At 48.8% G+C, this 57671-nt stretch carries 49 protein-coding genes (2 of these 49 cut by a window edge); 19 read left to right on the plus strand and 30 right to left on the minus strand.

Going from position 1 to position 57671, the window contains the following annotated elements; translation table 11 throughout:
• The 4 genes from ACAW75_RS23555 to ACAW75_RS23570 form a co-directional block, all read right to left on the minus strand.
• Positions 1 to 4095: the 5' portion of a helicase-like domain-containing protein gene (locus ACAW75_RS23555; protein WP_370731227.1), read on the minus strand. The gene continues 696 nt to the left of window position 1, outside the view; only the first 4095 of its 4791 coding nucleotides appear in the window; its start codon is at positions 4093 to 4095; its stop codon lies beyond the left edge, outside the window.
• Positions 4096 to 4482: 387 nt separating this feature from the next.
• Entirely contained in the window at positions 4483 to 4929 is a 447-nt protein-coding gene (locus tag ACAW75_RS23560; RefSeq protein ID WP_370731228.1) for a type II CBASS E2 protein, read from the minus strand.
• Positions 4910 to 6115 carry an SMODS domain-containing nucleotidyltransferase gene (locus ACAW75_RS23565; protein WP_370731229.1) on the minus strand — a complete coding sequence of 402 codons (1206 nt, stop codon included), beginning with the start codon at positions 6113 to 6115 and terminating at the stop codon, positions 4910 to 4912. The genes ACAW75_RS23560 and ACAW75_RS23565 overlap by 20 nt, the downstream gene beginning before the upstream one ends.
• Positions 6116 to 6127: 12 nt before the next feature.
• A complete protein-coding gene (locus ACAW75_RS23570) occupies positions 6128 to 7006 on the minus strand; it encodes a hypothetical protein (RefSeq protein WP_370731230.1) in 879 nt (292 codons plus the stop codon).
• A gap of 86 nt (positions 7007 to 7092) precedes the next feature.
• On the opposite strand from ACAW75_RS23570, the gene ACAW75_RS23575 reads away from it, so the two are divergent.
• From ACAW75_RS23575 to ACAW75_RS23585, 3 genes are read left to right on the plus strand one after another with little or no spacing between them, the layout of a single operon-like run.
• A complete protein-coding gene (locus ACAW75_RS23575) occupies positions 7093 to 7788 on the plus strand; it encodes an RNA polymerase sigma factor (protein ID WP_370731231.1) in 696 nt (231 codons plus the stop codon).
• Positions 7772 to 8128 carry a hypothetical protein gene (locus ACAW75_RS23580; RefSeq protein ID WP_370731232.1) on the plus strand — a complete coding sequence of 119 codons (357 nt, stop codon included), beginning with the start codon at positions 7772 to 7774 and terminating at the stop codon, positions 8126 to 8128. Before ACAW75_RS23575 ends, ACAW75_RS23580 begins: the two co-directional genes overlap by 17 nt.
• Entirely contained in the window at positions 8125 to 8934 is an 810-nt protein-coding gene (locus tag ACAW75_RS23585) for an ImmA/IrrE family metallo-endopeptidase (protein ID WP_370731233.1), read from the plus strand. The genes ACAW75_RS23580 and ACAW75_RS23585 overlap by 4 nt, the downstream gene beginning before the upstream one ends.
• A gap of 1032 nt (positions 8935 to 9966) precedes the next feature.
• Here ACAW75_RS23585 and ACAW75_RS23590 read toward each other — a convergent pair.
• Both ACAW75_RS23590 and ACAW75_RS23595 read right to left on the minus strand, forming a co-directional pair.
• Positions 9967 to 12669, minus strand: a complete 2703-nt coding sequence (locus ACAW75_RS23590) for a DEAD/DEAH box helicase (RefSeq protein ID WP_370731234.1) — start codon at positions 12667 to 12669, stop codon at positions 9967 to 9969.
• Between the two features lie 21 nt (positions 12670 to 12690).
• Complete coding sequence (locus ACAW75_RS23595) at positions 12691 to 14316, minus strand: site-specific DNA-methyltransferase (protein ID WP_370731235.1); 1626 nt, start codon at positions 14314 to 14316, stop codon at positions 12691 to 12693.
• Positions 14317 to 14446: 130 nt separating this feature from the next.
• Here ACAW75_RS23595 and ACAW75_RS23600 point away from each other — a divergent pair, with 130 nt between their 5' ends.
• Entirely contained in the window at positions 14447 to 15541 is a 1095-nt protein-coding gene (locus tag ACAW75_RS23600) for a PDDEXK nuclease domain-containing protein (RefSeq protein WP_370731236.1), read from the plus strand.
• Between the two features lie 184 nt (positions 15542 to 15725).
• Here the strand turns inward: ACAW75_RS23600 and ACAW75_RS23605 are convergent, their stop codons facing one another.
• From ACAW75_RS23605 to ACAW75_RS23620, 4 genes are all read right to left on the minus strand, one after another.
• On the minus strand, positions 15726 to 17537 hold the full coding sequence (locus ACAW75_RS23605) for a hypothetical protein (protein ID WP_370731237.1): 1812 nt from the start codon (positions 17535 to 17537) through the stop codon (positions 15726 to 15728).
• Complete coding sequence (locus ACAW75_RS23610) at positions 17537 to 19678, minus strand: hypothetical protein (protein ID WP_370731238.1); 2142 nt, start codon at positions 19676 to 19678, stop codon at positions 17537 to 17539. Before ACAW75_RS23610 ends, ACAW75_RS23605 begins: the two co-directional genes overlap by 1 nt.
• Positions 19675 to 20316: a hypothetical protein gene (locus tag ACAW75_RS23615; protein ID WP_370731239.1), complete on the minus strand. Its 642-nt coding sequence runs from the start codon at positions 20314 to 20316 to the stop codon at positions 19675 to 19677. The genes ACAW75_RS23610 and ACAW75_RS23615 overlap by 4 nt, the downstream gene beginning before the upstream one ends.
• 159 nt (positions 20317 to 20475) lie before the next feature.
• Positions 20476 to 21321: a hypothetical protein gene (locus ACAW75_RS23620; RefSeq protein WP_370731240.1), complete on the minus strand. Its 846-nt coding sequence runs from the start codon at positions 21319 to 21321 to the stop codon at positions 20476 to 20478.
• 729 nt (positions 21322 to 22050) lie between these two features.
• Between ACAW75_RS23620 and ACAW75_RS23625 the strand changes: the two genes are divergently transcribed.
• The gene (locus ACAW75_RS23625; protein WP_370726205.1) at positions 22051 to 23022 is read left to right on the plus strand and encodes a replication initiation protein; all 972 of its coding nucleotides are present in this window, start codon (positions 22051 to 22053) and stop codon (positions 23020 to 23022) included.
• Positions 23023 to 23049: 27 nt separating this feature from the next.
• Positions 23050 to 23541, plus strand: coding sequence for a lipocalin-like domain-containing protein (locus tag ACAW75_RS23630; RefSeq protein WP_370731241.1), 492 nt, complete (start codon positions 23050 to 23052; stop codon positions 23539 to 23541).
• Between the two features lie 210 nt (positions 23542 to 23751).
• Here ACAW75_RS23630 and ACAW75_RS23635 read toward each other — a convergent pair whose 3' ends face one another.
• On the minus strand, positions 23752 to 27492 hold the full coding sequence (locus ACAW75_RS23635) for an anti-phage protein Upx-like protein (RefSeq protein ID WP_370731242.1): 3741 nt from the start codon (positions 27490 to 27492) through the stop codon (positions 23752 to 23754).
• A gap of 312 nt (positions 27493 to 27804) precedes the next feature.
• Here ACAW75_RS23635 and ACAW75_RS23640 point away from each other — a divergent pair, with 312 nt between their 5' ends.
• A complete protein-coding gene (locus ACAW75_RS23640) occupies positions 27805 to 29043 on the plus strand; it encodes a tyrosine-type recombinase/integrase (protein ID WP_370731243.1) in 1239 nt (412 codons plus the stop codon).
• A gap of 229 nt (positions 29044 to 29272) precedes the next feature.
• On the opposite strand, the gene ACAW75_RS23645 is transcribed toward ACAW75_RS23640, so the two are convergent.
• Positions 29273 to 29491, minus strand: coding sequence for a hypothetical protein (locus ACAW75_RS23645; RefSeq protein ID WP_370731244.1), 219 nt, complete (start codon positions 29489 to 29491; stop codon positions 29273 to 29275).
• Positions 29492 to 29744: 253 nt separating this feature from the next.
• On the opposite strand from ACAW75_RS23645, the gene ACAW75_RS23650 reads away from it, so the two are divergent.
• From ACAW75_RS23650 to ACAW75_RS23665, 4 genes are all read left to right on the plus strand, one after another.
• Positions 29745 to 30815 carry a GNAT family N-acetyltransferase gene (locus tag ACAW75_RS23650; RefSeq protein ID WP_370731245.1) on the plus strand — a complete coding sequence of 357 codons (1071 nt, stop codon included), beginning with the start codon at positions 29745 to 29747 and terminating at the stop codon, positions 30813 to 30815.
• A gap of 69 nt (positions 30816 to 30884) precedes the next feature.
• A complete protein-coding gene (locus tag ACAW75_RS23655; protein WP_370731246.1) occupies positions 30885 to 32294 on the plus strand; it encodes a sensor histidine kinase in 1410 nt (469 codons plus the stop codon).
• A complete protein-coding gene (locus ACAW75_RS23660; RefSeq protein ID WP_370731247.1) occupies positions 32294 to 33022 on the plus strand; it encodes a LytR/AlgR family response regulator transcription factor in 729 nt (242 codons plus the stop codon). The genes ACAW75_RS23655 and ACAW75_RS23660 overlap by 1 nt, the downstream gene beginning before the upstream one ends.
• Positions 33023 to 33293: 271 nt before the next feature.
• On the plus strand, positions 33294 to 34361 hold the full coding sequence (locus tag ACAW75_RS23665) for a sialidase family protein (RefSeq protein WP_370731248.1): 1068 nt from the start codon (positions 33294 to 33296) through the stop codon (positions 34359 to 34361).
• A gap of 179 nt (positions 34362 to 34540) precedes the next feature.
• Here the strand turns inward: ACAW75_RS23665 and ACAW75_RS23670 are convergent, their stop codons facing one another.
• A complete protein-coding gene (locus ACAW75_RS23670; protein WP_370731249.1) occupies positions 34541 to 35146 on the minus strand; it encodes a YceI family protein in 606 nt (201 codons plus the stop codon).
• 115 nt (positions 35147 to 35261) lie between these two features.
• Between ACAW75_RS23670 and ACAW75_RS23675 the strand changes: the two genes are divergently transcribed.
• The 5 genes from ACAW75_RS23675 to ACAW75_RS23695 all read left to right on the plus strand — a co-directional run bounded on the left by ACAW75_RS23675 (position 35262) and on the right by ACAW75_RS23695 (position 39270).
• The gene (locus tag ACAW75_RS23675) at positions 35262 to 35648 is read left to right on the plus strand and encodes a DUF8478 family putative metalloprotein (protein ID WP_502918602.1); all 387 of its coding nucleotides are present in this window, start codon (positions 35262 to 35264) and stop codon (positions 35646 to 35648) included.
• 99 nt (positions 35649 to 35747) lie between these two features.
• Positions 35748 to 36971 carry a di-heme oxidoredictase family protein gene (locus tag ACAW75_RS23680; protein WP_370731251.1) on the plus strand — a complete coding sequence of 408 codons (1224 nt, stop codon included), beginning with the start codon at positions 35748 to 35750 and terminating at the stop codon, positions 36969 to 36971.
• A gap of 17 nt (positions 36972 to 36988) precedes the next feature.
• Positions 36989 to 37447 (plus strand): QcrA and Rieske domain-containing protein, encoded by a 459-nt coding sequence (locus ACAW75_RS23685; RefSeq protein WP_370731252.1) that lies wholly within the window; start codon positions 36989 to 36991, stop codon positions 37445 to 37447.
• Positions 37448 to 37449: 2 nt separating this feature from the next.
• The gene (locus ACAW75_RS23690; protein WP_370731253.1) at positions 37450 to 38787 is read left to right on the plus strand and encodes a hypothetical protein; all 1338 of its coding nucleotides are present in this window, start codon (positions 37450 to 37452) and stop codon (positions 38785 to 38787) included.
• A 96-nt stretch (positions 38788 to 38883) separates the two neighbouring features.
• The gene (locus ACAW75_RS23695; RefSeq protein WP_370731254.1) at positions 38884 to 39270 is read left to right on the plus strand and encodes a hypothetical protein; all 387 of its coding nucleotides are present in this window, start codon (positions 38884 to 38886) and stop codon (positions 39268 to 39270) included.
• Positions 39271 to 39493: 223 nt separating this feature from the next.
• Here ACAW75_RS23695 and ACAW75_RS23700 read toward each other — a convergent pair whose 3' ends face one another.
• From ACAW75_RS23700 to ACAW75_RS23710, 3 genes are all read right to left on the minus strand, one after another.
• Positions 39494 to 39631 (minus strand): hypothetical protein, encoded by a 138-nt coding sequence (locus tag ACAW75_RS23700; RefSeq protein ID WP_370731255.1) that lies wholly within the window; start codon positions 39629 to 39631, stop codon positions 39494 to 39496.
• A 183-nt stretch (positions 39632 to 39814) separates the two neighbouring features.
• Positions 39815 to 40399 (minus strand): Dps family protein, encoded by a 585-nt coding sequence (locus ACAW75_RS23705; RefSeq protein WP_370731256.1) that lies wholly within the window; start codon positions 40397 to 40399, stop codon positions 39815 to 39817.
• An 11-nt stretch (positions 40400 to 40410) separates the two neighbouring features.
• On the minus strand, positions 40411 to 40764 hold the full coding sequence (locus ACAW75_RS23710) for a four-helix bundle copper-binding protein (protein WP_370731257.1): 354 nt from the start codon (positions 40762 to 40764) through the stop codon (positions 40411 to 40413).
• A 325-nt stretch (positions 40765 to 41089) separates the two neighbouring features.
• On the opposite strand from ACAW75_RS23710, the gene ACAW75_RS23715 reads away from it, so the two are divergent.
• Both ACAW75_RS23715 and ACAW75_RS23720 read left to right on the plus strand, forming a co-directional pair.
• Positions 41090 to 43465: a TonB-dependent receptor gene (locus ACAW75_RS23715; protein ID WP_370731258.1), complete on the plus strand. Its 2376-nt coding sequence runs from the start codon at positions 41090 to 41092 to the stop codon at positions 43463 to 43465.
• A 16-nt stretch (positions 43466 to 43481) separates the two neighbouring features.
• Entirely contained in the window at positions 43482 to 44561 is a 1080-nt protein-coding gene (locus ACAW75_RS23720; RefSeq protein ID WP_370731259.1) for a PepSY-associated TM helix domain-containing protein, read from the plus strand.
• A gap of 23 nt (positions 44562 to 44584) precedes the next feature.
• Here the strand turns inward: ACAW75_RS23720 and ACAW75_RS23725 are convergent, their stop codons facing one another.
• Entirely contained in the window at positions 44585 to 45301 is a 717-nt protein-coding gene (locus ACAW75_RS23725) for a DUF4198 domain-containing protein (RefSeq protein ID WP_370731260.1), read from the minus strand.
• A 77-nt stretch (positions 45302 to 45378) separates the two neighbouring features.
• Here ACAW75_RS23725 and ACAW75_RS23730 point away from each other — a divergent pair, with 77 nt between their 5' ends.
• On the plus strand, positions 45379 to 45600 hold the full coding sequence (locus ACAW75_RS23730; RefSeq protein ID WP_370731261.1) for a hypothetical protein: 222 nt from the start codon (positions 45379 to 45381) through the stop codon (positions 45598 to 45600).
• Positions 45601 to 45668: 68 nt separating this feature from the next.
• Here ACAW75_RS23730 and ACAW75_RS23735 read toward each other — a convergent pair whose 3' ends face one another.
• From ACAW75_RS23735 to ACAW75_RS23795, 13 genes are all read right to left on the minus strand, one after another.
• Positions 45669 to 47660 carry a heavy metal translocating P-type ATPase gene (locus ACAW75_RS23735; RefSeq protein WP_370731262.1) on the minus strand — a complete coding sequence of 664 codons (1992 nt, stop codon included), beginning with the start codon at positions 47658 to 47660 and terminating at the stop codon, positions 45669 to 45671.
• A 6-nt stretch (positions 47661 to 47666) separates the two neighbouring features.
• Positions 47667 to 48293, minus strand: a complete 627-nt coding sequence (locus tag ACAW75_RS23740; protein ID WP_370731263.1) for a hypothetical protein — start codon at positions 48291 to 48293, stop codon at positions 47667 to 47669.
• A 294-nt stretch (positions 48294 to 48587) separates the two neighbouring features.
• On the minus strand, positions 48588 to 49487 hold the full coding sequence (locus ACAW75_RS23745) for a bestrophin family protein (RefSeq protein WP_370731264.1): 900 nt from the start codon (positions 49485 to 49487) through the stop codon (positions 48588 to 48590).
• A gap of 12 nt (positions 49488 to 49499) precedes the next feature.
• On the minus strand, positions 49500 to 50381 hold the full coding sequence (locus tag ACAW75_RS23750; protein WP_370731265.1) for a PE-PGRS family protein: 882 nt from the start codon (positions 50379 to 50381) through the stop codon (positions 49500 to 49502).
• 12 nt (positions 50382 to 50393) lie between these two features.
• A complete protein-coding gene (locus ACAW75_RS23755; RefSeq protein ID WP_370731266.1) occupies positions 50394 to 51302 on the minus strand; it encodes a cation diffusion facilitator family transporter in 909 nt (302 codons plus the stop codon).
• Positions 51303 to 51328: 26 nt separating this feature from the next.
• Positions 51329 to 51937 (minus strand): D-sedoheptulose 7-phosphate isomerase, encoded by a 609-nt coding sequence (gene lpcA / locus ACAW75_RS23760; RefSeq protein ID WP_370731267.1) that lies wholly within the window; start codon positions 51935 to 51937, stop codon positions 51329 to 51331.
• Positions 51938 to 51971: 34 nt separating this feature from the next.
• On the minus strand, positions 51972 to 52625 hold the full coding sequence (locus ACAW75_RS23765; RefSeq protein WP_370731268.1) for a DUF1345 domain-containing protein: 654 nt from the start codon (positions 52623 to 52625) through the stop codon (positions 51972 to 51974).
• 8 nt (positions 52626 to 52633) lie between these two features.
• On the minus strand, positions 52634 to 53014 hold the full coding sequence (locus ACAW75_RS23770; RefSeq protein ID WP_370731269.1) for a SpoIIAA family protein: 381 nt from the start codon (positions 53012 to 53014) through the stop codon (positions 52634 to 52636).
• Positions 53015 to 53044: 30 nt separating this feature from the next.
• On the minus strand, positions 53045 to 53812 hold the full coding sequence (locus ACAW75_RS23775) for a ZIP family metal transporter (protein ID WP_370731270.1): 768 nt from the start codon (positions 53810 to 53812) through the stop codon (positions 53045 to 53047).
• 9 nt (positions 53813 to 53821) lie between these two features.
• Complete coding sequence (locus ACAW75_RS23780) at positions 53822 to 54181, minus strand: hypothetical protein (protein WP_370731271.1); 360 nt, start codon at positions 54179 to 54181, stop codon at positions 53822 to 53824.
• A gap of 2 nt (positions 54182 to 54183) precedes the next feature.
• Positions 54184 to 54552: a hypothetical protein gene (locus ACAW75_RS23785; protein ID WP_370731272.1), complete on the minus strand. Its 369-nt coding sequence runs from the start codon at positions 54550 to 54552 to the stop codon at positions 54184 to 54186.
• Positions 54542 to 55795 (minus strand): efflux RND transporter periplasmic adaptor subunit, encoded by a 1254-nt coding sequence (locus ACAW75_RS23790; RefSeq protein ID WP_370731273.1) that lies wholly within the window; start codon positions 55793 to 55795, stop codon positions 54542 to 54544. Before ACAW75_RS23790 ends, ACAW75_RS23785 begins: the two co-directional genes overlap by 11 nt.
• Positions 55795 to 57671, minus strand: partial view of a CusA/CzcA family heavy metal efflux RND transporter gene (locus ACAW75_RS23795; protein WP_370731274.1) — the 3' portion only. Its footprint extends 2563 nt past the window's final position; only the last 1877 of its 4440 coding nucleotides appear in the window; its start codon lies beyond the right edge, outside the window — the gene reads right to left on this strand; its stop codon occupies positions 55795 to 55797. The genes ACAW75_RS23790 and ACAW75_RS23795 overlap by 1 nt, the downstream gene beginning before the upstream one ends.

The raw sequence follows: 57671 nt of genomic DNA on the forward strand, positions 1-57671 counted from the left end.
AAGAGTAGCCATCATCTGGTCGAACGACATAGCGGCAAAATCATCATCAGCCGAAATGTCACTCATACCCTCGTCTGTAAGGTGCCCTTTAAGCACCTGATTGATGAACTTTTGTTTGATTGCCAATCGTCCGTAGGCAGTCGCATCGAGTGTTTTATCAACGCCGTAGGTAAGAATTTCAATTGGCATATTCCAGGCGGCATGTGCGTTACCCTGACGGATGATGCGCCCATTGCGTTGCTCAAAATCGGTCGGGCGGTTGGGCGCGTCAAGGTGATGCAAGCCAACTAACCGTTCCTGCACGTTAACCCCAACGCCCATTCGCTCGGACGTACCCAGCATTACCCGAACTTCACCCGTTCGGACTTTGGCAAAAACCCCTTCTCGTTTATCTGCTTCGGCGGGGCAAACGGCCACCTCGCAGGCCGGAATACCTTCGGAAACCAGTTTCATTTTTAGGTCGTCAAAGAGATTAAAACGAGCCCCAACATATAGTCGCTCATCTTCATCAGTAAATAAGTTTGCCGGTGACTGGTATACGTCGGCAAAAACCAACTGAGTACCCTTATATGAATCTGAGAGCCGATACAGCCGTAGAATCTCCGATGCGGCTCTGTTTAGCTTTGAGCCTGGCTCGTCTTCGTTTCTGGCGTTCAACAAGCGAATGTCTAACGTAGCTTTTCTGGCCTGTCCAAATAGTACCAACGGCAAATGGCTGTTCTCCCGCTTCTCACAGCCTGTTAATCCCTCAAACCACCGTAGCCGTTCACGAATCGCGTCTAACTCAGCCTGTACGCCTTCGGTCTGCTGTAGTACGATTTTCGTAAATCCACCGTCTTTCAGCGTCGGCAATGTTTGGTCCCTCTGAAACTCGACTACATCATCATTTAGCACCACGTCAACATGAGCGCGGTATAATTCTGACAACTGACGGACATTGACAAACCGGGCAAACCTTGAAACAGCTTTAAACTGGCCGGTAGTCGTTAACTCGAATGAGGCAATTAGCTGTCCGAAGGCTCCGGCGAATTGGTCAAATGTGGCAATCCGTGCTTCATCCAGGCGGTCAGGGGCGATGAACCGGAGCATCGTCCATGCCTCGGCCATTGTGTTGCTAATGGGCGTTCCCGTAGCCAGGACAACCCGCCCTTGCCTGGCCTGTACTGAGCGGCATTTAAACATCGCGCTCAATGCATCCTCCGAACCTGCCGGGTCAATGCCTTTGATGCCGCGCCGGGACGTAAAAAAGCCTAATCGCTTGTACTTGTGGCATTCATCCAGAAACAGCGCGTCGATACCCAATTCATCAAAAGACAGGATATTATCTTTTTTTCGGTCGGCTTGCCGGAGTCTCCGGGCTTCTAACCGAAGCCGTAATTCATTGAGCCGCTTTACCAATGATTTCTTGCTCTTTTCTTGGCGGGACGCTGCGGCAACGGCAGCTTCTACCCGGTCTATTTCCTCCTGTAAAAAAGCCTGTTCGCTGGCCGGATCGTCGGGAATCAGTTTGAGAAAACTTTGTGGAATAATAATCCCGTCGAAGTGGTTGGTCGCAATTCGTTGCAGGAACCGTTTGCGTCCCGATGCCTCCAAATCGCTCCGTTGTGGCACATACACAACTGCCGACGGGTATAACAGCCGCCAACTGCGGGCCACATCGTCAATCGTTGAGTTTTGTACGACTAACATAGGTTTGCGAGCAATACCTAGCCGTTTCAACTCCATTGCGCCGGTAATCATCGTGTAGGTTTTTCCGCTACCTACGGCATGGGCCAACATCGTATCCTGAATCTTGATGCGCTCAACTGCCCGAAACTGGTGGTCACGTAATGAAATGGCGGGGTTAGCATTTGGGTACTGGCCGAACGATGGCCGAGCAAAACGCCGGGGAACATGCGTATTATACAGGCGGTTAAACGTCTCTTCAATGACAGGTTCGTAATGCTGTCGGGCAAAATCAACGAACAGTTCATTCAAACGTTCCTGCGCGGCAATCGCTTGGCTCGTTGCTTCTACGTCGCGAACGGAACGTTCTTTACCATCTTGGGTAATGGTTTTGGTAATTACTACACTCCGGCTATTTAAGGCAGACTCAATCAATTGCAGAGCGGTTCGGTTTGACGTACCCAACGACTGGTTCAACGACGAATAGAAATAGATTGGCGCTTCAATCTCGTACTGTCGGCTCCGATTATTGTAGCTAGCCGTTACTTCGGGCAGTTGTAAGGTCTCCTGAATAAATCGGGTTACTAATTCATCCGGCAACCACACCGACCCTAAACCAAAGGATATTAACGCGGCCGGAATCGTCGGAGGAACGATCTGTTCCAAAGCGTACACATTGGCCTGATAAATCGGCTTGTGACGGGCTTTCTCTTCGGCTATGGCTAATTTCTGCCGAATGTTACCGGATAAGTACGCATCCCGGTCAATCAGACTGCCCGTTACAGGGTCAATGAATCCCAAACCGGCGGCTAATAACTGTTCAGTTACCTCAGCAACCGACAATCTAAGCCAACCTGTAATAGCCGGTAATGTCAAGCTCCCATGAAACCACATTGACAGATTCACCGCATCGGTTATGGACGCTGCCGAATTAGGATAGGAGAGGGCTACGTTTACCCGCTCCCGGAAAATGGTCGCTTTTTGTAGAACCTGTTTCCCGTTAACTTTTTCAGGAACTTCTAACGCCTGAACACGGCTGAATTGACCATCAAACGTTTCCAAGAATGACAGATAACGATTACCAGTCAACGGACCAAAGAAGGCAATAAACTCGTCGTATAGTGTGTTGAGGTGGGTACGCAACACGGCAACCTCCCAATCGTCTTTTCCTTCCCGTTCGGCCTCTAACAAGCCCGTCAACGTATCGCGGAGCCGAATGTATTGCCGGATAATAGTTGCCTGACTGTACGACCGGCCTTTTATACGTACAACGCCTGGATATAAATCAGCAAGTTGATTTCCGGCTGGCTGCTTCCTCGGTTGTCCGTCATGACTCGCTGATAAAAAGCCCCTCGGTAGTTGGTTGATGGCATTGCCTAACCGATCTGTCAACTCGGACGGGTCTTCTAAGTAAAGGGTTGGCCGGTCCGCTCGGTACAACCCGCCCTTACCTACTTCATCGGCCCAAACCATTTCACCAAGCATCAAATCTGGCCGCCCAGCAAAGTATTCGTTTACGTACAGGTTGTTGGTCACTTCCTCGCCTTCTTCCTGCACGGTTCGGCTCCGGACGCTGACGGTTCGCTCAAACGAATGGCCGGCAAACTGACGGTTCACTCCTTCGCGCCGTTGTAAAAACAGCACATCGGTCGTTACGCTCGTACCGCTGTGACTCTCGAACGCGCACGATGGTAAACGGATGGCCCCAACCAATTCCGTTTCAGCCTGACGGGTCAACCATTGCCGAAACTCCGCTCCGCCCTGATCGAGTGTACCCGACGAGGTAATTAGTGCCAACAAACCACCCGGCTTTACCAACCGCGCCGATTTGCCAATGAAATAGTTATGAATCGGATAGGCCGATATATCTGAGTTCTGCCGGTCATAGACACTGTAGGCCCCAAAAGGTACATTACCAATAACCAGGTCAAACGAGCCGTTAGTTAGATCAGCTTGCTCAAACCCGCCTATCTCGACGGTAGCATCCGGGTACAGTGATTGCAAAATAAGCCCGGCAATAGGGTCTTTTTCAACGGCTACCCATTCAGCGCGGTCATTTACCGAAGGGGGCGCAAAGCCCACAAAATGCCCGATGCCTGCGCCTGGCTCCAAAATGCGACCACCTGAAAAGCCGAATTGGTCAACGGCTTGCCAAACAGCGGTAATGAGGGTAGGGGGTGTATAAAAAGCCGTTAAGCATGAAGCGGCTGCGGCTTGCCGTTCCTCCATCGTCAGCACTTCGTCAATAACCGACGAGTAGCGGCTACTTTCCTCAAACGCAGATGCCAAACCACCCCAGCCCGAAAACTGCACCAATATACCTTTCTCGTCGGTAGTAGCTTCCAGGCTCTCTTTGGCAAGGTGCCTGGCTAACTGGATGGCTTTAACGTTAGCCTTTATACGTTCGCTCACCGTCCGGGTATGGAACATATCAGCGGACAGTCGGCAATTCCGCCTGTTTAACCCCGACTCTAAACCAGAATACGGTAAAATGACATTGGGTTTGTCGCTCAGCGTGTCACTTAGCAAAAGACACCCTTGGCTGTCTCTGGATTGCGATAAAGTCAGCGAATTGGCAGACGAGACAAGCCCGAACAGACTAAGCTGGATACAGTTGGGCGGGCTGACCTGCATACGGTCAGCGGGGATATGTCGGCGTTGACGCATCCTGTTTTGCCCGAAGTAACACGTCGGAGCCGCGCAGAAGTAACACTATAAAAATACCGCTTATTAGGCGGTATGGCAAGGTTTCAGGAAGATACAGTCGGAGCCTTCGCCCCCTTTCGTTTTATTCATTTTTGACTTTCTACTAAACACTTAACGCTGGTCATTCAGTTGTTGAAGAAGTTCCGTATGTCCAGGTGCTTCCCGGCCCTTCCAAATATTCCCGTTAATCAGCCATTGTTCATAATGACATACCCACAGTGCGGCCATAGGTATCAAATCTTTTCCTACCCACAAACGTCTGAATGGTGATATGTCTGGAGGATAGTACAAACAAAGACTCGCATCAGGATACATATGGATAGCCACTGAGGGAATTATTTTCGGTGAACGAATAAACACTTTGTGGTAACGCTGCGAATTATACTGTACCGTTAACTGATAGTCACTGCTGTAATCTGGATCTTGAATGAGGCAGTCTACAAATAAGACATGCTCCTGAATACGAGTTTTACAGAAAGGAAACAGGCTATTTACAACTTCCTGTTGCACTAACTGATCTATCATCGAGTAACCCTCATTATATGTGGCGCGAATCATCGTAGTGGTTTCGTTCCCGAGGTACGCTAACCCCAGTTGTGCCCGTGATAATATTAACCCGATTACCCAAAGAAGCTCCTCCTGTCTCCAACTGTTGGGCCTTCTTAGCCAAACGTTCATTACGGGCTTCCTCTTCAGACATGATCGGAAAATCTGAACCAAATAAATACCGCCAGTACTGCGCTGATTCACTAACTAATTCGGCATCATAAGCCTTTCGGGCGGTTGCAGCTGCGGTCTTCACATGATCGTAAAACGCTACGAAATCTTCACTTGACACACGCTTCCAAACGTTATGAGTTGAAACACCGCGATCAGGTAAAGATGGCGTAATTTCAATACTGCGATTCCAAGCATATTTATTGACAATCGCTTCGAAAGTCTTTACTACGCCTTCCGCTACCGAACTTATACCATCTGGGCAACAATCGCCGATCATATGTTCTATAGGATACCCTTTCGGATGTTTTAAATCAGTGAGCTTACAAATCCGCCACCACTTCAGGGCCTTTACGACATTAATATAATGGCTATTCGTAGCCTTGTTTTTGTCACGAGTCCATCGAATCTGTTCAAGTGGGTTAGTCTCGACCCAGCAGTTAGCATCTTGATCAGGAATATATAGTGATGCCGTTTTCCATTCTGCAGCGGACCGAACGGATTCGGCCATCTGAGTCGTCCAATACTGCCGATGATCAGGTTCAGCCCAGCCTTTTACAAGCCTCCAATCACCCCCAAGATCTTCCAAGGCTAATGATGTCGTTACACTTTCTGATTTGAACAGTGCCTGATCGACTTCAGAAGGCGCTGATGTTACGACAATATCTAAATCGACGTATGATAGCTCGATACCGATTGATCGGCCCTGAATACTATATTTCCCTTTGTAATATTTCTCTACGAAAGGGATAAACTTTTCAATAGCTTCCTTAGGGCGTACAGAGTAGCGATCCAACTTAGTAACGACAATAATATCGACATCCGCTCGCTTACCGTTTTTGGGCTTTATGGCCGTTGCACGTCGGTAGCTGCCTTGCAAGAAGGTACTTACAATAATTTTCGATAAGTCCGGATCAGCATTTAGCCGATCACGTAATGTTGTGTGACCAGTTATCAAATCCTCACGCTGATGCTTAGTAAGGCGAATAGCTGATAAAAACTCGTTAAAATATGTATTTACTGACATTGTTGTGGTGGGTTAGTTTTGATGATGAGAGTATTTCAGGACGTTCATAAGATTGCCAATGAACTGCGTTCTAAAATTTGCCGCCGTGAATCGATTCAGCCGTTCGCCCTCAACCGAGATTCTACCATTACCGAAGTAAAAACAATAGTTAGGATGAGCATTGATGAATACCTGTACTTGATCAGGAGCCCAATGATCTCCATCGTTGTTGATAATAATGATATCATCGGCAGTAAACTCTATGCCTTGAAGTTGATCTAAGTTGGTGTATGCTTCGACCTGAAAGCCGTTCTTAGTCAACATTCTGTGGTGATAATCATCATTACCTTTTCTGTGAGATAGCAGGACAATCCTATGACGCTGTTTAACCGTCTTTTCAAAATCGTACTCTTTCAGTAAGCCTAAAAAATCCTCACGCCGGTCAGTAAGAAGCTTTGCGATGATGACATCAACTTGGCTATTCACCTTATTAGGAATAACCTTAAAGTAAAGTAAGGCTAAACCGCCGACGCTACTAATACCAAGTATTGCCAGAATCCAAGCCCAGAATTTGAACGGCTCATACTCCTTTAGACTGTCCGTCAATTCTTTGTTTGCATCCTCCAGTCTGGTAATGTCTTCTCTAAGTTGCTGATTCTCACGCTCAATTGAGTTCAGTCGCTCAGCTACTACATTTATAGAAGGTTGCGGCTGCTGAGAAAAGACTGTGTCTGAAATCAGCATTGCTCCTATACATAGTGCATATTGGAGGTACCTGAGTAGATTAATGTTGAACATAAAGAACCTATTGGGAAGTAGTTTCAGCCCTTTTGGTTGGAGGGCAGTTGCGTCGACTGCATACCTTTCGTGTTGCAAACCGAAATGATAAGTGAACAAGTTGGTTGGGGTCATTTCCTTCTTTTTATTACAGAAGTGCGAACCGTGACAAAGTGGCTTGTCACGGTTCTTTCTTTTATATTTGGAGAAATGTATCCACAATGCAATCAGCCAGAAACGCACTGATTAATGAAACGGATGACTCTGACGAGGACTTGTTGGTCATCATCTCCATGAAGGAGGAAGTAGAGGCCCGGCAACAATCATTTGATGAATTCTACCGGCGTTATTCTCCTTTTCTGTGGGATTTCGTCTGTAGAATCGGCCAGACCAAACTTGATGAAGCCGAGCTAAAAGACATTTTTAACCGCACGTTTATCAATGTCTATGAGTACAGCGGTTCGTTTGATGCCCAGGGCGAAAAAGAGCCGGAGCTTATTCAGAAGAAGATACGGGGGTGGTTGGCTCGGATTGTTAAAAGAGAAGTTCAAAATGTTTTCACCAATGGTCGGTTCATATCTAGCTTTGAAATCGAGCTTTACCAAAAAATGGTTGAAAGTTCAAAAGACAGAAGGCCTACGACTACATTTCAGAAAGAAATCCTTAGTGAAGCCCTTGCACAACTATCGGATCGAGAACAGCATATTTTACTTACCTATTGGGAATACCACGAGCTTGGACAGGGCAATCAAAGTAAAAATATGCCTATCAATGTATTAGAAGGGTTATGCCAACGATATGACACCTCTAAAGCTAACATTAGGCAAATTATCCATCGTAGTTACGAAAAAGTGGAACAATATATCAAGAGCCATTTAGAATCAAGTTTAGCCCAAAGCCATGCAAAACGGAAATAAAATAAACCGAGACAATGCTGGCAATGACCGCTTTGAAGAAAATCTGGATTGGTCACTAAAAGTGCATGGATTCGTCTTTCCAGAATCAGATGATGAAGTTGAGGCCTTTTGTCAAAAAAACATGGGAGTAATAAATCCATTACCGGAAGAATTACGAGACCCAAGGGCCGTTTTTATAAGTAACTCAACGCCTGTCATTCGTAGCTTCGAAGTAAAGCGAAATAATGATTTTTCCGAAAATTTAGCGATGGCGGCTCGCGAAGGAAAAACTATACCGGCGGATCTTCTACAGCGGATGGAAGAAGACCGCCAGCGTTCCAAGAAATCTGGTCAGCCATGAGTTATGCTTTCTGGAACGCTCGTAAACGAAAAGTTGGGCAACTAGCAGAAGACATATCAGGGTTTTATTTTAAAACGTTTCCGATTGATCCAGCTGTAATTGCTAATGATGAGGGTATCACATATTCATACGGAAACTACCTTGACTACTTCGACGGTTTGCTTCAGCATCAGTGGGGAGAATTTCATATTTTCTTGAACTTGGATCGAATCAGCAGTCCTGACCATCCTCGGGCGCGTTTTACCTTCGGGCATGAATTAGGACATTATTTTATTGATGAGCACCGCATTGCTTTAAAAAGCGGAGAAACTCCCTGCCATCCATCGTTTGCAAAATTGATGTCAAAAAACCCGGTTGAGCGTGAGGCCGATTATTTCTCTTCATGTCTCTTGATGCCAGCTGGTTTATTTCGAACACAGTGTAATCGACGAGCACTTTCTGCGCAGCTATTTGACCATCTGGCTGACTGCTTTCAGACGAGCCTTTCATCCGTGATTTTTCGGTATATGGATCTGAACCTGTTTCCAATGATCATTATATTTTCGAGGGATGGCTTTGTTGAATGGGCAATGCCCACTTCCGATTTTCGCTATAAATCCCTACCGCCAAAAAAAAGCGCGGTTCCAACTACTAGCGTGGCTGGAGAGTTTTTCTATGAGGGCACCGAGTATCAAACCGCTGAAATTGTTTATGCAGGAGACTGGTTTCACGACAGATATATGGATATCAACCAACAACTGTACGAGAAATGTTACTATTTACCTAACAGTAGCATTCTAAGCGTTCTGTGGCTCAGAGAGAAGTAACTTTGATACATGTTCGTTTGGTTTGCAACTATATCTACATAACCATCTCGGGTGATCAAATGCAGTTGCCAGATCACAATCTCACTCTAATAGTATTGCTACAGACGGCTTATGACCACATCTAGTTGGGTCATTATTACGTCGCCCTCATAGCGAAAAGAATACCTGATACATCTCTGCTACCTCATGGCATACTAGTAACACTGTATATCCCCGTATTGTGGCCTAAAGCAATACGAACGTCGTTTTTTCAGGAAATATGGCAGGTGGACTGTTAATCCAGTACCCTTATTCCTCAATCTAACATTTCTTTCTTGTACTGCTGACTAGCCACAGATAATAATCAAGTCGACACGTTTTCTATCGCACAGCTTTGAATTCAGTATGTTTTTAGCTGAAAATAGTGCGCCACGGATAAAGTGAGCCTATTTGTCTTCCACTTTAATCCGTATCTTATTATTTAGAAGCGTAGCCGAAGCACCTACCTTGAAACATCAAATCAGACGAAAACCTACTTCTATCTTGCTTTTAGATTTGGATAAAGCATCACCAATAACTGATGGTTATTGGCCTCCGTTGTTTTGCCTGTCTGTTTGATAGCCAATATTTCCTCCCATCTACAATCATCATTTGGGCATGCTCTTGTAACTGTTGATTTACAGGACGTTGTATTTAAAGTCGATATCGAAAACAGCGCCTTCGTTAAAGCAAGATAGAAGTAGGTTTTCGTTGTTGGAGACTGCCAGGGAGCTTCCTGAATTTTGATTTTCAGCCTATTGCCCGCTGATTTTGTGCTTAACTAGCGTGGCTGGTTTGCAACGAGCTTATACAAACTGCCTCATAAATCGCTGAATTGTATGTTCCGTATGGCTGGTAGCCCATGATTTTGACCATATCATTACCCGTAGTGAATTGGGCAGTTGATAACTGCCCAATTCACTAAAACCCAATTTTAGCCTGTAAATGTGTATAAACCGACTTTCAACTTGCTTTATGTATCAGGCTATTTTGATCATAAGCGTGCAGTAGGCCCTACAACTCCCGAATTGTATTTGCCACATCGGCCAGGGTATTGGCACCTGCAACCTCCTTCGTTTCGAAGACCATAAAGTACCGGTAGTCATTGCCTGCTTTGCTTCGCCATAGGTTACCCAGGCGGATCTTCTCGGCTGTGTCCGTATTATCTAAGTGATCGCCTTTGGTTTCGACCACGATGATCTTACCTCGCTTGGTTACGATAATAAAATCAGGATAATGGTTGATGAAGCCGTTGATCGAGAAGCCTCGACCACGTTCCAGATTTCGGGTCCAGAAGGCGACGCTCTCCAGGTTGGCGATGGCATCGATCACTTTCTCCTCGAACGAATTGATCTTGGCTTCCCGAACGTAGAGTGACTTAATGAGGTCCTTACCCGTCTCAGTTGGTGAAATAGTAGAAGGGAATGGAAAAGAAAGCCGTAGAAACAACTTATCGCGGTCCAGCCATAGTCCGAATGTCTTTTCGGCGTGGGTCGTCGTTAAGGCATCAATCTTGGCTTTGATACGCTGAGTGTAGCTGTATTCCTGAGCGATCAAATCCTGAAATTGCTCTTCCGTTAAGTCCTCAAGTACTTGACGCACGTACCATTCCACGTCTTTATCAGAAATGGGCTTGAAATTGCCCAGCCGACGCATCATCTGACTCGTCATCGACTTGATTTGGCCGTCGCGGGTTTGATTCGGCAGAATGTTGGCCAGCAGCGCATCCTTGATCGATCCATCGATGTGACTGAAGCGGGGTGTATACTCGTTCTTGTTCCCTTCTTCCAGATCAACTTTATACAGCTCCGAATCGACGCTTCCGAAGTCGATGTTGCGGTCTGCTTTTCTCAGGTTGAAATCGGCTAGCAACGCTTCTTTCTTTAGCAATACTTCCTCATCACCAAACAAACCAGTGGCCACCCGCTGATAAAACTGCGGCAGCTTTATGGTGGCAGCCAGAGCCTGAAACTGATCTTTGATTTTGTACTTGTCGACCAGATCAGCCAGGGCAACCGGTAGGGGAGAGGTGTCGCCTTCCATTTGTTTCACTCGTTTTTCAAATTCGTCGGCTTCATCCTGTGCCTTTTTGACAATGTCATCAATGATCACATCGGCAGTTGTGGGCGTATCGCCATCTGAACCCTGTACGTACTGAATGTTGGCCGGGTCAAGATCATCGGCAGTTGGGGTAGGGGATTCTGTCTGTCCATTCGTACCCGTTGCTGCTGGTGTAGTTCCCGGAAAAGTCAGCAGCAGTTCGAGTGGATCGCCGGTTGGCTTTGCTTTCTCCGGTTCGGTATTCTCGTCGATAACCCGGTAATCGCGGGCGCTAAAACCGGCCTTGTTCAGGCCATTGACAATGTGTTGCAGGGTTTCCCGAAACTTAGACGAAGCCGTGAGTACGAAGCTTAGATTCAGCAACGGTGATTTATGCTTCATGACATGGGGTTGCCGCAGCACCCGCCCCAGAATCTGTTCCACGTCGACCGCCGAGGAGCGGTCGGCCAGCGAAGCCAGGATGTAGGCAAATGGACAGTCCCAGCCCTCTTTCAGGGCATTCACCGTGATGATATACCGTATGGGGCAGTCCGATGACATCAGATTGATGCCCTTCAGTTCGTCGGTGCTGGCCGTTTTGATTTTGATCTGTTCACTGGGTATACCCGCCTTGATCAGCGTTTCCTTGATCTTCTCAAAGGTATGGTTATCCTCCGCTGTCTTTGGCTGGGCCTGAAACAGTACAATAGGCCGGATGTATCGACCGCCCTGTTTGCGCTCCTCCGTAGCCAACAGTTCAAGCCGGCGTTGCAGACTGAGCGCCGAGTTGATCACCTCGGTGCGCTCGCGTTTCTGGTTGTACACAATCACCGGCAGCTTCACCATGTTTTCCTTCTTCAGCTCCAGAGCGTCGACAAAGCTGATGATGTTGCTATTCTTACGCGGGGTGGCCGTCAGGTCAAGAATGAAGGCTGGGTTCAGGTTCCGCAGCATCTCTACGCTTAGGTCACTTTCGGCATTATGGCTCTCATCAACCACGACCACGGGTTGCAACGACCGTATGACGTTAATGACCGCCGTTTCGTCGATACCTTCCAGCAAGTGGCCGTTGGTGGTCTCAGAGGGGGCAAAACTCAGGTTACCGCCGTTTTCCTGAAAGAGCTTACGGTCTTCTTTATTCCTGGCCCGTAACGAGTCGAAACTCATGACGATGATGCTCAACTGCCCCTGCACGGCCGTGGCATTAAACCCGGCACCGCTCAACAGGGCTTGCTTGTCGAACACCTCGACCCGGTGTTGAAAATGCGAGTTGATCTTCTGCCGATAGGGGTGATCCGGATTACGCAGGTTTTGAATAGTCTGCTGTAGAATGGCATTGGATGGCACCAGCCACACCACCACGTTGGCTAGTTGCGCTACTTCGCCCTTACGCCCTGGCTCGATCTTATCGAAAATAGGGCGCAGCGCATTGCAGGCAATAAAGGTTTTGCCCCCCGCTGTAGGCACCTTGATACAGACGTGCGGTACGGGATAGCCGCCCGGCGACTGCACGTTGTTTTTGTAGGGTTCGACTATGGTGCCGGGAAATGGCTTATAGCCTTTATCAAGCCAGAAATCATAGAATGAGTCACGTACCCGACCATTGGTGCGTTGTAGTTGTTCCAGAAATAAATTCAGGTCGTTAATGACGCCCTGTTGATACGATTTAAGCTCCATAGCACTTGTTGAGCGGGGCAGTTACAGCCGGGTAATATCGCGTGGAATTTTCTTAAAAATAATCTGCTTCTGCTGCAGGTAGTCATCGGGCAACAGACACGAATCGGCGTAGACAATGTATTGCTCTGCCCGCGTCAGGAACGTACCCAGCAGGTCGTAATCGAGGGTTGTGGTGGCCTCGGCATTATAGCAGAAGTAATAGGCGGTGCCTTCATGCACTCCCATCCGATATGGCTCTGGCTGATGCTCGTCGGGTAGGGGCAGAGAGGTTCCTTTCGTTTCTGTAAACCAGATATATTGCCGGATCTTATTTGTGGGCACCGCTGGATTCAGATTGCCACTATCATCGAAAAGGCGTTCGCCTAGTGTATAATAATCGAAACTGCCTCCAGTACCTTCCTTATCGGCATACCCGTTCATCACTCGACGTACTCGCTCTGCGGTGATCGTTTCGGCATAGTCTTCCATTTCCACCAAGATGAATTTCCGGCTACCACCATCTAGTTTGTTTAGGTTTAAAACGGCATGAGCAGTCGTACCGGAGCCAGCGAAGGAGTCAAGAACAATATCATTTTCACCTGCTGCTAATTGCAGAATACGTTCAATCAATTTAGAAGGCTTAGGAGTTGCAAACGTCTCTACATCATGCAATACCTTATTCACTTCTTTCTTAGCATCCTGCGTATGTCCAACATCGTTGTAAAACCAGAGTGTTTGTGGCACTATTCCACCCTGAACTTCTGATAAAAAGCGCTTGATTGCTGGAACTCCGTTTCCATTTTTTCCCCACCAGATACGATTATCATTGTGTAAGTCCCATAGTTTTTCCTCCGAGTATCGCCAGTAGTTACCTTTTGGTGGCCCTTCAATTATTCGTCCACTTGGTGTTTTGATAGGATACGTACCTAAACTGTAAAAATTACGAGCTGACAGATCTCCAGGCTTCCAAGGTCCTCGATTATCATTATCAGGGTTTTTGTAACGACTGATTTGTTCTGCATTTCGCGACATCAAATTCGGTCGCCACAACTCACCATTTTTACCATATACCAGAATGGAGTCATGATCTACCGAGAAATGCTTTGCGGAATTTTTAGGGCTATAGTTTTTCTGCCAAATTATATTCGAAATAAAGTTGTTGCCACCGAATATCTCATCACAGATAAGCTTAAGGTTTGAGTACTCATTATCGTCGATTGATATCCAGACGCTACCATCATTAGCTAATAATCTATACAGCAAGACAAGCCGAGGGTACATCATACACAGCCACTTATCATGTCGACTGAGGTCTTCGCTTTCCTTTCCCACTACTTGGCCAAGCCACTTTTTTAACTTCGGGTCATTGACATTGTCGTTATAAACCCAGCTTTCGTTTCCTGTATTGTATGGCGGGTCAATGTAGATACACTTTACCTTTCCTTCATACTGTGGCAGTAAAGCTTTCAGGGCTTCTAGATTGTCGCCGTGAATAATTAAATTACTTGGGTTTTTCGGTTGCGTTTTATTCGCCTTCCCAAAAATTTCCGGTTCGTTGACCGGTTTTTCCTCAGCCGAAAAGGTGTATTGTTTGTCAAGTACGCGGTAGGGTACGTCGTGATGGTGATTGATAACTTTTTCTTTACCAATCCAATGTAAACTCGGCATAAAAAGGGCTACGACCAGCTATTTATAAGATCATCAAAAATAGCCTATTTTGCGCTATTTCTTCGGTTATCTTGTCGGTAGGCCGGTTGTTTGGCTGTATATTGATGATCGTTACCTACCTTTCCTACCTATGCAATTTTCGGAGTTGATTACCACGCTGGCCAATGTGCATCAGCGACTTAGTCAGCAAGCCATTCGTCAGGCCGACCAGTTAATGACCCTCCGTAACTGGCTCATTGGTTTCCACATTGTAGAATATGAACAGCATGGTGATGACCGGGCCACCTACGGCCAAAACCCAATTCCGAAGATCGCCCAGGCTATGAAGCAACAGCAGGTACGCGGCTTCTCCGACCGCAATCTGTACCTGTTCAAAAACTTCTATCTGGCCTACCCAAACATTTTGCAGTTTCTAACTGCAAAATTCCAATTACCTGATTTTGAACAAATTGAGCAAAAAGCACTAAGCCGATACATACCACCAGCCAACGTACCTGACATCAACTACGCACTCCTGTTCGAGCGGCTTACGTTCACCCACTTTGTCGAGCTGCTCAAGGTCGATGATCCGCTCCGCCGACGGTTCTATGAAGTAGAAGCGCTTAAAAATGCCTGGAAAGTACACGAGTTGAACCGAGCCGTTACCACCATGCTGGCGGAGCGGACGGGTCTGTCCACCGACAAATCGGCGGTTATTTCCCGCGTCAAAGACGATCAGCCAACCGGACTATCCGATTACATCCGAAATCCTTACTTGCTGGAGTTTCTCCAGATCGAGGATAAAGCAGAGTACTCTGAAAATGACCTGGAAGGAGCCATCATCGACCATTTACAAGACTTTCTGTTGGAGCTTGGGCGCGGGTTCTGCTTTGAAGCCCGGCAGAAACGAATCAGTTTCGACAACCGGCACTATCGGATCGACTTGGTTTTTTATCATCGAATCCTGCGTTGCCACGTGCTTATTGATCTCAAGATTGGTGAGTTCGATCATGCCGATGCCGGCCAGATGAATATGTACCTAAACTACTATGCCGACAATGAATCAACCCCTCACGACAACCCGCCGGTGGGACTGATTCTCTGCGCCAGCAAGAACAACGCCTTAGTCAAGTATACCACCAGCGGTTTGGCCCACGACATCTTCGTATCGCAATATTTGACTAACCTGCCTGACAAAGAGCAGCTCCAGGCATTCATCGAGCGTGAAAGTCAGGGATTGTTATGACCTTCTAATGCCTGTACCATTTCGCCCCCTCATTCATAAGTTTTTATTGCTTTCCAAGGCCTAACAACCGGTATACAAATAGATTATTGAGGGTAACCGACATTAGTACGAAGTGCACCCCAAAAGATGAATAATTGACTAAAGCAAGGTCATTATAAGAGCCCAAGAGTATACTATGGCTTGACTAACGGTACGTTGTATAGCCACTAGGACTGATCTTGTTGGCAGGTATAATGATAGCTATTACATAGTCTGGATGCTTTTCCTTAATGGGATAAAGCGGAGATAAGTGTAGAATTTGCACTAGTGAGCGAATATCATTTAAAGGACTAGTTTGTTGTTTGGAGCTTATATCATAGATAATCAAAAAGCCAAGTTTGTGATAAGGTCTGATATACATCTGTACCTGAGCCACATAGTTTTGGCTAACCGAATCCCAGTCAAGGAATTTATCTGTTTTTTTAACTTCGATTGGAAAAACGACCTGTTGATCCTCGTAAACAATATCGACCCGGCTACCACCAATAATATCTGACACTTCGTACTGATAATTGGCAGCATGTTCACCGGCGGTTAATCGAACAAAAAGTCCATCCTGAAATACAGATTCTAACGTAATCGTTGAATCATACAAATACGGGAAGAACCGTTTAGGCTGCGTTTCTGCATGATACGCATAGCGGATTAAATCGGTTAATACGGTCGTAAAAATAGCCCGCTCCTTAGGTGGGTATGAAGGGATTAACTGGTTTAATCGATTCAATACCGATCTAATTATCTCATCAACGATTAAATAACCTGTTAACGTCGTAGCTCTATTTTCACCTTGTTGAGCCACGTATCGAATCGCTAATTGAGCTTGAATTAACACTTCAGCTAGACCTTCATTTGCTAGCTGATTAACATCCTGAACAATCTGAGCCGGATCAATCCAACTAAAGCCCGAACAAAGTATAGCAACTGTACTTAACGAGTCATCCTTTTTTTTTTCGCGGTACGTCTCTAGACGTACCGACAGATTAGTCAAAAACTCAGTTAGGGACTTGTCAGCAGAATCAGTGCCGGATAGAATTGCATTGATTTTAACTTGGCAGGCTGTCAGATTATGAACATAGTATCGGGTTAAAATGGTGTCGATGGAATTGGCCGCCAGGGCACTTGAGGGACCGTATAATCGATGAGAAATATTATCGCGGATTAATAGCTCGTTGAAACAGGTACTCAAGAATAAAAATTCTTTCTTATAATCGGTCCACGTGTATTCTTGCGCGGTTCTGTGAACCATCGCGCGCAACTTGGACAAACTATTAAAAACGCGATATTCTAATAAATCGATATTCGGCAAATGTCCCCACAACTGCCGTTCCCACAACAATTGTCCTAATTTATCGTATTGATCTTCCGCAGAAGAAGGCTGAAGACTTAGTAAGGATAATAAATAGCTACTGGTTTGACTAAAGAACTGGGCATCAATTCGGTTTTCAGAATGCTTTTGAGCTAGATCAAACCACTCTTTTGCCTGATGAATCTCAGCCACAGGATCGCTGCTAGCAGTCAAATTGACACGATATAACAAATGAACTAGTCCTGCACGGTAACAAGCTTCGGATGCGATTTCAGTATCTTGTTTGTGGGACTCTTGTTCAAAAACCTGATAGCACTCTGTGTCATCCCCGTACAATAAAAATAGATATTTCAATCGGGTGATATCAATAAAGGAATTCCCTGTAGGTTTAGCTTCCTCTAATAAAAAGTCTTTTGTGTAGTCATACCGAATTACGTCAACTAGAGTCAGTTCACTTATGTATTCTACTGCGCGCTGTCGAAGATAATCGTTTTGTTCCTGCTCGAAAAGTTGGCTAAAAAACCGTTTGATACTTCTCGAATCAAACTGTGCTTTAATTTGCGAAATGGACAAAGCATCGATCCAATCAATCCGATCAGCAACCGGATATTGTCGAAAAGTATCGTAGCTTAAACCACTGGCTAAATTCATTAGAAGAAGTATTCTTTCTGAGTCTTTATCTCCACCTGATCTGTATTGATGGCTGTACCTAACTCCCGTTGAGCAGTACCCACAAAGACTTGCAAGTCATTGCCAAAATGGCCCTGAATGTAAGCTAATGTTGTTTTTAAACCATCTACATATATCTGGTCCCCCTCTTCGCGGGCAGGAGAATCTAGCACCAAAAACCGGGGATGCCTCCCTAGTTGGTGTTCAACATCCAATTCAATCAAGGCAATATATAAGCCTAATTTGGCCCTTAATTTCTCACCAGCTGTTATTTCATCGAAACTGTATTCTTGCCCTCGCATGAAATAAATCACTTTAAAATTAGATTTAACTTCAACTCGCTCATAATGAGGTAGACCGAATGAATGTAACTGCTTCAAATAGAGATTCTCAAAAATTGAGATCAATGATCGACTACGTTCATCGCGTTCCTGCTGAAGAATTTGTTCGGCCAACTCAATAACTTGAATTTGGTTTTCAATGGCCGAAGGTCCCGATTCGACAACTGATACAATTGGGATAGGAATGGCTAGTTTTTGATCTAAAATGGCTTTTCGAGCGGACAGTTCGGCTACTCGATTAACATGAGCTGCCCAATCGAATGGCGCAGGTTGCTCCTCCAGAACGCGTTGTTGTAAGTCACCCACTTTAGTGAGCAATTGCTCTACATTGAGCGCATTAATTTCCCCACCAATGGTATTTATACGCGCTTTGAGTTGATCAATCTCCGCCTGTACACTAGCTCTGTCAACTTTTAATCGATACTGATCATCAAAGAGGGTTTGCCGCTGTTGATCCAGTTGTTTGACCTGATTTTTATAAGCGTCCTTATCAATTGGCTGATGATCTACCTCATGTTCACATAATCTACAATTACCTGTATCCTTTTCATGTATAACTTTCTGTTTATCAACGGAATGATTGCAGTTGGGACAGGTTCTTACTTCGAGGCTATTGAAAAACGCTCCCAAGTCCAGTAGCTCCTGAACATCATTAATACGCCTTTTTTTCTTGGTTATGTCGACTTCATAATCGTCTATTTGACGGGTTAAGGTCGTAATTTTTCTCTTTAATGAGATCAGCTGTACATCAATTGTATCTAGTTCTCTTTCCAGATTACCACGACTTTGTAGGGCATTTCGATAACGTTGTCTGATTTCTTCCAGTGATTGCTCAAAATTAGTTACAGGCGCTGTTGTAACACGTTTAGCCTCTGCTTCTAAATTGGATAAATCGTAATTGATTTGGGCTAACTCCAGCTGATCCGCTGCGTGCTGCTCTTGATTGATGGGGACTTCCTCGATCTGAGGAGCTGCTTTGGCAATGCCCAACTGATTGACTAAATGGTTCCGTTTAATTTTCAGTCGATTTATTGGATAGGTCAGCTCCAAGCCAAGAAGCATCTGAAAAATCAACTCGGCCTGATTTCCGATAAATAGCATACCGTAATCTTCAGCCTCTAGAAAGATAGACTTATAGTAAGTAGACCAACTCGCTCCGGAGGTCAGTAGCTCCGGGTTACCTGGCCGACCGTCACGCTGAGTCCATTGAAGAGAATAGTAAGCTAATTCCCGGAAGAAAAGGCCCTGCATGTACTCTTCGTATTTCCCTAATCCTCCGTCAAATAATGGGAGTTGAGTGTCCTCTGCTCCAAACAGAATTAACTGCCGACGTCCGCCCGTATAAAGTGCGAAATGGAATTTCTCATGTTTATCCCGATCGATATGAACTGTGTAAACGTTACTGCCTACACTGAATTCAAGCCAGATCTGGCTCAGCCAGCTTTCAACATCTCGGGAAAGTTTTTTACTACCGGTTAAGGCCAGTTTAATAATTTTGAAGATAGATGATTTGCCTACCAAATTGTCCCCTACCCACAAGTAAACGCCTGTCTGGAAAGTTCTTTGGTAGTGGATTGGCTCTTCAATATCTTGACCTACTTTTAACCCATTAAATTCTAAGGAAAGGATGATTAATCGTTTTCCAACGGAGAGTGGGCTATCCTTGTAGTAAGCATCTTCGCTAATGGTCAGTAATTCTTCAACCTCTTTGCTCGTCAGCTTATCCCCAATCTGAGAATGAACCTGTTTTACCAGTTTACTAAAATCAAAAGAGTTATTCATAATTCTTCTGAAAATAAAGTTCTGAACTGGTTACGTACCTGCTCTTCAATGTCCGCGATATAGCTGTTAAGAGGGGTATCTTTGTATGTTTCAATTGCATATTGGCGATTTTTCAACTGGCTACCCTTTAGGTCTCCGAAATAGAGTTGAATTAATCCACAACGGTCAAAATACCATTGTGCGGCATTGATGGCGGCTAATCCATGTTCGATACGCTCAACTCCAAAATGAGTCAAATAGTATTCTTTCTGAATAGTAAGGAGGCCAACGCTATTACGACTTTTGAATATGACTAGATTAACTGACGTTAAAAAGGAAATAATCGAATCCAGTTCTTCATAAGCTCCGTAAAAAAATCGACGCATCTCATCAGTCTTTAATTCGGGTTCTCCATTCGCAAACACCTGCTGAACGATTGCTTTGGTAATCTGCTCATCAGGTATATTGGCTTCAGCATGCATTCGTAATAACTCAAAACAGAAGTAGCTGGGATATCGAAGCAAAAAGTCAATTTTTTGAATTTTAACTTCAGAGCGAAAGACACGCGCAAGCCGTGAGTCCGTAGGATCATCAACAGGTTCAGAAAAGAAATACAAGATCAGTAAAATCCGTAATCGTTCTCGATAAGTACTGTTCATCCGCTAATCAATCAAATTTATCTAGTAAGCAACCAACCCAAAGAACATACCTATAATTATCTATTTCTATGTCTTATGTAGAATTTAGTCCTCATTGCTCATCGGTAACTGTATCAGAATAAGAGGATACCAGGGTATACCTGACCGATACTGGACTCCTCAAGGTTTATCAAATATGTCTAACTGGGCCTGATCACTCATTGGAGTTAGCAAACCAAACGCTTCCTGGCTTTCTAACTCGGGCCGTGGCCGAGCGTAAAGCCATTTGGGCCCTGATGTACTCTTGAGCGAAAATCGATTCAGGTAATTCTCAATCTCCTTGTTCTGCTGCGGGTGTACCCGATTTATTTCTGCCATGTTGACAAAAATAACGTTTTGTTTACTTTGGGTGATGTTACCGACCCGATCACGAATATGGTGTAGCAAATGCTCTGAAGTATTATCATACTCACCCGTTGGCAAGAGGTATTTGTAGCTTATGTACAAATAGGCATAACCCCGTTGGTAGGTTGAAACGGCCAACTCATATTGAGCTGATTGTTGCTGAACCTGCTGCCAGGCTTCTATCTCCTGTTGGGCATCATATATTTTGCGACGAGATTCAGCCTGGGCCAGTGGCGGCAAATGATCTATTTTGTTCTGGAGTTGATTAATCGATAATGACAAGCCATTGAGGTAGTCATTAATGTGTTCGTCGCGCTCTTCTTCGGTGAGGTCATGAGGCTTTTTGAGCCAATATTTATGTTTACTGAAGAAACTCATGCGTACAGCTGGTCGGCCATAGTTGATCAGTTTCACGGTTTTGCATCCAAAATCCCGCCAAGTTGCGAACTCGGCCATATATCTGCTATCGATAAAATGAATATCGCCACATTCTTGCCAGTTACCCTCTATGTCCCATTCATCTCGGTTGGGTCTCAGCTTTGGAACTTTAGTAATTTGCTCGGATAAGCCTGTGAGTAAGTACTGGTATTCCTTTTCCGTAAATTTTGTATTTTTCTTCACAGCGGGTGAACAATCATTTTAGTGTAAAGATAATTGGGTCTTTATTTTACTCTCAGAGTAAAACTAATTTTTAGGAAATGCTTTTTCAATTTTTGATTTAAAAATTTGATCCCAAACCCATGAGCAGATCTATCACTTCAATGCCCCTTTGATCAATTACAACTTGTTTCTTTTTTTTAATTGTTTTGAAATTGAAAACTTGATTATTTGATACTTGTAGGCCGTTTTCTACACGGCTAGCTCTCTGTGGAACAACTAGTTACGATGATTTTGATTAGCATAAAGCAAGATATAAGTAGGTTTAGGCAAGATAGAGGTAGGTTTAGGCAAGATGAAAGTAGGTTCAAGCAAGATGGAAGTAGGTTCAGGCAAGACAGAAGTATCCACAATTGACCTTTTAAGCAAGATGGAAGTAGATTTGAGCAAGATAGAAGTAGGTTTAAAGCAAGAAAGATATACAGCTATGATGCTTTAAATATGAATCCCAATTAATTATATACTTGCCATTTTTAATACCTGATAACAATATGTGTAACATATTGCCCGTTAAATTTCGATAAGTGCAACTGACAAAGCCAATTAAACGCAAAGTCTTCATAATCAAATATATAGCTAAATAAAGCAATACAAAAGTAGGTTTACGGGGTACCGTAAAGCAAGATAGGTGCTTACCATATTGCTTTGATAGCGATTATTCATATTTTTGAGCTAGACTTACCAGCTAATGACATGGGAGAACTCGTCCATATTCAAGAGCCGCTCCGGCTATTATTGTCTCGAAATAACTTCGACTTACTAGAAAGACGAGTGTATTGGCTGATACTCAGGCACATTAAGCAGCTCCAGATCTTGAGGCCCGCTGAAGTCGAAACCCTTCCAAGTGAATTTCCGGCATTCAAGATTCCCATTACTGATCTACAGTTACCGAACTCGTCGTCCGAAGTAAATTACTCGACTTACAAGCGGGTTGCTCAGCGACTTACATCCAGGCAACTATACCTTGATTCCCCTGCACAGCACGAGTTTACCTCAGTAGTCGTTTTTCCAATGGCTCGCTATAGTAAAGGTGTATTAACGGTTGAGGTCAATAAGCACTTGGTACCGTACATGATTGACTTAAGTAAGGGGTATACCAAGCTCCAACTCCAAGCAGCCTTGTCTCTTAATAGCCAGTACGCTCAGAATCTATATACGAGACTCTGTAAGTTCCTCGATACAGGCATCTGGCGGGTTAGCGTTACAGATTTGAAAGACATCCTCGACGCCCAACAGTACGTTCGCTGGTCCAATTTCAAGCAGACCGTACTGGCTCGGGCGATGGAAGAAATCAACCAGAAGACGGATATCGAAGTTTTCGTCACCGAAAAGAGAGAAGGCCGCTTTATCACCACGCTGATCTTTACGATAAAGAGGCAGTCTCGTAAAGACAACAAAGCGTTTGATGCCTTCAATGAGGAAATGGACATGGTGTATGCTCAGCCGACTGAAGAGCTTCAGAGTAAAGCGTCCCAAGTTCTGTTACAACATTACCGATTTACCAGTGCCCAGATACGTGAAATCATTAGTAATGAGAATCTGCTACAAGAATTTATTCGGCTCGACGTGTTGATCCAGAAGGGGTTCATTGATGTAAAGACGAATCCAACCAGGTACATCGCCGGCATTTTATTTAAAAAACCGAAAGCTGCGGCTACCAAGTGAGTTAAGTGAATTTAGTACTCAACGATTATGATACGATTGACACTACCAAGAGCCAGCACGCTGTTGTGTTTGATTCTGCTAGCCGGTTGTTCAAAAGAGAATGCCGGGCCAGCAATCGACTCCGCACAGATAGTCGGTAGCTGGCAGATTACCACAATTACAGCTGATCCTGCGGTTACCTCTCCCACCTACGGTACTACCACAGATGTTCTCCAGCTATATCAGCAAAACATTGGTAAAGATTGTGTCGGCCCAACCCGGTACGAATTTGCGGCCGACGGCGCATTACAGCTCACAACCTCGGCGGATTGTCAGAATAGGTTGAACAGCCTTTTCGGATTTACCTCAGCGAACTGGCGTACAACCGGTCGACAACTACGCGTGGAGGGTAATTACGATGCGCTGTCCTACACCGTGACGGAACAAAGTGCGCAGACTATGGTGTGGCAACGAACAGAGTACAACTCCCCATTTGACGGGAAAACTCATTTGTATACGATCACACTTTCAAAACGCTAAGTCAGTCAATTGTCATGGTCCTGTTCAACAGGCTCAATTTTGTGAGAGCACGTTTTTTTAAAGTTAAAAGGCTTTTATAAAAATGAACCAACGTTTTTAATTTGCCTAAGGCATAAGTCCTCATTATCACAAAAGTCTACTAAAACAATTGCTCATTTCAGCCTTAAGTGATCCATCAAGATAGCCACGATTAGAGCTTGCGATAACGCATTAATTAAATGCTGCTAAGCCATGTTCTTTTACATTGTAAAGCGTAACGAAAGGTATAGGTGATTGCCTTGTTTTTAAATAAGGTGTCAGCATATCTTCTTGTGTTAAAAAATATGATTTCACAGAATAATCTGAAAGGTTTAGTCCATACTTTGAGCTGACTTGGCCTAAATTACCTGCTAGCCAAGCGTCACGCTCTACATGCTTTTCAATCCAGCCTTTCTCAGAATCACTTCCAAATAGTTTATCAACTTCTCCGATCATTTCTTTAATGTTTCGACTTGGAGCCATACTTTTGCATTCTAAACTATAGAGAGTTTTTGAGGATTTGTCGATTACAAGGACATCAACATCCCCAATGTCTTTGTGATGTCTAAGATCTGATTTTGTGTTTATCGGAACTTCCGAATCAATTATAAGATCATCGGAGTTAAAGGCAGTCATAACTGATTCTACCAGCTTTTTACCCTTCGGCTGAGCCAATTTGCCAAGTACTTTTTGAACTGGACCATCCTCACTAACTCTAAGTCTATTGGTAATGCACTGGTCATACCAATACATTCTGCTTGAAAGAAGTTGTCTCAAGCCCCAGTACACAGTTGGATTATCAGGATTGTCTGGATTGTCAACCAATACTAATGGCTTGCGCAATAGTGATAACCTTCTGTTGAAACGCCAGGGAGAAATATCGAAGTGATCAAATCCCTTAGGAACATTCTTGGCAAGCCCTCTATTAGTAATACTTAAATAATTGATTGCCGTATCAAACTCTTCCTTTGAATAGGTGTGATCATGTTTATTTATTTCAGTAAATAAAACACTCTTTTGTATGATGGCACAAGCGGAAGGCTGCTGATAGGCAATTATTCCCAAGTCGTTGACTACTTCACACAGTCTCGTAAACGAGATCCCAAATTCTTCAGAAAAAGCATTGTCTAAGCTTTTTGGTACGGATGATCCTTTAATGGGGTTTTGCTGAGGAAATACTTGTTCAAACGTATCCAAAGCATCAAGAACATTTTCCCTCGCTTTGGAGGCATGATAGGGGTCAAAAGTTTCATTGAATTGTTGCTTTGATGTACCGATTCTACCAGAAGCAAGTACACTCAACTCAATATTAAAAAGGTCATAATCTATTTGATCACCTATCGAGCCCCAATCAATAATGGCGTCCATAATAGCGATGAGTTCATCTATCGCAGTAGTACTAATTATTTTATTCCCTGAACTAGGTTCAGCTGCAAGATGCTCAATAAGGCATCTTACTGCAATCGTTGTTTGATTGAGCTTTGCAAGACTTTCCTTTAAATCACTAATCTGCTGTTCTACAGATACAAAGCAGGCGATTCTTGTGGGCGTTTTAACCCTTAATTCCTCCCTTGTATGGATAAGGCTTTCATTCAGACTAATTAATCTTTTTAGAAGTGGTTCATTCGGATATTGGCTAATGGTTACTTGGAGCTTTGGAAGTAAAACGCGCATGACGATATCTCTTGTCAGCTTTGTCTTAACTGCTTTCTCTGTTACATCTCCCACGGGTGGACATAAGGCCCCCAAGCCTGGAACGAGGCTATTCAATACCGTATTGACATTGTAGTCTTGGATATATCGATGGTCCTCTAAGTGAGAAGGATCAAGTAGTAGGTGGTCAGCGGTATCAAGAATAAAGACCTTTTTCTTGACACCCAGTGGCGCTGCTTGATCAACAATTTCATTGATTCTATCTTCCTCAATCAATGGAATCTGCTTAGAATCTAAGAGTAGGTTAACTCCGTGTAAAAGCTGCCGGGTCAATTCTCTTTCTCCCTCATTATCTGCACCATACAGGTAGGGTATAATAGAAGGAGGTATCGAGATTGAAATGGTATTACCTTCGAGAGAAACTGTAAAGTGGCTGGCTAATGCCGTGTCTCTTTCAAAGTTTCGCTCTATTGGATTGAAGCGATGTTCCTGTTCAAACTCGAATGTGAATGAAATTGGGGTTGAATCGAGAAGCGCTAATTCCGCAGTTATAAAATCCTGACATTGCCATAACCAATAGGCAATAGCGTCAGTCATTTCAAAATACAGACCTCTAGCCTCAGCAGGTATGTCTAGTGAATTTTTATTTGCATAAGCCCAAACCGGCTGAGGAAACCCTTCAATTGCTAAGTTCAGATTCCCTCCAGATAATTCATCAACGGACAAATAGATTGGAGCATATTTATCTTTGCGAGTTACAGGTATTTTAACCAGTTCTCCCTCGATCAATCGTGTAACCGAATGTTCGTCCGTTAGAGTTTTGGCTTCTTGATATAGACTCCCGGCATACCCTGGTACGACATGGAGCATCATACCTGCAGCATCATCTGAAATATAAAAGGAGTCATCATTGTCCTTGTATACTTTGAACAAATCAAGAAAAGATGCACCTACCATACTGCCGTCGGGCATTTGGACATCTTTAGCATTAGCGAAGTTCCAAAGATCGATAGCATTATATTCTTTTAATTTAACCAGCGTATCAAAATCATAAATTTGCATCCCAATACTTATAGAATTTTCAATTCCGCCATACATGCAGAATAGGTCTCCACCCATAGATGAAATCAAATTGATATCCATGAACTGATGACCAGAAAATGCAGGCTGTGCTAAAGTATCGTTAATAATTTGTGTCTTTCTTTCCTCATGGGCTACTTCACTTGACGTCAAATATTGCACAAAGGCAAGCTTGTCATCATCAAAGCGATAGATAGCTTCTCTAATTGCAGGGTTTTTGTTTTCAGAAATTGCAGGTATCTCAATTAACGAAAAACCAAGCTGCTTCAAATGCAGCTGTGTATAGTTCCATATAACATCGTGATATGCATTATTAACAGTTGGTAGGACACTTGATAGACTGGCTTGGGAGCGAATGAATTCTGTCAAGGCGTAGCTTAGCGTTGCTGGGGAAGTAATTATATATTCTCCATTGTGGTGGATAATTGGTTTCGTGAGCAATGGACTTTCTTCTAATTGCTCGTTCGCCAAATCAGGGTCATTTATATCAAGCACAAACATGTCCAGTGCTTCCCATGCTATGTTCTCTTCATGAAGAATCTGCTGCATTTCGCTATCTGAAAAAATGATAGCTGCTTTTAATTCTTCAAGCCTCGGAGCAGATGGGACGAATATGGGTTCATTCTCAACCTTCTCAAATTCGTATCGCCTATAACCAAGACGATTTGCAACTTTATTGGAAATAGTAAGTATCAGAAGCGAAGCATGCAGACAATTAGTTTTAAATTGAGCTGGTATACCTGAATCTGGCCAAATGAAAATAGCGGTCAACAGTTTAGAAAGCACATAGCTTCCACCTTCTGTAATGCCTGGGAAAATAATATAATCTCCTCCATAAAAGGTCAGCAGATCTGTAAATAAATTAACAACGGGATCTTCAAGATAGTGGGAAGGATAGTTATTGGTTAGAAATGCTTCTAAACCAGATAACGGAACAGCCGGTTTATACTCGTTGAAGCTATTAAAACATCTTCTAGAGAGCTCCTCAAACCTCACATTTTTCCCGTGATTCTGGTGAAGAAGAGTGAGTCCTGCAAACGACTTTAATAAATCACTTGAATTGTATTGACTGAAGAAGGAAGGCGGTCGTTCTTGAGCCTGGGTAATATCAAACGTACGGCCCGAACTAATACAGCATTTCTTGTATTTCTTGCCACTACCACAAGGGCAATCATCATTTCGTCCTATTTTCTCGCTCATGTTATAGTTTGGGAATACACGTTAACACTAACGCTTGAGTTATTACCTTGATTCCTGCTATAGAAGGAAATCTAAAGTAAGTTGAATACCTTTTTTATTGACAAGCAGAATCGTTCAATCGCTAGCTTGATTCCTTATTTCTTACACCTTCATTACTTTTTGGAATGAAGTAACTTTATAGATATTAACGTTTATAACGAAAACATCTGAGAAACCTAATCATACTCCATATAGAGCAAACGCTATTGAATAGATCTGTTAACAAGTATTCAATGATTTCACCGTCTCACAAATTCTCATTTGCGAGAATTGGTGAAACAGATAAATTTTTCCAACTTGCATCCTATGGCAAATACACCTGAGCGATTGCAATCTCCTGAAGCAAGCCAAGCCGTCAGCAAAACGATTACCCGCTACACGGTCAGTCAGCTGATTCGCTATTTTGGGGCTGACTTACCCAAGTCGAGTAATTATCCCCGGCACGCAAGGGCTTATATAGACTTTTGCTTAACAGAAGGTTTCGGCATCGACGGGTTGAGCTTTACCCGGTTTACCACGAGTCTACCTCCCAACCGGGTATCACCCATCCGTAAGTTCCTGCTATTCTATCAGACTATCGGTTGCCCCACCGTTGTGGCTGACCCCAAGACCACCAAAATTCCACCAGCTGCCAACCAGCTCGTGTTGCGATTCATTCGCGAAGCGAAGAGCCTACGTGGAGATCGATCCAAAGAAACCTACACGAAAGCGCTCAATGCGTTCTTCATTTATGTTGACGAACAAAATTCGTTAGGGCATTCTGTCTCATTGAGTGGGATGGTGGTTTCCGACTTCGTGCAGCACTTGAAAGACAACCAGTACTCAGCCTTTACTATCAACCTGTATCTGTCGGCCATCAAGCAGTTAGCAACCTGGTGCATTCGCCGACGTGACGATCTCAAGCTAGGCGAGGACCAGCTCAATGCGTTGCGCGATATTGACGACGTGCGGGGACTGGCTATTGAGCGAACCTTCTACAAAGACAGCCTGGAAGCAAACGAAAGGCAACAGATCTTGGAAGAAGTGGAGACCACACGGGATAAAGCAGTACTTGTCTTGTTGGGGCTGGAGGGGTTAAGGACAGTCGAAGTAACCCGTCTGAAATTGGGTGATTTGGACTTCGAGAGGCATCAGCTACAGGTGCTGGGCAAAGGCAAAAGCACTAAGAAATCCATAAAATTTTTCGGCGGATGTCGGGATGTTTTGCAAGCCTATCTGGAAGAAACGGGCCGCTGGCCCCAGCCTCATGGTCGGCGCGGGGAGTATCTGTTCGCTGACTTGAAAACCCATCAGATACGATACATCGTGGATAAGCAACTTAAAAAGCACGGTCTGAAGCGAACAGGCATGTCGGCTCACAGTTTACGGCATACAGTAGGCCAGCTTTTACTAGAGGAAGGGGTTAGCCTGGAACATGTGCAGCAGCACTTACGCCACGAAACCATGGAAACAACCCAGTTTTACACCAAGAAGAAGACTCTCAGAACGTATTTTCAGGAAATGCCAGACTGAACATTCCTAGTTCGTCCAGGCTGATTTGAGCGATGGAAGATTGGGTACAGAACCACAGAACCGCGCCTTACACTCTGGCATTGTAGCTAAAAATCTACTACAGAAGTATGTAGCTTTCAGAGTCAGCCATCTTACTGTAGACTAAAGTCAATATGCCTATCATCGACGCAGCGTTCAGTAATCAAACATCGATGTCAGGTTCAGTACCATTTTAAAAAAGGTGAACAACTTATTTCTCATTCCGTAGAGCCAACCATTGATTAAGAGCTACTGAAAAATCAGGATGTTCAGAAGTTTGAAAGCCCAACTCCAGATCAAGGAGTTGCAGAGCCTGTTCAAGAATCACTTTCTGAGCATTAGTGGGTACAAAATTGGATTTTGCCAAATCACGCGATAATTGATGTAAAGAGGCAATAGTAAACAAATAGGTCGGTTCAGAAACTTGCATACTTCTCACCGCTAGTGTAGCCCAATAGTCAACATTTTCAAACAGCACATGCTACAAGCGTATAGCAAGTTTACAAACAAATAAATTTATCAAACGGCTACCGTGCCAACCCGGTTTGATTTCGGGACAAACAGGATATTCTCAAGGACAAACCGCCATTTATATCTCAGAGAGCAATTGGCAGGTGGGCCCAAAATAAACCAATTACTCTACTAATTAGATATATTTAAGATTACCTTCTGTAAAATTCATTGTGAAATCAAATCATTCTACAGCTTCAGGACAAACGACATTATACCAAGAGGCCGCCTTAAGACTGTGTGTATCAACTGTCGCAGACAAACAAGCCGTTGCATTGCTTCAACATACTACCTATGGCACAGAAGGCATACGCTACTGTCAAACCGGCCAAGAAGCTAAAATAAGCCAACTGTATAATCCCTACTTTTTCCATCTCTACCAGCAGCAGGAATTGATTGGATTGTACTGCCTGGATCAACGTCCGGTGGGCTTTCCCGGCGAGTCATTTTCTGGTTATTACGGCCGTTACTTGGCCGTTCGTGACGATGTTCAGGGCAAAGGATATGGGCAGCTTCTGAAAACAACCGCTATCAATTATATCAGACAAAACGTTTCAGCACCATACCTGTTCTACTCCTATATCGAAGGCAAAAACACCCGTTCAATGGCCGCTTCGATGCGCGAAAGTTTTGAGTCTGTAGCGAAGCTTAGAACATTCATGTTCAGGCGTTTCTCACCCAAGAAGGATGTCCGCTTTAAAGTGGTCTCATCAAATGACACAGATAAGATTCTGAATCTTGTCCGAAGTCAGTATGCAGGCTACGGTTTTCAAAACTTTCTGAACATCAATTATAACAACAACTACTTTGTCCTTGAAGAAAACGGACGCATACTGGCAGGGGTTCAGGCGAACCCAATCGTCTGGAAATTAGTCCATGTTCCGGGTAAGCTGGGACCGTTTATCCGGTATGTCGCCCCTTTGGTGCCGGGCCTACGGCGATTCTTCAATCCAGAAAGACAGTCATTTGTAGCCTTGGAAGGCGTCTACATTGAGGAAAGCCATAGCGAACTATTACCTGTTCTGCTGGAAAGCGTACTGTCTCACTTTGAGATGCATACTGCTATGTGGCAGATTGATCATAAAGACCCCCTCAACCAATTGCTTAATAGCCCAAACATGGGTCATCTTAGCCAGTTTCAGCCTGGCGTAACTACGCACGTTATGGTCAAAGCGGTTGGCCTTCCTTCAACAGTTGAATTAAGTAGAACACCAGCCTATGTATCCAGTTTCGATTATTCGTAAGCCGTGCTCATTGTCTTTTAGCGGGTGATACATTATCCATTTAATTCAAGAATAGTAAGCCGCTATATAATGAATCAAAAAGAAACGCAGTTAAAACAATTACTCGAACGTTCCCGACAGCAGCTGACTCGACCCTTTTCCAACGTTCAGCGACGACTACTGTATGTGATCAACATCACGTACCTGGCATTAACTCCAATCTTTCTGATCAGCGAGAAGCTGGCCACTGGCTCCTATGTACCTGACTACAGGTTATGGTTCGTCTACGGTTTTGTAGGAATTGCCAACCTTATTTCGGGAGTTTATGCGTTCATTACGTTAAAAGGAGATCGCTTAACTGTATTTGGGAAACGGCTGGACTCCTCCATGCTAAGACGCGACTCGCGCATTGACCAGGCCCTACGCTGGACGAGTGTTGTTTCAGTGATGTGTTTGAGTGTGGTCAATACGTTAGGCATTGGTAATCCTTCGACAGATTCGTTGCTGACTGACTTTGCCTTTGCCCACTCGCTTATTGTGTTGGCTGCACTAATCCTGGGTAGGACGGCCATGCTTACGTGGTCAGTTGTGGTAGTTGCAATACTGACATGGGTAACCTTTGAAAGGTTAGGGTACACGTATCGCTTTAACTACCTCACACCGGCGGAATCCGTTCGCTACGAAAAAGCGCTGGATCAACAACAGGGCTGGGCGATTAACCGACAGGCTATTCTTAGAGCCAATCACCTCAATCCGCCCCAAGCGTCGCGCTATTTCAATACCTGGATCATTTTTATCGGTGTAGCTACCGCCACTGCGTACTTTTTCGCCGGTGTGGCACTCGACCTTTTTAAGGTAATACCAGAGGTTACCGACGACATAAAAGATGCGATCGAGGCCACTAAACTCGCTGAAGAACGACGTCTGTTGCAACAGCAAGAAACATTAAGTACCGAACTAAAGGCACTAAAAGCCCAAGTAAACCCGCATTTTCTATATAATACCTTAAACTATTTCTATATCAAGTCACAAGAAGTTGATCCCGAGCTGGCTGACTCTATTATTAAGCTGTCTGAAATCATGCGATACAGCATGCGTGAAGATTTCAATACGGCCAAGCTATCTGAGGAAATCAATTACATGAAGCAGTTCGTTAGCCTTCACCAGCTTCGCTATCCTATAAGTATGAATTTCACCGTTACCGGCGATGTGGAATCCAAGAACATACTACCTTTTCTTCTAATTGGTTTAGTGGAAAACGCCTTCAAGCACGGAAATATGACTGATCCAAATTACCCCTTCGTTATTGATGTTAAAGCAATGGATGATCGGATTGATTTCTTCACAACAAACCTGAAAAATAAAAAGCAGCGGTTTGAGAGTAATAATATCGGGCTTAATAATACGCGCCAGCGACTTGAACACGCATACGAGAAGTATACATTCGAAATTAACGAGACAGATGATACCTTCTCTTGTAACTTAACTATTTACAGCTAATGGCTATGACCTGCCTAATACTTGATGATGAGGAAATCTGTGTGAATCAGCTCCGTAAGTATATTGAACAAGTACCTACGTTAACCCTTAAGGCTTATTTCACAAACCCGAACGATGCCCTCCTATATCTGGAGCGGGAAAAAGTGGACTTCATCTTCTTAGATATGGAGATGCCCAACTATGCACTCGATGGGCTGGACTTTATACGCATAATGGGCGATTCCCAGCACTATGTGTTTACCACGGCATACCCCGAATACGCTTCACCGAGCTATGAATATAATGCGATTGATTTCCTCCATAAACCTTATTCATTCGAGCGATTCACGAAGGCCATACACCGCGCCAAACAGGTGCTGGGTATTATCAGTAGAGAAGATACCACATCGACTGACAAATACACCTTTGTGCGCGTCGATGGTAATTTACAACGCTTGGATTTTGACGATTTATGTTGGATTGAGAGTGAACGCAATGGTATTTGGTTTTATACCGAAATGAACCGCTTCAACTCCCCTTTAACGATTAGTGATCTTGAAGCACGCCTTCCCCAAAATAAGTTTGTCCGCATCCACAAATCGTACATTATTCCTGTCAACAAAGCAGAACTGATCAATAAAGACACGATCTGCATTCGAAGGCAGGGCAAGCTCCAGGAACTACCCATTGGCGACACGTACAGAAAAGACTTTATCACTTCCATCGAGAATAAGGTTATGAAAAAATAAGCTAACCGCTCTGAGTGAACCTTCGGCAGCAATAACCACTCTTCAAGGGGTACGCTACACACACTTAAAACCAGCACGATGACTCGTACAACCATCAGTAAGATTGTATTCTACTAGTCAATTCGGAGTGCTGCCTGGATACTTTTACTGATGTATGCTATTGCGACGGAACATGTCGTTTTCCGACTTGGAGCGCAGTATGTATTTAGCAATTTTGACTCTTTAGCATATTGCTCTGAAACAGTACAGTATCCTTAAAGTATTTTTAGTTATGCATTATTTTCTGTTTACGCTCCTGCTCCTAACTGGCTTCACTAAAAATGGTCAGCTTCCAGATAACCCTCAGAAAATAGCAACCGGACACCTTCCAGTTCTAGCGACTGATGTAAAGGGTACAGTGCATCTGGCTTATAGTCAAGATTCAACCATCTACTATGCAGTAGCTAATGAGCAATCCATTCAGTTTAATAACCCGGTTGTGGTGGCAACTTTACCTCAACTGGTAGCCGGGGCTAAACGGGGGCCACAAATAGCAGTCACTGAAAAATATGTCGTCATTACAGCGGTAAATCGAGCGGGTAACGTGTTTGCGTACTCACTTGACCGGCAAAGTGGCAAATGGTCTCCTGCCGTGCGAATTAATGATGTGCCGGAAGTTGCCAAAGAAGGCTTTCAGGCCGTGGCAGGTGCAAAAAAAGGCACCTTTCATACAACATGGCTCGACCTGCGCGAAGACAAACGAAATAAAATTGCAATGGCTACTTCTCGTGATGGCGGACGTACCTGGTCGGCCAATCGGGTCGTCTACCGCTCACCGGATGCTACTGTCTGTGAGTGCTGCAAAGTGTCAATAGCAGCCAAACAGGACGAGGTTTACATTCAGTTTCGCAACTGGCTCCATGGCTCCCGTGACCTATACCTTGCCCATTCAACTGATAACGGAGAGACATTTACTCCGGCCCAAAAAATGGGAACTGGTACATGGAAGCTGAATGCATGCCCGATGGACGGCGGGTCAGTCATTTTAACTGCAACCAACTCATCGAAACCTAACCAACCCCTTACCGTTTGGCGAAGGGAGAACACCTTGTACACGTGCCGACCGGGTGAAGCTGAACAAGCCGTATCGACGGGTCGGAACGTGACAGCCGCTTCTAGTTCATCGGGGACCGCTTTAGCTTGGGATGAAGCCGGTACGGTTTGGCTTAAACTCAATGGCAGCGAACCGACTTCCCTTGGTAAAGGACAGATCCCAAGTGTTGTACTTACCAGCAAGTTAGCAATATGTGTTTGGGAAGCAGAAGGGCAAGTTTTAATGAACTACATTTCCCTCGATTAAGCACATTACCGCCAAGACTGTTCATCATATAAAAGCCCATCAACGTGTTTGAACGCATTAATGGGCTATCAGAAATTGATGTTTTTAACCAACCATGTTATGGGCACCTTGCGCCATTTTGCGGCAAATCTCAGCGCAACGAAAGCAGGCCTGGGTGCATTAATGGTGTCAGGTGCCTCCTATTGATTAGCTAGTAGTTTCAGTTCAATATCAAAATCGTCATAGATCGCTTTGTCGCCAAGGGCGTCAAAGAAAGATGTCGAGCCGTACTTTATGTCGTATTTGGTGCGGTCGAGTGTCACTTTGCCCTCCGCTTCTACTGTGGCTCCATTTTGTTTCACCCTAACGGGGAACGTTACAGCATTGGCAATCCCTTTGATACGCATATTGCCCGTCACCTGATACGTGGTGGCCCCCTTAGGCATCACCTTTGTGATCGTAAAGGAGGAAATCGGATGCTTGCCTGTCGAGAAGAAATCGTCGGATTTCAGGTGGTCGATCAGTTTGGCATTGTAGGTCGGATCAGTTAAGTCGGAACAGACGATACTATTCATATCGAACGTAAACTGGCCACCTGTCAGCTTGCCTCCGTCAAAAGTCAGCATGCCCTCGTTAAATTTCAACGTACCCGTATGTTCGCCCGTCACCTTCCTGGCCTTCCAGTGCAAGCTGCTCTTCGACACATCCACTTTGTAGGTGTCCGCGTACATTGTTTGTTTACTACGCGCGGCCATTGTGCCGATGATGAAGAGTAAGATAGCTGCCAGTTGATAGGGAATTTTCATTTCAGAAGAAATACGAACATGGTGATTAATGCGATGTAGGTTAACGTAGAAACAAAGCCGAAATTGTACCTATACGTATTTTCCGTAGATTGCACCCAAAGGCTTCAAACGCAACTTGTTAGCAAGCGCGCCCATACAGCAACGGATTGCCCGGCTCCTGCTGGGACTACTTATGTTGATGCAAATCAACTCAGTGGTGTTCCGTCATGCCCACCGCCTGGCCAACGGACAGATTGTCACGCACGCGCATCCTTACAACCTCTTCAGTAAATCGTGTCCGCTATCAGCTAATCCGCACACGACCCACGAATTGCTCCTGCTGGATGCGGTCAGCAACGCAGCATTCGTACCCACATTCGCGCTGCTAATTGCCTTTCTGCTACTGTGGGTGCGCTTTATCACCAGTTCCGTTCCTGTTGCGCCAACATCCCCGGTACGAACGGTCGTTCTGGCCCGGCCCACGCTACGCGGCCCGCCCTCTTCGCTCTCTCTCCGGCATTAACAGACCTGCTTGGGGTCTGCTTTCGGCACTGCGTTGCTTACTGGTCCATGACGACCGGGGGATGCTGTGCCGTTGTATTCACCTTTTTTCTGCTTTTTAATGAAGAAGATAACACTACTGTATCTGCTGCTGTTGGCAGTCGTATTTGGCGTAGTAGCCTGCGAGGCACTGCTACCAGCGGCTCCTGCCGACGATGCCCTGCTCGACGGGCCAATTGCCGAGTTAACCCCAGAACAGAATGCCCGGTTCTCACTGGGGGATGCCGCTTTCAACCGCGATATTTTCACGCCCGCAACAGGCTTAGGGCCTATTTTCGTCGCCAGTTCCTGCGGCTCCTGCCATGCTGGGGATGGTAAGGGAACGCCCTTCACCACGCTCACCCGCTTCGGACAGCATGACGATACGGGTAATAAGTTCATGGGGCAGGGCGGGCCGCAACTCCAGAACCGGGCTATTCCGGGCCATGTCGCCGAACTACTGCCTGCGGGTGCGCCCTTCTCTAAGTTTACCCCCCCCGCCAATACCGGCCTGGGCTTGCTGGCTGCTCTTACCGACGAGCAGATCCTAGCTAATGCCGACCCGACCGACCGGGATGGGGATGGAATTTCAGGCGTACCCAACTGGATTCATGCCCCTGGTTACTTCAAACCGCAGTGGTTCCACAGGGAACAGAATGGCAGGTACGTCGGTCGATTCGGCAAGAAGGCGGCCGCCATTGACCTGCTGCACCAGACCGTCAACGCCTACAAGCAGGATATGGGAATTACCTCCGAGTTTGATTCGGAAGACCCCATAAACTATGCGGTGTCGGGGCAGGCCGGCGACGCGGCAGATGACCCGGAGGTATCGTCGGCGAAAGTCAACGCGGTAGTGTTTTACCTGCGAACATTGAAAGTGCCGGTGCAACGTACCCCCAGTGACCTGATAGTGGTGGCCGGGAAGCAACTGTTTATAAGCCTGGATTGCGGCAAATGCCACACGCCCGACTGGAAAACAGAGCAGTCGGACGTGGCCGCGCTGGCTAACCGTACCTTCTCACCTTATACCGACCTGCTGCTGCACGATATGGGTACGGGCCTTGACGACGGCTACACCGAAGGAATGGCCAAAACCGCCGAATGGAAGACACCACCCCTGTGGGGCCTGGGCCTGTCGCAAAATTCACAGGGGGGACGGGTGTTTCTGCTCCACGACGGTCGCGCTCACTCCGTGGACGAGGCCATCCGGCTGCACGGCGGTGAAGCCAGCCGCAGCGTGGAAAAATACACCAAACTGGCTGAAGCCGAACGCGGTAAGCTGCTTCGATTCCTGGATTCTCTCTAACCTCACCGCTTTTCGCCATGAAAAAAGATGTAACACTAAACCGGCAGGCCTTCCTGAAAACCTGCGGAATGGCCTGCCTAAGTACGTCGGTGCTGACGGCCGCCCTGACGAGCTGCGCGAGCGTCTATTACGCGCAGGCCCCCCGCATCAAAGGGTGGGCGATTCAGATTAGCAAAAAGGAGTTTGACCTTGACTCAAACGGTAAACGGCAACGCCCGTTTATGGTGGTCGAGATGAAAAACCAGACCCACCCGATTTACCTGCGCCGGGTCGGGGGCGATAATTACACGGCGGTGCTCATGCAATGCACCCATCAGGGCAACGACCTCAACGCCCACGACGGATACTTGTCGTGCCCGGCCCACGGCAGCGAATACGATACCGATGGGCGGGTAACCGAAGGCCCCGCCGAGGATAGCTTAAAACGCTACAACGTGACAACCGACGATCAGTATATATACATTAACATCGCCTAATTATGAAGACACTCTATTTTCTGATTGGGTACGTATTGCTACCACTGGCAGCTTATGCACAGCCTGACGCGGCCCGACCCGTTTCGACCTCGGTTACGGCTGCTTCGGCGTTGAACGCGACCAAGCCGATGCCGGCAGATTCGACCCCCATGCCCAAGGCTTTTGCCGACCTGTTCTACCGTGACTCGACGCTTCGTAAGGGCAAGCAAGAGAAGGGTGCGCTCAAGATCAACATGGATGCTACGTATGACCGGCCGTTCCTTACCTCAACGAAGGCCCCCGTTTCGATTGGTGGCTATTTGGAAGCTAACAGCCAGTATATGCAAACCAATGGCAAAACCGATGGCCTTTCGTTCCAGGCTCGCCGGATGACTATTTTCCTGGCATCGAGCATCAACCGGCGCATCAAGTTTCTCTCCGAAATCGAGTTCGAGGACGGCACGAAGGAAATCAACATCGAGTTTGCTGCAATGGATATTGAGTTGACTCCGCTGCTGAATCTGCGCGGAGGCATCATCATGAACCCGATTGGCTCCTTTAACCAGAACCATGACGGCCCCAAGTGGGAATTCATCGACCGGCCCATTTCGTCGGTCACCATTATCCCCTCGACCTGGAGCAACGTGGGGTTTGGGTTATATGGCAAGAAATATACGGCTAACTGGGTGTGGGCTTACGAAGCGTATCTGACCAACGGGTTCGACGATCAGATCATCGCCAATACCGCGAACCGCACGTTTCTGCCCGCCACCAAAGCGAACCGCGACCGCTTTGATGAAAGCTTTAACGGGGTGCCGTTGGTGACACTCAAAACGGCCTTTAAACGGCGAAAATTAGGCGAAATTGGCCTATCATGGATGGGGGGCGTGTACAATAAATTCCAGGTCGATGGGCTGGTGCTGGATCAGCGTCGGCGTGTGGATGTGTGGGCACTGGACTTCAATACGACGCTACCCACCGGTACGTTCATCAACAGCGAATTTGTGTGGGCCAGTATCGACATACCCGCCACCTATACCCAGCAGTTTGGCCGGATGCAACAGGGGGGCTGGATTGACATCGTTCATCCGTTGGTGAAGAAGACGATGTTTGGCTGGAAAAAAGCGGTCGTCAATGCGGCCCTGCGCGTGGAACGGGTCGATTACAACGTGGGTACGTTCGCTGAGACCGGTGATCCGCTGCGGGATGATCTGTGGGCTATTGTACCGGGATTCAGCTTCCGACCTTCGCCCACGACGGTGATCCGGGCTAACTACCGATACCACTGGCAAACCGATTTACTTGGTAATCCCCCCGCCCGCACGGCCGGATTTCAATTTGGCTTTTCAACGTATTTTTAAGCGGTTGGGGCTATAACCTGCGCGTCATAGCCCCCAATTTAATATCCTGCCTGTCCCTCAACGTATCAGCTATGCATCTTCCTAAACCCGGTTACCATGAAACTACTGTGCTGTATAGTGCTGGCCCTGACCATTGGTCAGGGCCAGCACCACCCGGTTAACCTACCTGGGCCGAGGCCGCACCGACACTGGTGCGATCAACCCACTCGCAGGCTACGCTGGCTAAATCAGATGATTCAGAACGCCCGGTCCTGGCCTTCTTACCATTATGGCTGGGAGGTACATCAGGCCCGTTACCGGGGTCAGGAAGTGTTCGTGCTGCACCTGTGCCGCCATTGTGGTCAACAACGTGGTTTTTTGCTCTATAACCACTACGGCGAACTAGTCGGGCGGGGCGAAGGAGCCGACTCGACTTGGGTAACTACCCTTACCAACGACCGGCTTTTAGCCGCTCATCCGGGACGATTTATGGCTGCACGATAATTTCTTATCCCGTACTCACTCAACCTGGTTATAGTTGTGATTTACTGACACTTTCCCTATCAAAATGGCTATTTCTGTGTTAGACAATGGCTGGCCTTTACTACAAACGATTAACTAAAATTGGCTTAGTAGCTTTAGCCTGGACAGTTGCCAGCCATTACGGATTTCGTCGTCGGCACACTGGTGTGACTATCCAGTCGAGCAATTACGCTAGCTCAATGACTTAATCGCTGACGTTCGTTCCTACGCGGCCCGTGGTGGCTGGGAAATGCATCAGGCCCGTTACGAACGGCAGGAAGTATTTGTCCTGTATTTGATCGTACCACGAGCTACTCAAAGCACCTTTGTCCTCTACAATCATTACGGGGATGAGATTTACCGCGCCCCTGTCAGCGAGAGAACAATTTTACCCAAACTTCAGAATGACCGGCTGTTAGCGGGTGTTGTTGGCAGGCACAATCTACGCTGATTAAAATGCAACGGTATAGAGCTTCATTCCGAGTGATTAAACAATCCAGTGGCTGTTTAATCACTCGCCCATCACTTATTCCGCTTTCGTTAACGGTGTGTCCACAACGTGTTCGTACACAAACCAAGCCTGTAGCTCATTTGTCCGCAACACCTGACTAACCAGCAGGTCGTTTGTGCCATCGTCTCCCGCTTCGTCGGCTTGTTTAGCAGCTTCCCGGACTTGGGCTAACAACAAATCGTGGGCATCCAGCAAACGGGATATTTGCACGGGTACTTCTTCCCGGTCACGGGGAGGCCGGGGAATCTTAGTCATCTCGGCCACATCAGCAGCCATTGCGACACTTAACCCGCCCAATAGTTGAATCCGCTCAGCAATGGCATCGATCAATTCGGCCTGTTCCTCATAATGTTTATCGAACAGCAAGTGAAGCTGATAGAACGTTGGGCCAACCAATTGCCAGTGGTGCTTTTTGTACAGATCGCGTAGGGTCATGCTATCGGCCAGAATCTGATTAAGTGCCTGCACACTGCTTTGACGAATGGTCTCATCGAGCGCAATAGGCACTCGTTTCAGCACTGTATCGAATGCCTGTAAAATCTTACCTTTCTGATGAAGCTGGGGTTCAGCCAGGCGGGTGCTTTGGTTGGTAGTTGCCATTGGTCGCGGAATTATGCCTGAGTGATTTTTTCATGATGCTGATGGCAGGCATCGGCACATTTACGGCAAGCCTCGGCGCATTCCCGGCAGTGGTCATCATTGTGCTTGCCACATTCATCGGCGCACAACCGGCATATTTCTTCGCAGATGACTAAGAACTGATGGCCGATTTCGGCATTACGCTCCAGCAATCGGGCACCCTGAAAGCAGATATCGGAGCAGTCTCGGTCGAGGGCGATGCAGCGGGTCATCATTTGCACCTCAGGTTCTTGTAAGCAGGCCGTCGCGCAATATTCACAGGCGCGGGCGCAATCAATCAGGGTTTGGATGAGCTGGTCATCCTGAGCGTCTTTATGTTGGTGCATCGTCGTTGAGGTTTTGTTATATGCAGTAACTGATGCGTCAATAGTTTGGTAGTTAATCTGATTCTACGGCTGACTAAGCTTGAAATCTGTACCCTACTCGCATCTAATATAGCCTGTATGACATTCGTTACGAGTAATCTTCATGCAAACAAGCAGCGAGTTTATTTAGAAAATTTAAAAATAACGAATCACATATTTTATAATCAGTCTAAATAAGAATTAACTTTGCCGTGTTGATTTTCTCAAGTCCTCGGCGTGACGGATGATAGAATGACCTTAAGAGAGGTATTCGTCCGTCCGCCAAGGCACAAAACAAACTTTGCAAATGCACGTCAATCCGGCAAAACATCAAGCCTCTCGGCAACCAAAACACCTCTATGTCGCACTTAGCCTCTTTTTAGTAAGCCTGACTGCTGTGGCCCAAACCGGGCAAATCGGTGGCACTACCACTCCATTTGCTAATGTGACGCTTCTGAAAACTCGGCTTGGCACTCAATCAGACGCATCGGGTGTGTTTACCCTGTCGAACGTACCGGCAGGAGATTACCAGTTGACTGTCAGCGCGGTAGGATTTAACGAGGCCACCCGGCCCGTGACGGTGCGGGCCAACGAATCGACCACTGTTGCCCGAATTGAGCTGACACCGGGAGCAGCTTATCTGGAAGAAGTGGTGGTGACGGCCAGCCGCAAACCCGAAACCGTGAAGGAGGTTCCCTCGGCCATGACTATCGTGGGCCTGCGGCAGATTCAGGAACAAACCGCCATCAACACCGACATTACCAGCATCCTGCAATACACTGTGCCGGGGCTGGCCCTCAGTACAGGCCGCACCTCCAACACCGGCCAAACCCTGCGCGGGCGGCAGGTGTTGGTACTCATCGACGGGGTGCCGCAGTCAACCCCCCTCCGCAACGGCGGGCGCGACCTCCGTATCATTGACCCCTCGGCCATTGAGCGTATTGAAGTGATCAAAGGCGCGACCTCGATTTATGGCAACGGAGCCGATGGCGGCATTATCAATTACATCACGAAGCGGGCCGGTACCGATAAACCATTCACGGCCCAAACCTGGGCGGGGTTGACAGGGCAGGTCGGCGGCAGTTCAGACCAAACCATGGGCTATCGGTTGAGCCAGCAGTTTATGGGCCGTACCCGCAAATTCGATTATGTGCTGAACGGAACCCTCGAACGCACGGGCCTGATGCGCGACGCGACGGGCCTGCCGGTTTCGGCTTTCTACAACACTGGCCAGATGACCACCTCCAATATGCTGGTAAAAGCGGGTTATACCATCGCGGCCCGGCAGCGGATCGAAGCCATGTACAACTACTACGGCTCACGTTCTGATTTGCAGTACATTGACCAATTGGGCGTGTACGGAAAAACCCATACCATCGGCATTCCGGCAACGGGCGAACTGCCAGGCACTCCGCAGGGAACACCCTACAACCACAACGCCACGCTCCGCTACAGTTTTGACCGGCTCCTGGGGGGTACGAGCGCGGAGGTAATCGGGTATCTGCAAAATTTCAGGACGGTGTATGGCTACGATGCACAGTTTTTCGAGAACGGCGGGCAGTCGAACATCGTCTCGGACAAAAAAGGCGTTCGGCTGAATCTGAACACACCCTTCGCGCTGGGTAGCTCATTGGCTGGTGAGGTGCTGTATGGCCTGGACCTGCTCAACGACCAGACCGCTCAGAAACTCCAAGATGGCCGGTTCTGGACTCCCGACATGAACATGACCAACACGGCTCCCTTTGCCCAGCTTAAACTCGATTTCCGGCAACACCTGACCCTGAAAGCCGGGGCGCGGTACGAGAATCTCGGCGTGGTCGTCTCTGATTTTACGACCCTGAAAACCTACAATGCAACCACCAAAAAATACGACGGGGGCGTAGTTGTTCAGGGCGGTACCCTTGACTATCAGGCGTTTGTGGGCAACGTTGGGCTGCGCTATTCGGGCTGGCGGGCGTTTCAGCCGTTTGCTGCGTTCTCACAATCGTTCTCCATCAATGAACTGGGTCGAATCCTGCGAACCTCCCAGAAATCCATCGTGTCGCAGTTGGAGACTAAGCCCATCATCGTCAACAACTACGAAGCGGGGGTATCGGGGCAGGTGGGCCGGTGGGTGCATTACGACCTGGCGGTGTATGAAAGCCGCTCGGAGTTGGGGGCATCGTACCGAACACTGCCAAGCGGGGTATTCGAGATCGTGCGGGCACCGGAGCGCATTCGGGGCTACGAAGTGACCGTTGATGTTACGCCCGTTCGGGGGTTGGCCGTTGGCGGGTCCTTCAGCTACTTAGAAGGAAAGTCGGACAATAATGCCGATGGCGACTACGAAACCTACCTCGGTGGCGACCGCATCAGTGCGCCCAAAACCACCGCCTACGTGCGGGTGCAGCCCAACAACCGGCTGAGTCTGACCCTCAACGCGCTCACGGCGGGCAACCGGGATCGGTTCAGCCCGGCGGCCAACGGCACCTACGCTTACGCGCAGGCTCCCGTAACGGCCTATACGCTACTGAATGTCAGCGGTTCGTATCAGCTAACGGCCAAAGCCGGGCTGAGTCTGGGCATCGAAAATCTGCTCAACACCGACTATTATCCGGCCATTTCGCAGTGGGCCGCCCGCGCTTCAGATTACATCAAAGGCACAGGCCGGCGGGCGATGCTCACGCTTCATTATCGGTGGTAAAGCCGTCGACAAGTGTATGAAAATAAGAGAGATTGTCCATAAACTACACCTCGTTCTCGGCATCGGGTCGGGGGTAATCGTGGTGGTGGTGGCCCTGACGGGCTGCGTGTGGGCGTTTGAGGAAGAAATCCGGTATCTTACCCAGCGCGAACAGCTTTTTGTCTCCCCGCAGGCTGCGCCCCGAACCTCGGCCAGCCGGGTGATGGCAGCCGTAAACAAGGCCGAACCGGCCACGAAACTAAACCAGATTCGGCTCTTCGGCGAACCGGGCCGGGCCGTGCAGGTGTTCACCGCCGACAAACGAATGCTGACCGCCAATCCCTACACGGGTCAGCTCATTGCCAACCGGAATTTGGAGACCGATTGGCTGCTCATCAATCTGAAACTGCACCGGACGCTGCTGCTGGGCGAAACGGGCAAGCGAATCATCTACTGGAACACCTGGATTTTTCTGGTCATGCTGGTGTCGGGCTTTGTGCTTTGGCTCCCGGCCCGGTGGCGGCAGCTTCGGTCGGCTTTCACGGTGAAATGGCGGGCCAAGTCGGCCAAACGCATCTACGATTTACATTCGGTGCTGGGTTTTTATGCCATTCCGGGTTTGCTGCTCATTGCCGTTACCGGCTTAGATATGGCTTCGCACGGGGATAAGAAAAAAGGAAAGAAGGTTGTGTATGCAAAACTGGCCTCGGCAACGGTTGTGGATGCCGCCGTCTCGTCGATGCTGAAAACGGATGCGTTTGAGACGGTGCGGATCAACCTGCCCAAAGACAGCCTGAACCCACTGCGGGTGGTGATAACCTACCCCACCACGGGCCTGCGACGCGAAAGCACGTTTACTTTTGATCCGGCTTCGGCCCGGCTGCTTGATGCAAAGCAATACCAGGCCACGCGTTTACCGGCCCGTTTCTGGGGGTCGGATTACGAACTGCATACAGGCCGCATTTTGGGCTTGTGGGGAAAAAGCTGGGCATTTCTAATGGGGTTAATCGCTGCCAGTTTACCCATTACGGGCTTTCTGTTCTGGCGGGGTAAACACCGCCGAATCAAAAAGCCTCGTAAACGAGTATCGGTTACACTGAATACACAGGCAACTTAGTAAGGGCGAATTTTCCCACAGCCTTAGTTTACGGCCAACGTCAGGGCCATCTTATTCCGCACGGCCTGGTACTCTTTTTCCTGGTAATTGCCCGGCGTTTTGTCCATGAAGTCCACGTCCACGACGTACTGCCCGGCTCCGGTCGGAGTTAGCGTCAATAGACCGTTGGCATCGGCGGTTAGCTTGCTCTGCTTACCATCGGGCATTGTCAGTTTGACCGGTGCGTTGGCGTAGGCGGCACCATCCTTTGTAATCAGAACGGTCGCTGCCTTACCCGCTACTGGTTTACTCACGGGAGTTGCGTCCAGATAAAAAACAGGTTTGGCCGACAGCATTCCGCCACCGATCTGACAGATAGCGCGCAGGTATTCACGCGGACGCACGATACCAAGATTGTGCTTCGTCCAATCCTGAACGGGACGGGTATCGTTGACTAACAGCACCTGGTAGGTTCCCGCCTGATTAGGTATGAATTGCGCTTGATAGCAGTTCTCAGCAGGTAAGAGGGTGAGCGGTTCCGACGTGCCATTGGGCAGTAGCACCGATGCTGTGAATGCCTTGATACCACCCAGCTTATCGGCTTTTTCGCGCAGGCCGTTTTCAAGTTCGCCGAAGTAGCACTGTACCGTCATCGGTTCGCCGACCTTACCCGAACCTTTGAGTTCGAGCCAGTAGCTGTGGGCCTCGGTCAGCAGGGGAAGGAGCAATAACAAAAGCAGGGATGAAAGCGATTTTTTCATGGCTATTGATGGAAAAAAGTGAACTTTGAACAGATCAGACAGTTGTAAATTTAATACTCATTATACCAACGTTTAGTATGGCACACGAACATCACAAAGAGGCCGCTTACCACTTCCGCAAAGCCGCCGAATATCACGAGAAAGCCCAGCAACTTCATGAGGCTGGCGAACACGAACAGGAAGCTCATGCAGCTTACATGGCCTACGGTCAGCACAGTCTGGCCGACGAACACGCGCACGCGGCTGCCGAGCATCACGCCGAAGGTCACGACAAAGAGCATTCGGACCCGATAGCCTGATTACCATTCCGCCGGTTCACCTCAATGAGACCCGTACCCAATTGTGTACGGGTCTCATTCGTTACGGATCACTTGAATTTGAGATTCTGCACCCGAACGGCGTTTAAAATGGCCAGCATCGCTACGCCCACGTCGGCGAAAACGGCTTCCCACATCGTGGCCAGGCCACCCGCGCCGAGAATCAGCACGATGGCTTTGACTACCATAGAGAGCGTAATATTCTGCCAGACAATCCGGCGGGTAGCCCGGCCAATGGCAATGGCAGTGGCAATTTTGGCCGGTTCATCATTCTGAATAATCACGTCGGCGGTTTCGATGGTCGCATCCGAGCCAAGACCGCCCATTGCCATACCAACATCAGCCAGGGCCACCACGGGAGCGTCATTGACCCCATCGCCGACGAAGGCCAGCTTTGCTTTTGCGTTACCGGCTAGATCAGCCTTGAGCCGTTCGACCTGAGCAACTTTATCTTCGGGTAGCAGATCGCCGTGCCACTCGTCTACGCCTACCTGTTTAGCCACAATCTCGACCACGGCTGCTTTATCACCCGATAGCATCACCGTTCGGATACCATCTGCTTTCAACCGTTTTACCGCGTCAGCGGCATCGGGTTTTACTTCATCAGCAATGGTAAAGTATCCCGCAAATTTACCGTCGATAGCGGTCATCACAATGGTGAAGGGAATCTGGGTCAGGGCCTCATCGAAGCTAACGTTAAACTTGCGGAGCAGCTTGGCATTACCCGCCAGCATTTCTTTCCCTTCAACCATCCCTTTCAGGCCATGACCAGCAATTTCTTCAACCCCTTCAACTGATACCGTTTCGTGGCCGGTATCTGCATGGTCGATGATTGCCGTAGCCACCGGGTGGGTCGATTTGCTTTCCAAAGCCGCCGTAAGCCGGGTTAGTTCTTTCGCGTCGATGCCGATAGGCTTTACCTCCTGTACCTTAAATACACCCTTCGTCAACGTACCCGTTTTATCCATGACGACGGTTTTAAGCTGGGTCATCAGATCTAAAAATACGGACCCTTTAAACAAAATACCCTGTTTCGATCCAGCCCCAATGCCACCAAAATAACCCAGTGGGATTGAAATCACTAGCGCGCATGGACAGCCAATAACCAGGAAGACAAGCCCACGGTAGAGCCAGTCGGCAAAGCGGTAGTCCGTGACGAAAAAGTACGGTACGACCGTAATCAACACCGCCAGCAGACAGATAATTGGGGTATAAATCTTGGCAAACCGGGCTATAAACTCCTGGGTCTGCGCCTTGCGGCCCGTCGCCTGCTGAACAAGCTTTAAAATCCGGGAGAGTTTGGAATCCTGATAGGGAGTGGTTACGTCCATCTCCACCAGCGACTGCCGGTTGATCATACCCGCCAGTACCGATTCGCCTTGCTCAATGGTGCGCGGTATGCTTTCGCCCGTCAAGGCCGCCGTATCGAACGTACCCGTAATTGAGCGCATCGTTCCATCTAATCCCACCTTCTCGCCCGGCTTGATTTGAACCACATCGCCAACGGCTACCGTCGCAGCTTTGACTACCTGTGTTTGCCCGTTTTTAAGCACCGTTACCTCGTCGGGCCGCACATCGAGCAGGGCTTTGATCGAACGACGCGCCCGCAACACGGCCGCGTCCTGGAACAGTTCGCCGATGGTGTAGAACAGCATCACGGCCACACCTTCGGGATACTCCCGAATACCAAATGCGCCAAGGGTCGCCACGCCCATCAGAAAAAATTCGGTGAACACATCGCCCCGGATACTACTGCTCCACGCCCGGCGCAGCACCGGCCAGCCAACGGGCAGGTAAGCCACGACGTACCATATCAGTCGAACCGGGTCTTTAAACCAGTTTGCTGCGTAATTATCCAGCACAATACCACCCAACAGCAGCACTAAACTGATTGCGGCCGGGGCGTAAGTACGCCAGGTTTGTTCAGGGCCTTTTTTAGCGGGAGCAGCATCCGCTGCCGGAGTAGTCCCCTCCTCGATCAGTTCCACATCATCGTGGGTGTGACCGTCTTCATCATGGTTGTGATCGTGATCGTCTGCCATAGTCTTTTAGAATTCAATGAAAAAATTAAACAGGGCCAGCCCAACGAGCGTCAGGCCGGTAATCAGATTCTCGTTATGCTCGAACCAGTGCGGGTTGACCCGTTGCAGGCTCTTGCGCCCGAGTGCGACCATCAGCAACATTCCTGTCAGGGTAATAACATTGTAGATCAGAGCGACGAGTGCCACCGCTGCCCACCCCTTCGCGCCCGCGCTGAGGAAATACGCTTCAATTTCCAGACAAGGCGACAGAAACATCGCCAGCCCCAGCGATAGGAGCAGGGCCGGGAACGAGCGGGCTTTGCGGGCGGCTCCCGTGTCGAAATGGTCATGTACGTGTCGATGGCGCAAATGCTGCATCAGATACCAGAGCCCCAGTGCCAGCAGTAAAAGCGGTATCGCCCGCTCCGACAGATCGTGGTAATTCTCGGCCAGTTGCCAGCCAGCCAGACTGACCAGTACGCCCAACAATGTCGTACTAACGGTGTGGGCCAGTCCCGCGATGGCCGTGACCGTCAGCGTTTGCCGTAGGCTCCACCCCTCGGCCCGGCCAATGGTCACAAAGGGAAGCCAGTGGCTGGGAATCAGCGCATGGAGCAGACTTAGCGTCAGGCTTCCGGCAAGGAGTGCGTTCATCGTCTTAGTGATTGTTTGATACGGGCAACATCCGTTAATTTCGAGCCTTACGGGCGGTGTAAAGGGCTTGCCGTGACAGGTTGGTTACGGGTCGCTTTTGCGCGTTGACGGGAGTCTTCTGTTGCTGCCGCTCGTCCCGGCTCATCGGTATTAGGCTGGCCTTTTGGGGCCGTTTTCTGACTGTGATAATCCCGAACAGGATCGCTACACGGTACACACACCAGCCCAACAGGCTTAGGCCGACCGCTACCCCTAATAAATCCTGTACTAAATGAATTGTATGCTGCATGGTTATTAAAGGATAAAGTAAGCCGGTTGCGTAACCTGTTTATGAGTCGATGTCTGGCCAATCATTTGCTTCAGATTAACCTCAATAGCCGAAGCGATAGCCGTTACGGGCGTATCCGTAGGCCGGTTCTCGAAAGGGTCCTGCAATTGAATGGCACTTTTCTCAATCAAAAAGAACGTTGATGCAATCAGTGTGACTAAGGGTACTTCGACAAAAAACAGATTTTCCACGAAGCCGAACGGGAGCATGATCGTAAACAACACAATAAACGCCTGCAGATAAAACGTGTAGGTTTTAGGAAAGACCGTATTCTTGATGCGTTCACACCGGCCCATCGAATCGGTTAGCCGCGTCAGGGTGGCATCCAGTTGTACCAGTTGAAGGTCCGTCAACTGGCCGCGCTGGTAGAGTACCCGAAGTTGATCCGCATGGCCCTGTAACAGAGCAAGCGGCTGGTGGGCCGCCGTAAAAACGGTTGGCTGTTGCGTGTCGGGTACGTAGGTCCGCACGGCCTCATCGGTAGTCTGCCCCCGCAGGGTTTGCCCCAGCACGTAACACCAGCCGATTTGCCGCTGGGCGAACACCCCGACGGTGCTTTCCGGTAAATCGCCGTCGTTTAAAAACGTCATCAATTGACGAATCAGCGTTCGACTGTCGTTCACAATAGCGCCCCAGATGACACGGGCTTCCCACCACCGTTCGTAAGCCTGATTGGTACGGAAGGCCAGTAGCAGCGAGATGCACGTACCCACCAGGGCCGGAATGCCCAGTGGAATCGCTAACACGTCCAGCCTGAAGTAGTGCCTGACGATGAAGATCACATTGGCAAACACAAACACCAGACCAGCTTCGTAACGGATTTTCTGAATGAAAAACGAGAGCGGTATTTTCTGATTTAACAGCATAGGATGGCAACCTTATAAATGTTTATAGTAGTTGAGCGTGACCGAAGCCGCATTGCTGCGCTCACTCAGGGTAAAAAAGCCGTTACCCGCCTTGTCGAAGCCAATGGCTTCGCCCTGGGGTTCAAGCTGGTAGGTGAGCGAATAAGACTTCTTCCCTATCAGTGCTTCTGTCACCGTTTGCCCGGTAGAGCGGGTCCAATAGTAAACACCCAGGTACGTCTTCAACAGGATTTCTTTTCCATCGGGCGAGATGCTACCCGACGTGACTAAGGTGAGCGGTAGTTCGCCCCGAAAAACTGCCGTATTCACTGCCGTGGTGCTTTGCGGATAGGGCAGGTGATACAGCCGCACGTTCGCTTCGCCTTTGGAGACAATCCATAGATCGCGGGTGAGCGGGTCGAGCAGCAGCGTCTCCGCATCGCGGGGGCCGTCGGCGTAGCCAAAGGCAATCCGGTCGATTGGTCCAACCAACTCGGTCAGGCTTTTGGGTTCGGCCAGCCGGTAGATGACATTCTGCGTATTTTGAGCCAGATTATCGCCGATGTCGGCCAGGTACAGGTACGTAACGCCCGGTTGCGGACCGGTGCCAGCGGCCATGTCTTCCCAGTCCCGGTTGCTGATCCCCGGCAGCGCAAGCCGCCCAGCCAGCTTACCCCCGTGCGAAAGTAGGTTAAGCTGGGCGGGGGTGCCACTGTCTTCGTTCACCCAGACATGTCCATCCATACTTCGGCTATCGGCCAGCCCTGACGCTTCGTCGATCAGGCCCGGCGTGATGGGGCTACGGCTTGGCACCGAGGCAAAGTTGCCAGCGAGGAAACCCGTAGGGTTGTCCGGTTTGCAGGCTCCGGCGAGTAGCAGGTTGCTTAACAGTATAAATCGGCAGAGTTGGATCATCTCGGTCAGCAATTACAGGGTCGTCAGGCTGTTGGTACATTGCCCGGCCCGTTCGGGTTGCAAAGCGATGTGATTGATGTTGAACTTAGTATTGAGTTGACCCGCCAACGCTTCCAGCCGGGCTGTCAGGTCCGCCGTGGTTAGCGCCCCGTCTGTGACGACGTGCCCACTCATGACGATAATGCCCGACGTAAGCGTCCAGACGTGCAGGTCGTGGGCACTGCCAAAGCCCGGCACAGCGTTGATCATGGTTTCGACGGCCGCCACGTCCAGCTCGTCGGGGGTTCCCTGAAGCAGGATGTTGACCGACTCCATCATCAGTTTCAGCGTGCGGGGCAAAATAAACAGGCCAATGACGGCACTAAACAGCGGATCAGCGTAGTACCAGCCGGTGTAGGTCATGATCAGACCGGCGGCAATAACCCCAACGGAGCTAAGCAAATCGCTGACGACTTCCAGGAAGGCTCCTTTGACGTTCAGGCTTTCTTTGGCCCCCTGTCGCAGCAGGTAAATGCCTAGTAGGTTGATGAGCAGCCCAACGAGCGCTACCAGCGTCATGTTGCTGCTGTCCACGACAGACGGGTTGCGAAACCGGCCGTAGGCTTCAATCAGTATATAGAGCGAGATGCCAATGAGAATCAGCGCGTTGACAAAGGCCGACAGAATCTCCAGGCGGTAGAAGCCAAAGCTGCGCCGGGACGTGATGGGTCGGCGGCTCATCCAGGTGGCAAACAGGGCCAGGGCCAGACCAATAACGTCGGTGAGCATGTGGGCCGCGTCCGAGAGCAGGGCCAAACTGTTGGTCCAGTAGCCAACAACCACTTCTACCAGAAAGTAGGCGAACGTCAGGCCAAAGACAATTCGTATGTTCTTATTGTAACGGCTCGCAGCCGATACGGTTTGTGGGGGTACGGGGTTCATTGATTGGTCTTATGTTTAGTCACCGGTTACCTGAGCTCTCCCGAACGTTTTACGGGGGTTACCAGCGTTTCAATCAGCAGAATCAGCACGTGGATAACCTTGCCGTGTACTTCCTGAATCCGGTCGGCATAACCGAAGTGAGGTACGCGGATTTCAACATCGGCCAGACCCGCCAGCTTGCCCCCGTCCTTGCCCGTCAGAAGGACCACCGACATGCCCTGCTGACGGGCCGCTTCAACGGCCCAGACCACATTAGTGGAATTGCCGCTCGTACTCAGACCAAGCAGCACATCGCCCGGATGGCCTAAGCCTTCGATAAAGCGCGAAAACACGAACTCATAGCCGTAGTCGTTGCCCACGCAGGTCAGATGACTTACGTCCGCAATGGCCAGACCCGCAAGACCTGAGCGGTCATTACGGAAGCGGCCGGATAACTCCTCGGCGAAGTGCATGGCATCGCAGAGCGAACCGCCGTTGCCACAGCTAAGAATCATGTTCCCCCCGTTGAGGGCATCCGCCATGAGTCGGGCTGCTTTTTCAATCGCAGTCAGATTGTCTTCATTAGCCATAAAGGCGCTGAGTACCGCCTGGGCTTCGCTCAGTTCCTGCTGGATCAGGTGCTGGATGGTTTTCATACAGGGTAGAACTGTTCGTTGATAATGGGCCAGCCTACAATAGACCGGAAACAGTGTTGATAGTCAGGGCAATGATGAGCGTATTAAAGGCGAAGGACAAAACACCATGTAGTAATGTCAACCGCCGAATCGGTTTGGCCGTAACGGCTACGTCAGAAACCTGAAACGTCATACCGACCACGAACGAATAGTAGGCGAAATCGAGGTAATCGGGTGGCTCCTCACCGGGAAAGCCAAGACCGCCTACCCGTTCCGTTTCGTTAGGGTCATAGTAGAGGTGAGCGTAATGCAGCGTGAAAATGCTATGCGTTAGAATCCATGAGCTAACCACGGTTAGTCCTGACAGGATCACATGCCGCGTCGCTTCGGAAGCTGATAGTCCCTTAACCGAACCCAGCAAACTGACCACCGCCAGCAGACTGACCAAAGCCCCGCCCACAGTAAAAAAAAAGATAGCCGGGCGGCTTTCGTCTTCCCGTTGGGCCGTCTGCCGGGCATCGGCCCAGCCAATGACCAACCAGATCATCATCAGCACAGTCAGGGCGTAGGCCAGCCACCCCAGTAGCAGCCTGGTTTGCCAGCCCACTCGGCCGGCGGTTAGCCACCAGACTAAACCGCCTGCGGCCAGGGCAACCAGTGATCGGGACAAGGCCGTTAGCTTTGGCTGGTAGGGTTTAATCGTTGCCATAGTTAGGATCAATTGGTACATATAGTCAGTAATTCACCATCCCCGAACCACTGCCAGGCGACTTCCTTCTGGTCAAGCGTGAAGCTGCGAAGCTCAGCCCGGAAGATGGTTTGCATGACCGGCGTAATGATCGCTATGTTGTCGGTGGTACCCACCAGCGCGATGCGGGCAAAATCCGCCGTGACCGTTAGGTCGAACTGCAAATCCCGCCAGAGCTGTTCTGGTTGCCAGCCCCGGAAGTATTCCATCTCCCAGTACAGCCGGGCTTCATCGGAACTGTGCAGAGTCGTATCAAGCAGCGGACGCAGCTCGTAGTAGTCATCGGCCGTTATAAAGTCGGCCACGCGAAGGGCCAGCCGACCGGGTTGGTTAAGCAAAACCTTGTACATCGTCCAATAGTGATCGAGGACAAAAAGCCATCAGGCTACCATGCCCAGAATTAAAAACAGTAGAAACCCAGCGAAAAACGTAGCGGTTAGCCAGGGCTTTTCCGGCCCCTCGTGGGCTTCGACCAGGAGTTCTTCGGTCACTAGAAACAGCAGGGCCGCCAGCCCAAACGACAGCACCACGTCTAAGCCCGCTTCGGGTAGTTTGTGCAGCAGGGTGGCCCCGCCGACAGCACTGACAAAGAATAGAGCCGACAGTCCCAATAGTAGCCGGATGATTCGGGAACGTGATACACCATCCTCGGTCAGGGAGGTGGCCGTAGCGAGTCCTAACGAAAACACCTCGATACCCAGTCCAAACGCCAGCAGCACCCCTTCTTTAGCCCCGGCCCCGAAGCCAATGCCCAGCAGCAGCCCATCGACGGAAATATCGACCCCCATGGCCAGTAGAAACGTCACGGGGAACCCATTTGTCGGCTGGCTAGTCAATTTGACCCCGTTCTTAGGGGCTTTCACCTTCGCGGAAGCCTCCTCCGGTGATTCGGTCAATTGGCGAATCAGCAGCATCAGCCCGATACCCGCACCAAAGCCGACCGCCGTCAGCACCGGGTTATGCAGCCGCACTATGTCGGGCAGAATCTCCACGGCTACCACCGAGAAAATGACCCCGGCCGCAAAGTGCAGAATGGCTGATCGAACCTGGATGCCAATGCGGAGAAACACGGCCAGCGCCCCCCCACCCATCAGGGCAACAGTTGGCAGCAGAGCATAGGTGATAATCTGTTGAAAAAGGGGGGTCATAGCAAACCGTTATTTTTTATAGCGAAATAATAGATAGGACACAATGCCATCGTGTTCATGATCGTAAGTACCATGTTGAACGCGATACGCACCGTTGGCCCCTTTCTCACGGCCCAGTTTCTGTAATTCAGTCTCCACCCGTTGATGAATCGAGTAAATCGATCCGTAGGTATGGATCGTAACAGTTCCGACCCGCTCTATCGTGGTTGGTATATCCCGCTCTAACAGAAAGATGGTGACGGTGGCTGAGTCCGTTGAAGCACCGGAGCTGGTCGTACCCTGAATAGGCCGGTATTGGGAAAATGAAACGCACCCGGCAGTCAGGAAAAGCAACGTTGCCAGACAGCAACAGTTTAGCACGTGTTTCATAGTCATTGGGCGTTCAGTGGCCCTTCTGGGTTTAGTGTGTACTCCACCCGAATGGCAAAATCAAACGCTTCCCCGTGGGTCTCGATACCAATGGTCAGGCTTTCCCAAACCGCAAACGTGCGGTCAATCTGAGCTTCGTCAGGTTTCTGGGGTAGCGCATAGGTATATACTTCCTCGCTCCATATCACCAAACCCGCTTCATCGGCAATGGATAGCGACAGGGCCGGGTAGTGGGCAAACGTTAGCTCGTTTTTAGACACCAGCCGATCTATCCGCACACTGCGAATGGCATCGCGGGCGTGCAGGTGAACCTTGTTGCCAGTTGGCGTGAGCAATACCGAGTCGGTTCGTTCCAGGCTGTTAGTGTCCATGTCCGCCCCCTTCATCGCCCCCGGCACTGGCCGACAGAATATCATAGGCACCCGCTAGCACCACCTGCGCATCAGCCGCTATACCCGTTGGGAGTGTGACGGCCCGGTAGCCGTTCTGGGCCGCGCCCGCCCGCACCGGCACGGGCCGGAAGCGGTAGTGAACCAGCCCCTCGTGGTCCTCTTTCCCGGCAAACACAAAAATCTGGCTGCTATTGCCCGATTGCACCACCGCTGGTTCGGGCAGGGCGGGTTCGGTAGCCGCGCCGGTTTCGACAACCGCCTTGACAAACGTACCCGGACGGAGCGCACCCGAAGCCGGATTGTCTAAACTCGCATAGACCTTCACTGTCCGGTCGGCATTCACTTCGCGGTTGATGAGTTTGATGCGCCCGGTTCGTTCGCCCGCCACGCCAACGACGGATAAACGCACCCGCTGCCCGACCTGCATCCGGGCCAGATCACCCTCGAACACCGTCAGTTCGGCCAGCAAACCAGCCGCGTTTGTGAGTTCAAACAGTACATCGTTGGCCGCTACGTAGCTGCCCCGGTTCACGTTAACCTGCGTCAGCGTACCGCCAATGGGGGCGCGGACACTCATGGTGCGGGTGATGGTTTCGGGAGTCAGCTTTGCCGCGTTCACGCCCAGGATAGCCAACTGCTGGCGTAAGCCACCTATCCGCGCCCGCAACATACCTAATTGCGACGTTGCCTGTTGCAGCGTTTTAAGCGCACCCACGTTTTCGCGGCTCAACTCACGTTGCCGCTCGTATTCCTGCTGCTGATACGTCAGTTGGCTCTGGGTTTCCAAGTACTCCTGCTGGATGCGAATAAACTCCGGGTTTTCGAGCACGGCCAGCGTTTGACCCTGCCGCACCGGCGTACCCGCCAGTAGATTGGCCGATTTGAGAATGCCGCCGTAGGGCGACGAAACCGACACCTGTTGGCCGGGTGGCACCGTCAGCGACCCGTTCACGCGGATCAACTGGCTCATTTGCCGCTGTTCCAACCGGCCTAATTTTACCCCGACGGTCTGGTACTGGGCTTCGGTCAGTTCGATTAAGCCCGCTTCTTCTTCTTCGGCATCCTCGACGGGTTGCCCGGTCTTGGGTTCGGCTTCGTGGCCGCCCGCTGCTTCGGCGGTGGCCACGCCTTTGGTGGCCCCGTCGGATGATTTCTTACAGCCCGTTGTGGTCAGCAACGAAAGCAGCATAACAGAGCTGATAATCAGATGGATTCGTTTCATTAGTCGATTCGTCCCAACAAAAAGTCGAGGTTGATTAAGGTTTGATTTAAGTCATTGAGAGCCGCTAAATAGCCGGTCTGAATCTCGCTGACAGTTCGGAGGTTTTGCAGTAATTCGACGTACCCGATTTCGCCCGCCCGGTAGGCTTTGGTGACCTGCTCCCGAATCAAGGCGGCCTGGGGCAGAGCCGATTCGCGGTAATAGGTCAAGGCCTGCCGGTCTTTCTGGTAACTCTGAATCGTGGTGGCCACTTCACCTTCCAGAGTGCGTTGACGGGCCGTGCGCTGGGCCTCAGCGCGTTGCTGACCGATGCGGGCCGCTGCAACGCGGGCTTTAAGCGGCTTGGCAAACAGCGGAATCGAGATGCCCACCTGCCCGTAGGTGAAGCGGTTGCCGAACCCGTAGAAACGATCACCTCCTCCGTCGGGCAGCGTCTGAAACCCCTGGAGCGACTGGTTGGTGAGACCCACCGTAAAGTCAGGTTTGAGCCGGGCCGCTTCCACGTCAGTTTCGCGCCGGGCCACCTCGATCTGACCACCAAGCAGGGCCAGTTCAGGGTTTTGCGCCAGCATTGACGAGTCAACAATGGGCAGGGTGCGCTCGGTCAACGGCACATCGGGAACGGTTGGCGGGTCAGAACTGGCCAGCAGGGTTTGCAACTGCCGGGCCAGAATCTGCGCGTCTAAGGCGTTTTGGCTCAGAGCTGTTTGGGCCTGTCGGCGTTGCACCTCGGCGGCTGTTTGTTCTAATAGCGTACCTTCTCCCGTGCGCCGACGTACCTCGGCCCCCCGCGCAATGGCCGCAAATAAACTATCCTGACTACGAAGAAAAACAGCCTGTGACTGCACGTACCAAAGCTGGTAATACGTGGCTTTCACCTGCCGGGCCAGATCGGCGCGGGTCAGGCGGCCTTCGGCTTCAGCCCCGGCGGTGCGGGCATCGGCCAGTGAGCGCAGCCCCCGTACTAAGACCGGGCTGGGCAACCGCTGACCGATGGTAAACGATTGGTCGATGTAGCGGCTGTTGTACTGGCCGAAGGTGGTGGAAATATCGGTTTTGCCCACGTCGCCGGCCGTTGCCCGCAGACTTTGCTGGTAGCCCACATTGAGTTGCGATACCCGCAGTTGGGGGTTATTGCTGCCTGCCTGTTGCAACGCCTGAGCGAGCGAAAGACCGCCCCCGGTTCCAATTTGGCCCACGCCGGGTTGAGCCGTAACCTGAGCATTCGCAGTTAGCGACCCGAACGTACCCAGACCAATCAACCCGATCAGCAGCCAGTTGGCTATTGAAACCGCTACCGGTTCGGATATTGCTTTCGGCTGACCGAATTTTTTGCCGAACCGACGTTCAATCAGCACATACAGTACGGGCAACACAAACAGGGTCAGCAATGTGGCCGTGAGTAGCCCGCCGATTACAACCGTTGCCAGCGGCTTTTGCACCTCGGCCCCGGCTGAACTCGACAACGCCATCGGCAGAAAACCGAGCGAAGCCACCGTCGCGGTCATTAGCACGGGCCGCAGCCGCACGGCAGTTCCGGCATAAATGACCTTCACCAAGTCGGTTTCGCCCGCCAGCCGCAGCCGGTTAAACTCGCCGATGAGCACAATCCCGTTCAGTACGGCCACCCCGAAGAGGGCAATGAACCCTACCCCCGCCGAAATACTAAACGGCATATCGCGCAGCCACAAGGCCAGAATGCCCCCAATGGCCGCCAGCGGAATGGCTGAGAAAATCAGCAGCGACTGCCGGGCCGAACCAAACGTGAGAAACAGCAGCCCGAAGATCAGGGCTAAGGACACGGGCACCGCAATGGAGAGCCGGTCGCGGGCTTCGATCAGATTCTCGAACTGCCCGCCGTAGGTGACGTAATAGC

Source organism: Fibrella arboris (assembly GCF_041321095.1).
GTDB classification, from domain to species: Bacteria; Bacteroidota; Bacteroidia; order Cytophagales; family Spirosomataceae; genus Fibrella; species Fibrella arboris.

What these genes read in the sequence shown, in the direction of transcription:
- ACAW75_RS23685 (WP_370731252.1), top strand. Translation starts at nt 36,989, where the DNA reads ATGAAAAAAGATGTAACACTAAACCGGCAGGCCTTCCTGAAAACCTGC.
- ACAW75_RS23720 (WP_370731259.1), top strand. Translation starts at nt 43,482, where the DNA reads ATGAAAATAAGAGAGATTGTCCATAAACTACACCTCGTTCTCGGCATC.
- ACAW75_RS23570 (WP_370731230.1), bottom strand. Translation starts at nt 7,006, where the DNA reads ATGACCCCAACCAACTTGTTCACTTATCATTTCGGTTTGCAACACGAA.
- ACAW75_RS23755 (WP_370731266.1), bottom strand. Translation starts at nt 51,302, where the DNA reads ATGAACCCCGTACCCCCACAAACCGTATCGGCTGCGAGCCGTTACAAT.
- ACAW75_RS23785 (WP_370731272.1), bottom strand. Translation starts at nt 54,552, where the DNA reads ATGGACACTAACAGCCTGGAACGAACCGACTCGGTATTGCTCACGCCA.
- ACAW75_RS23690 (WP_370731253.1), top strand. Translation starts at nt 37,450, where the DNA reads ATGAAGACACTCTATTTTCTGATTGGGTACGTATTGCTACCACTGGCA.
- ACAW75_RS23750 (WP_370731265.1), bottom strand. Translation starts at nt 50,381, where the DNA reads ATGATCCAACTCTGCCGATTTATACTGTTAAGCAACCTGCTACTCGCC.
- ACAW75_RS23665 (WP_370731248.1), top strand. Translation starts at nt 33,294, where the DNA reads ATGCATTATTTTCTGTTTACGCTCCTGCTCCTAACTGGCTTCACTAAA.
- ACAW75_RS23670 (WP_370731249.1), bottom strand. Translation starts at nt 35,146, where the DNA reads ATGAAAATTCCCTATCAACTGGCAGCTATCTTACTCTTCATCATCGGC.
- ACAW75_RS23635 (WP_370731242.1), bottom strand. Translation starts at nt 27,492, where the DNA reads ATGAGCGAGAAAATAGGACGAAATGATGATTGCCCTTGTGGTAGTGGC.
- ACAW75_RS23725 (WP_370731260.1), bottom strand. Translation starts at nt 45,301, where the DNA reads ATGAAAAAATCGCTTTCATCCCTGCTTTTGTTATTGCTCCTTCCCCTG.
- ACAW75_RS23705 (WP_370731256.1), bottom strand. Translation starts at nt 40,399, where the DNA reads ATGGCAACTACCAACCAAAGCACCCGCCTGGCTGAACCCCAGCTTCAT.
- ACAW75_RS23700 (WP_370731255.1), bottom strand. Translation starts at nt 39,631, where the DNA reads ATGATTGTAGAGGACAAAGGTGCTTTGAGTAGCTCGTGGTACGATCAA.
- ACAW75_RS23660 (WP_370731247.1), top strand. Translation starts at nt 32,294, where the DNA reads ATGGCTATGACCTGCCTAATACTTGATGATGAGGAAATCTGTGTGAAT.
- ACAW75_RS23680 (WP_370731251.1), top strand. Translation starts at nt 35,748, where the DNA reads ATGAAGAAGATAACACTACTGTATCTGCTGCTGTTGGCAGTCGTATTT.
- ACAW75_RS23695 (WP_370731254.1), top strand. Translation starts at nt 38,884, where the DNA reads ATGAAACTACTGTGCTGTATAGTGCTGGCCCTGACCATTGGTCAGGGC.
- ACAW75_RS23585 (WP_370731233.1), top strand. Translation starts at nt 8,125, where the DNA reads ATGAGTTATGCTTTCTGGAACGCTCGTAAACGAAAAGTTGGGCAACTA.
- ACAW75_RS23610 (WP_370731238.1), bottom strand. Translation starts at nt 19,678, where the DNA reads ATGAATAACTCTTTTGATTTTAGTAAACTGGTAAAACAGGTTCATTCT.
- ACAW75_RS23590 (WP_370731234.1), bottom strand. Translation starts at nt 12,669, where the DNA reads ATGGAGCTTAAATCGTATCAACAGGGCGTCATTAACGACCTGAATTTA.
- ACAW75_RS23715 (WP_370731258.1), top strand. Translation starts at nt 41,090, where the DNA reads ATGCACGTCAATCCGGCAAAACATCAAGCCTCTCGGCAACCAAAACAC.
- ACAW75_RS23740 (WP_370731263.1), bottom strand. Translation starts at nt 48,293, where the DNA reads ATGAACGCACTCCTTGCCGGAAGCCTGACGCTAAGTCTGCTCCATGCG.
- ACAW75_RS23770 (WP_370731269.1), bottom strand. Translation starts at nt 53,014, where the DNA reads ATGTACAAGGTTTTGCTTAACCAACCCGGTCGGCTGGCCCTTCGCGTG.
- ACAW75_RS23735 (WP_370731262.1), bottom strand. Translation starts at nt 47,660, where the DNA reads ATGGCAGACGATCACGATCACAACCATGATGAAGACGGTCACACCCAC.
- ACAW75_RS23595 (WP_370731235.1), bottom strand. Translation starts at nt 14,316, where the DNA reads ATGCCGAGTTTACATTGGATTGGTAAAGAAAAAGTTATCAATCACCAT.
- ACAW75_RS23615 (WP_370731239.1), bottom strand. Translation starts at nt 20,316, where the DNA reads ATGAACAGTACTTATCGAGAACGATTACGGATTTTACTGATCTTGTAT.
- ACAW75_RS23575 (WP_370731231.1), top strand. Translation starts at nt 7,093, where the DNA reads ATGCAATCAGCCAGAAACGCACTGATTAATGAAACGGATGACTCTGAC.
- ACAW75_RS23625 (WP_370726205.1), top strand. Translation starts at nt 22,051, where the DNA reads ATGGGAGAACTCGTCCATATTCAAGAGCCGCTCCGGCTATTATTGTCT.
- ACAW75_RS23565 (WP_370731229.1), bottom strand. Translation starts at nt 6,115, where the DNA reads ATGTCAGTAAATACATATTTTAACGAGTTTTTATCAGCTATTCGCCTT.
- ACAW75_RS23605 (WP_370731237.1), bottom strand. Translation starts at nt 17,537, where the DNA reads ATGAATTTAGCCAGTGGTTTAAGCTACGATACTTTTCGACAATATCCG.
- ACAW75_RS23745 (WP_370731264.1), bottom strand. Translation starts at nt 49,487, where the DNA reads ATGCTGTTAAATCAGAAAATACCGCTCTCGTTTTTCATTCAGAAAATC.
- ACAW75_RS23780 (WP_370731271.1), bottom strand. Translation starts at nt 54,181, where the DNA reads ATGAAACACGTGCTAAACTGTTGCTGTCTGGCAACGTTGCTTTTCCTG.
- ACAW75_RS23655 (WP_370731246.1), top strand. Translation starts at nt 30,885, where the DNA reads ATGAATCAAAAAGAAACGCAGTTAAAACAATTACTCGAACGTTCCCGA.
- ACAW75_RS23775 (WP_370731270.1), bottom strand. Translation starts at nt 53,812, where the DNA reads ATGACCCCCCTTTTTCAACAGATTATCACCTATGCTCTGCTGCCAACT.
- ACAW75_RS23580 (WP_370731232.1), top strand. Translation starts at nt 7,772, where the DNA reads ATGCAAAACGGAAATAAAATAAACCGAGACAATGCTGGCAATGACCGC.
- ACAW75_RS23630 (WP_370731241.1), top strand. Translation starts at nt 23,050, where the DNA reads ATGATACGATTGACACTACCAAGAGCCAGCACGCTGTTGTGTTTGATT.
- ACAW75_RS23560 (WP_370731228.1), bottom strand. Translation starts at nt 4,929, where the DNA reads ATGATTCGCGCCACATATAATGAGGGTTACTCGATGATAGATCAGTTA.
- lpcA (WP_370731267.1), bottom strand. Translation starts at nt 51,937, where the DNA reads ATGAAAACCATCCAGCACCTGATCCAGCAGGAACTGAGCGAAGCCCAG.
- ACAW75_RS23710 (WP_370731257.1), bottom strand. Translation starts at nt 40,764, where the DNA reads ATGCACCAACATAAAGACGCTCAGGATGACCAGCTCATCCAAACCCTG.
- ACAW75_RS23765 (WP_370731268.1), bottom strand. Translation starts at nt 52,625, where the DNA reads ATGGCAACGATTAAACCCTACCAGCCAAAGCTAACGGCCTTGTCCCGA.
- ACAW75_RS23730 (WP_370731261.1), top strand. Translation starts at nt 45,379, where the DNA reads ATGGCACACGAACATCACAAAGAGGCCGCTTACCACTTCCGCAAAGCC.
- ACAW75_RS23645 (WP_370731244.1), bottom strand. Translation starts at nt 29,491, where the DNA reads ATGCAAGTTTCTGAACCGACCTATTTGTTTACTATTGCCTCTTTACAT.
- ACAW75_RS23790 (WP_370731273.1), bottom strand. Translation starts at nt 55,795, where the DNA reads ATGAAACGAATCCATCTGATTATCAGCTCTGTTATGCTGCTTTCGTTG.
- ACAW75_RS23600 (WP_370731236.1), top strand. Translation starts at nt 14,447, where the DNA reads ATGCAATTTTCGGAGTTGATTACCACGCTGGCCAATGTGCATCAGCGA.